Origin of the sequence: Bradyrhizobium japonicum USDA 6, from assembly GCF_000284375.1 — a bacterium.
Lineage (GTDB): Bacteria > Pseudomonadota > Alphaproteobacteria > Rhizobiales > Xanthobacteraceae > Bradyrhizobium > Bradyrhizobium japonicum.
Window position 1 is genome coordinate 6,945,146 of the sequence record NC_017249.1, and the last position, 57,671, is coordinate 7,002,816.

General features: G+C 64.8%; 50 protein-coding genes (2 of these 50 running past the window's edge). 16 read left to right on the forward strand and 34 right to left on the reverse strand.

Features of this window, described 5'->3' with window-relative positions:
• From BJ6T_RS32605 to hpaR, 19 genes are all read right to left on the reverse strand, one after another.
• A protein-coding gene (locus tag BJ6T_RS32605) for a hypothetical protein (protein ID WP_240537922.1) crosses the window boundary here: on the reverse strand, window positions 1–1,364 show its 5' portion. The gene continues 70 nt to the left of window position 1, outside the view; the window shows 1,364 of its 1,434 coding nt (coding positions 1–1,364); its start codon is at window positions 1,362–1,364; the stop codon falls past the left edge of the window.
• A gap of 345 nt (window positions 1,365–1,709) precedes the next feature.
• A complete protein-coding gene (locus tag BJ6T_RS32610) occupies window positions 1,710–2,939 on the reverse strand; it encodes an acyl-CoA dehydrogenase family protein (protein WP_014496833.1) in 1,230 nt (409 codons plus the stop codon).
• 256 nt (window positions 2,940–3,195) lie between these two features.
• Window positions 3,196–4,407 (reverse strand): ABC transporter substrate-binding protein, encoded by a 1,212-nt coding sequence (locus BJ6T_RS32615; RefSeq protein ID WP_028169747.1) that lies wholly within the window; start codon window positions 4,405–4,407, stop codon window positions 3,196–3,198.
• A gap of 113 nt (window positions 4,408–4,520) precedes the next feature.
• Entirely contained in the window at window positions 4,521–4,745 is a 225-nt protein-coding gene (locus BJ6T_RS32620) for a LapA family protein (protein ID WP_014496835.1), read from the reverse strand.
• 92 nt (window positions 4,746–4,837) lie between these two features.
• A complete protein-coding gene (locus BJ6T_RS32625; protein WP_014496836.1) occupies window positions 4,838–5,413 on the reverse strand; it encodes an HdeD family acid-resistance protein in 576 nt (191 codons plus the stop codon).
• Window positions 5,414–5,542: 129 nt separating this feature from the next.
• A complete protein-coding gene (locus BJ6T_RS32630) occupies window positions 5,543–7,066 on the reverse strand; it encodes an FAD-dependent oxidoreductase (RefSeq protein WP_014496837.1) in 1,524 nt (507 codons plus the stop codon).
• Window positions 7,067–7,146: 80 nt separating this feature from the next.
• The gene (locus BJ6T_RS32635) at window positions 7,147–8,037 is read right to left on the reverse strand and encodes an alpha/beta fold hydrolase (protein ID WP_014496838.1); all 891 of its coding nucleotides are present in this window, start codon (window positions 8,035–8,037) and stop codon (window positions 7,147–7,149) included.
• Window positions 8,038–8,167: 130 nt separating this feature from the next.
• Window positions 8,168–8,995 (reverse strand): HD domain-containing protein, encoded by an 828-nt coding sequence (locus BJ6T_RS32640; protein ID WP_014496839.1) that lies wholly within the window; start codon window positions 8,993–8,995, stop codon window positions 8,168–8,170.
• A gap of 206 nt (window positions 8,996–9,201) precedes the next feature.
• The gene (locus BJ6T_RS32645; RefSeq protein WP_014496840.1) at window positions 9,202–10,080 is read right to left on the reverse strand and encodes a transglutaminase family protein; all 879 of its coding nucleotides are present in this window, start codon (window positions 10,078–10,080) and stop codon (window positions 9,202–9,204) included.
• The gene (locus BJ6T_RS32650) at window positions 10,077–12,593 is read right to left on the reverse strand and encodes a circularly permuted type 2 ATP-grasp protein (RefSeq protein WP_014496841.1); all 2,517 of its coding nucleotides are present in this window, start codon (window positions 12,591–12,593) and stop codon (window positions 10,077–10,079) included. Before BJ6T_RS32650 ends, BJ6T_RS32645 begins: the two co-directional genes overlap by 4 nt.
• A gap of 27 nt (window positions 12,594–12,620) precedes the next feature.
• Window positions 12,621–15,890 (reverse strand): transglutaminase family protein, encoded by a 3,270-nt coding sequence (locus tag BJ6T_RS32655; RefSeq protein ID WP_014496842.1) that lies wholly within the window; start codon window positions 15,888–15,890, stop codon window positions 12,621–12,623.
• 356 nt (window positions 15,891–16,246) lie between these two features.
• Window positions 16,247–17,770: a UxaA family hydrolase gene (locus tag BJ6T_RS32660; protein WP_014496843.1), complete on the reverse strand. Its 1,524-nt coding sequence runs from the start codon at window positions 17,768–17,770 to the stop codon at window positions 16,247–16,249.
• Window positions 17,771–17,937: 167 nt separating this feature from the next.
• Window positions 17,938–18,714, reverse strand: coding sequence for an HpcH/HpaI aldolase family protein (locus BJ6T_RS32665; RefSeq protein ID WP_014496844.1), 777 nt, complete (start codon window positions 18,712–18,714; stop codon window positions 17,938–17,940).
• Between the two features lie 128 nt (window positions 18,715–18,842).
• Window positions 18,843–19,928, reverse strand: a complete 1,086-nt coding sequence (locus BJ6T_RS32670; protein ID WP_014496845.1) for a malate/lactate/ureidoglycolate dehydrogenase — start codon at window positions 19,926–19,928, stop codon at window positions 18,843–18,845.
• Window positions 19,929–20,021: 93 nt separating this feature from the next.
• Window positions 20,022–20,750 carry an ABC transporter ATP-binding protein gene (locus BJ6T_RS32675; RefSeq protein ID WP_014496846.1) on the reverse strand — a complete coding sequence of 243 codons (729 nt, stop codon included), beginning with the start codon at window positions 20,748–20,750 and terminating at the stop codon, window positions 20,022–20,024.
• Window positions 20,750–22,528: a branched-chain amino acid ABC transporter ATP-binding protein/permease gene (locus BJ6T_RS32680; protein ID WP_014496847.1), complete on the reverse strand. Its 1,779-nt coding sequence runs from the start codon at window positions 22,526–22,528 to the stop codon at window positions 20,750–20,752. Before BJ6T_RS32680 ends, BJ6T_RS32675 begins: the two co-directional genes overlap by 1 nt.
• Window positions 22,525–23,397 carry a branched-chain amino acid ABC transporter permease gene (locus BJ6T_RS32685; protein WP_014496848.1) on the reverse strand — a complete coding sequence of 291 codons (873 nt, stop codon included), beginning with the start codon at window positions 23,395–23,397 and terminating at the stop codon, window positions 22,525–22,527. Before BJ6T_RS32685 ends, BJ6T_RS32680 begins: the two co-directional genes overlap by 4 nt.
• Before the next feature lie 87 nt (window positions 23,398–23,484).
• The gene (locus BJ6T_RS32690) at window positions 23,485–24,630 is read right to left on the reverse strand and encodes an ABC transporter substrate-binding protein (RefSeq protein ID WP_014496849.1); all 1,146 of its coding nucleotides are present in this window, start codon (window positions 24,628–24,630) and stop codon (window positions 23,485–23,487) included.
• A gap of 294 nt (window positions 24,631–24,924) precedes the next feature.
• Window positions 24,925–25,440: a homoprotocatechuate degradation operon regulator HpaR gene (gene hpaR / locus BJ6T_RS32695; protein WP_014496850.1), complete on the reverse strand. Its 516-nt coding sequence runs from the start codon at window positions 25,438–25,440 to the stop codon at window positions 24,925–24,927.
• A gap of 111 nt (window positions 25,441–25,551) precedes the next feature.
• Here hpaR and hpaH point away from each other — a divergent pair, with 111 nt between their 5' ends.
• Genes hpaH through BJ6T_RS32725 form a run of 6 tightly spaced genes read left to right on the forward strand, consistent with a single transcriptional unit; the run spans window position 25,552 to window position 31,847 of the window.
• Window positions 25,552–26,358 carry a 2-oxo-hept-4-ene-1,7-dioate hydratase gene (gene hpaH, locus BJ6T_RS32700; protein ID WP_014496851.1) on the forward strand — a complete coding sequence of 269 codons (807 nt, stop codon included), beginning with the start codon at window positions 25,552–25,554 and terminating at the stop codon, window positions 26,356–26,358.
• Between the two features lie 30 nt (window positions 26,359–26,388).
• Complete coding sequence (locus tag BJ6T_RS32705) at window positions 26,389–26,787, forward strand: 5-carboxymethyl-2-hydroxymuconate Delta-isomerase (RefSeq protein WP_014496852.1); 399 nt, start codon at window positions 26,389–26,391, stop codon at window positions 26,785–26,787.
• Window positions 26,780–28,318, forward strand: coding sequence for a 5-carboxymethyl-2-hydroxymuconate semialdehyde dehydrogenase (gene hpaE / locus BJ6T_RS32710; protein ID WP_014496853.1), 1,539 nt, complete (start codon window positions 26,780–26,782; stop codon window positions 28,316–28,318). The genes BJ6T_RS32705 and hpaE overlap by 8 nt, the downstream gene beginning before the upstream one ends.
• Before the next feature lie 21 nt (window positions 28,319–28,339).
• Window positions 28,340–29,323, forward strand: coding sequence for a 3,4-dihydroxyphenylacetate 2,3-dioxygenase (hpaD, locus tag BJ6T_RS32715; protein WP_014496854.1), 984 nt, complete (start codon window positions 28,340–28,342; stop codon window positions 29,321–29,323).
• A gap of 3 nt (window positions 29,324–29,326) precedes the next feature.
• Window positions 29,327–30,196: a fumarylacetoacetate hydrolase family protein gene (locus BJ6T_RS32720; protein WP_014496855.1), complete on the forward strand. Its 870-nt coding sequence runs from the start codon at window positions 29,327–29,329 to the stop codon at window positions 30,194–30,196.
• Between the two features lie 25 nt (window positions 30,197–30,221).
• Window positions 30,222–31,847, forward strand: a complete 1,626-nt coding sequence (locus BJ6T_RS32725; protein WP_014496856.1) for a thiamine pyrophosphate-dependent enzyme — start codon at window positions 30,222–30,224, stop codon at window positions 31,845–31,847.
• A 6-nt stretch (window positions 31,848–31,853) separates the two neighbouring features.
• On the opposite strand, the gene BJ6T_RS32730 is transcribed toward BJ6T_RS32725, so the two are convergent.
• The 5 genes from BJ6T_RS32730 to BJ6T_RS32750 all read right to left on the reverse strand — a co-directional run bounded on the left by BJ6T_RS32730 (window position 31,854) and on the right by BJ6T_RS32750 (window position 36,166).
• Window positions 31,854–32,498: a hypothetical protein gene (locus BJ6T_RS32730; RefSeq protein WP_014496857.1), complete on the reverse strand. Its 645-nt coding sequence runs from the start codon at window positions 32,496–32,498 to the stop codon at window positions 31,854–31,856.
• 73 nt (window positions 32,499–32,571) lie between these two features.
• The gene (gene alkB, locus BJ6T_RS32735) at window positions 32,572–33,225 is read right to left on the reverse strand and encodes a DNA oxidative demethylase AlkB (protein ID WP_014496858.1); all 654 of its coding nucleotides are present in this window, start codon (window positions 33,223–33,225) and stop codon (window positions 32,572–32,574) included.
• 9 nt (window positions 33,226–33,234) lie between these two features.
• Complete coding sequence (locus tag BJ6T_RS32740) at window positions 33,235–33,981, reverse strand: 2OG-Fe(II) oxygenase (protein ID WP_028169748.1); 747 nt, start codon at window positions 33,979–33,981, stop codon at window positions 33,235–33,237.
• Between the two features lie 156 nt (window positions 33,982–34,137).
• Window positions 34,138–34,824 carry a DUF2848 domain-containing protein gene (locus BJ6T_RS32745; RefSeq protein WP_014496860.1) on the reverse strand — a complete coding sequence of 229 codons (687 nt, stop codon included), beginning with the start codon at window positions 34,822–34,824 and terminating at the stop codon, window positions 34,138–34,140.
• Window positions 34,817–36,166: an amidase gene (locus BJ6T_RS32750; protein WP_014496861.1), complete on the reverse strand. Its 1,350-nt coding sequence runs from the start codon at window positions 36,164–36,166 to the stop codon at window positions 34,817–34,819. The genes BJ6T_RS32745 and BJ6T_RS32750 overlap by 8 nt, the downstream gene beginning before the upstream one ends.
• A gap of 194 nt (window positions 36,167–36,360) precedes the next feature.
• On the opposite strand from BJ6T_RS32750, the gene BJ6T_RS32755 reads away from it, so the two are divergent.
• The 4 genes from BJ6T_RS32755 (at window position 36,361) to BJ6T_RS32770 (ending at window position 40,118) form a co-directional block, all read left to right on the forward strand.
• Window positions 36,361–36,774 (forward strand): Zn-ribbon domain-containing OB-fold protein, encoded by a 414-nt coding sequence (locus BJ6T_RS32755; protein ID WP_014496862.1) that lies wholly within the window; start codon window positions 36,361–36,363, stop codon window positions 36,772–36,774.
• Between the two features lie 3 nt (window positions 36,775–36,777).
• A complete protein-coding gene (locus BJ6T_RS32760) occupies window positions 36,778–37,917 on the forward strand; it encodes a thiolase C-terminal domain-containing protein (protein WP_014496863.1) in 1,140 nt (379 codons plus the stop codon).
• Window positions 37,918–37,922: 5 nt separating this feature from the next.
• Window positions 37,923–38,837, forward strand: a complete 915-nt coding sequence (locus BJ6T_RS32765) for an SDR family oxidoreductase (protein ID WP_014496864.1) — start codon at window positions 37,923–37,925, stop codon at window positions 38,835–38,837.
• 114 nt (window positions 38,838–38,951) lie between these two features.
• Window positions 38,952–40,118: an SMP-30/gluconolactonase/LRE family protein gene (locus tag BJ6T_RS32770; protein WP_014496865.1), complete on the forward strand. Its 1,167-nt coding sequence runs from the start codon at window positions 38,952–38,954 to the stop codon at window positions 40,116–40,118.
• A 73-nt stretch (window positions 40,119–40,191) separates the two neighbouring features.
• On the opposite strand, the gene ppc is transcribed toward BJ6T_RS32770, so the two are convergent.
• The 6 genes from ppc to BJ6T_RS32800 all read right to left on the reverse strand — a co-directional run bounded on the left by ppc (window position 40,192) and on the right by BJ6T_RS32800 (window position 48,191).
• On the reverse strand, window positions 40,192–42,990 hold the full coding sequence (gene ppc, locus BJ6T_RS32775) for a phosphoenolpyruvate carboxylase (protein WP_014496866.1): 2,799 nt from the start codon (window positions 42,988–42,990) through the stop codon (window positions 40,192–40,194).
• 120 nt (window positions 42,991–43,110) lie between these two features.
• The gene (locus BJ6T_RS32780; RefSeq protein WP_028146909.1) at window positions 43,111–43,515 is read right to left on the reverse strand and encodes a YccF domain-containing protein; all 405 of its coding nucleotides are present in this window, start codon (window positions 43,513–43,515) and stop codon (window positions 43,111–43,113) included.
• Between the two features lie 66 nt (window positions 43,516–43,581).
• Window positions 43,582–44,673, reverse strand: a complete 1,092-nt coding sequence (locus tag BJ6T_RS32785) for a rhomboid family intramembrane serine protease (protein WP_014496868.1) — start codon at window positions 44,671–44,673, stop codon at window positions 43,582–43,584.
• Between the two features lie 86 nt (window positions 44,674–44,759).
• Window positions 44,760–45,554 (reverse strand): enoyl-CoA hydratase/isomerase family protein, encoded by a 795-nt coding sequence (locus BJ6T_RS32790; RefSeq protein ID WP_014496869.1) that lies wholly within the window; start codon window positions 45,552–45,554, stop codon window positions 44,760–44,762.
• Window positions 45,555–45,675: 121 nt separating this feature from the next.
• Window positions 45,676–47,220, reverse strand: coding sequence for an acyl-CoA synthetase (locus BJ6T_RS32795; RefSeq protein ID WP_014496870.1), 1,545 nt, complete (start codon window positions 47,218–47,220; stop codon window positions 45,676–45,678).
• 161 nt (window positions 47,221–47,381) lie between these two features.
• A complete protein-coding gene (locus BJ6T_RS32800; RefSeq protein ID WP_014496871.1) occupies window positions 47,382–48,191 on the reverse strand; it encodes a crotonase/enoyl-CoA hydratase family protein in 810 nt (269 codons plus the stop codon).
• 105 nt (window positions 48,192–48,296) lie between these two features.
• On the opposite strand from BJ6T_RS32800, the gene BJ6T_RS32805 reads away from it, so the two are divergent.
• A complete protein-coding gene (locus BJ6T_RS32805) occupies window positions 48,297–49,169 on the forward strand; it encodes an SDR family oxidoreductase (RefSeq protein WP_014496872.1) in 873 nt (290 codons plus the stop codon).
• Between the two features lie 245 nt (window positions 49,170–49,414).
• Window positions 49,415–50,995, forward strand: coding sequence for a fatty acid--CoA ligase (locus tag BJ6T_RS32810; RefSeq protein ID WP_014496873.1), 1,581 nt, complete (start codon window positions 49,415–49,417; stop codon window positions 50,993–50,995).
• A 139-nt stretch (window positions 50,996–51,134) separates the two neighbouring features.
• Here BJ6T_RS32810 and BJ6T_RS32815 read toward each other — a convergent pair whose 3' ends face one another.
• Entirely contained in the window at window positions 51,135–52,409 is a 1,275-nt protein-coding gene (locus BJ6T_RS32815; protein ID WP_014496874.1) for an acyl-CoA dehydrogenase family protein, read from the reverse strand.
• Between the two features lie 210 nt (window positions 52,410–52,619).
• Here BJ6T_RS32815 and BJ6T_RS32820 point away from each other — a divergent pair, with 210 nt between their 5' ends.
• Entirely contained in the window at window positions 52,620–53,399 is a 780-nt protein-coding gene (locus tag BJ6T_RS32820; protein WP_028169749.1) for an enoyl-CoA hydratase-related protein, read from the forward strand.
• A 196-nt stretch (window positions 53,400–53,595) separates the two neighbouring features.
• Here the strand turns inward: BJ6T_RS32820 and BJ6T_RS32825 are convergent, their stop codons facing one another.
• The 3 genes from BJ6T_RS32825 to BJ6T_RS32835 are packed head-to-tail and all read right to left on the reverse strand — an operon-like array spanning window position 53,596 to window position 55,742.
• Window positions 53,596–53,967 carry a DUF6285 domain-containing protein gene (locus BJ6T_RS32825; protein WP_014496876.1) on the reverse strand — a complete coding sequence of 124 codons (372 nt, stop codon included), beginning with the start codon at window positions 53,965–53,967 and terminating at the stop codon, window positions 53,596–53,598.
• A 3-nt stretch (window positions 53,968–53,970) separates the two neighbouring features.
• Entirely contained in the window at window positions 53,971–54,957 is a 987-nt protein-coding gene (locus BJ6T_RS32830) for a phosphotransferase family protein (protein WP_014496877.1), read from the reverse strand.
• Window positions 54,954–55,742 carry an enoyl-CoA hydratase/isomerase gene (locus BJ6T_RS32835; RefSeq protein WP_028169750.1) on the reverse strand — a complete coding sequence of 263 codons (789 nt, stop codon included), beginning with the start codon at window positions 55,740–55,742 and terminating at the stop codon, window positions 54,954–54,956. Before BJ6T_RS32835 ends, BJ6T_RS32830 begins: the two co-directional genes overlap by 4 nt.
• Window positions 55,743–55,922: 180 nt before the next feature.
• Here BJ6T_RS32835 and BJ6T_RS32840 point away from each other — a divergent pair, with 180 nt between their 5' ends.
• From BJ6T_RS32840 to BJ6T_RS32850, 3 genes are all read left to right on the forward strand, one after another.
• Window positions 55,923–56,702: an SDR family NAD(P)-dependent oxidoreductase gene (locus BJ6T_RS32840; protein WP_014496879.1), complete on the forward strand. Its 780-nt coding sequence runs from the start codon at window positions 55,923–55,925 to the stop codon at window positions 56,700–56,702.
• A gap of 112 nt (window positions 56,703–56,814) precedes the next feature.
• The gene (locus tag BJ6T_RS32845) at window positions 56,815–57,195 is read left to right on the forward strand and encodes a VOC family protein (protein ID WP_014496880.1); all 381 of its coding nucleotides are present in this window, start codon (window positions 56,815–56,817) and stop codon (window positions 57,193–57,195) included.
• A gap of 299 nt (window positions 57,196–57,494) precedes the next feature.
• A protein-coding gene (locus tag BJ6T_RS32850) for an acyl-CoA dehydrogenase family protein (RefSeq protein ID WP_014496881.1) crosses the window boundary here: on the forward strand, window positions 57,495–57,671 show its 5' portion. Its footprint extends 1,101 nt past the window's final position; only the first 177 of its 1,278 coding nucleotides appear in the window; its start codon is at window positions 57,495–57,497; its stop codon lies beyond the right edge, outside the window.

Consider the following 57,671-nt stretch of genomic DNA (forward strand, 5'->3'; position numbering starts at 1 on the left):
CTCAACTCCGCCTTGAGGTCGGGATCCGAATTGGCCCAGGCCAGCCAATCGAACGGCATTGAGCTCAGCAGGTAGGTATCCACGAGAATCACGTTCGGCCGACCTGCTCGCAGGTCCGCCAACAGCAGCCGCCGCTCGAAATTGATGATGCCGTCCAGTTTCGCTCGCTCACCCTCAGGCAGTTGCGAGCTCTTCTGTTGGAGCATCGAGCCGGCCGCCAACGCCTGCCCACACGTGTTACCCGCCCAGGTCGCATTGATCTGACGGACGAGCGGATGCCCGAGAGCGACGTGATCGCCGATCGTGATCAGCCGCGGATGCTTGGCAAGGGCCAGGATACGCCCCTCCAGCGGCGGGAACGGCCGCACCTGAAGGGACAAGCGGGAGCCGATGCACACAATCGCAGCAAGAGCGCAGATCATGACAGGCAGGCGCAACGTCTTCGTACGAGCCTGCAGCAATGGCGCGGCACTCGCAAACATGCAAAGCGCAAAAGCGGTGTAGGTCCAGCCCTTGCCCTGGATGATGAAACTCGCCGCTCCGCCAACCGCTGCGGCCAGCCACGGCGTTGCGCCGCCTTCCCATTTGAAGTCCTGCGGCGCCAACAGGCGCACAAGGCCGACGGAAGCGACCAGCATAACGGCCGGGAAAAAAAGCAGATCGCCGAAATCCATCCTCAATGGCACATAGGCGGCAGTGACCATCGGGGCAAAGGTCAACAGATAAGCCGGAAAGAAGATGGCGAGCACCGCTCCGTAGCCGATGACGACAGCAGCGGCCACACACGCTTCGGGGGTGAACAAGGGTCTGATGGAGCGTTGACGGAGGACGCAGAGGATGATCGGCAGGCCGACCACGAGGGCAAGGTAGGGCTTGAGGCTCATGGCCAAGCCGGCACCCAGTCCCGCCAGGATCGCAACCGGTCCGGGCGCAAGCCCGCGCCAGCGGATCGCAGCGATGGCGACGAAAGGCGTCATCGCAATGACGGCGATGTGTTCACGCTGTCCGAATACGGCGCTGGGAAAAATTGCGAACAGGAATGCGAGCACGCACGCCGAAATGCTCCTCTCGTCGGCTTCCAGCTTTGCCGCCGCAGCGGCAAGATCGATGATGACGAGTGCGGCAACGATCTCGATCATCACCAGGATGATCACGATGATCTCGGGGGCAATGCCGGTGATGCGCGCAAGCTGCAACGCCGGCATGTACAAATAGACCGACAGCGGCGGATTCAGCTCGAAGACGTCGACGCCGAGCTTTCCGCCATCGAGAACCTTCTCGCCTTCGGTCAGCAGGCAGCTCAAATCCGCGTTGAGAACGACAGGCATTTGAACGAGCAAGGCCATCAGCAGGATCGCCGACACGATGATCCAGCGGTAGCTCATGCTAACCGTGCTTCCTGACATGGCCAGGGGCGTGACCGCCTCTTTTGACGCCGGCAAAGGCCCTCTCCTCGAACGGAAGCGGTCTATTCTCTCACCTGTGCGCGAACCTGCCGCAGCGCGCACTCCGCGCCACTTTCAATCGGGAGTCGTTACTATTGTGCTACAATGGTCTGAAACGATGCCGTAACGACCTGAAACAGTACCGTTTCATGGTTAAATGTCAGGTCGAATGGCGAGACGCTTCGGCTACGCGCGGCATCCTGCGCGCCGTTATGAGCGTTCATCCCACATCAAGGTGCAGGCTCCCCTGGAGAGGGTCAGACGCTACCCCATCACCCCGCCGCGCTTGATCAGCTCCTTGCCGACCGCGGCAAGGTGCACCTGGTCGGGGCCGTCGCCGATGCGGATGAAGCGGGCATAGACGTAGGCGCGGGCGAGGAAGGTGTCCTGCGAGACGCCGGCCGCGCCGTGGATCTGGATGGCGCGGTCGATGACGCGGGCGGCCATGCTGGGCACCACGATCTTGGCGGCCGCGATCAAGTCGCGCGCGGACTTGTTGCCTTCGCGGTCCATCTTGTCGGCAGCTTGCAACGTGAGCAGCCGCGCCTGTGCGATCTCGCAGAAGGAGTGCGCGATGTCCTCGCGCACCGAACCCTGGTCTGCGAGCGGCTTGCCGAAGGCTGTGCGGGACACCGAGCGCTGGCACATCAATTCGAGCGCGCGCTGGGCGCAGCCGATCAGGCGCATGCAGTGATGGATGCGGCCGGGGCCGAGCCGGCCTTGCGCGATCTCGAAGCCGCGGCCCTCGCCGAGCAGGATGTTCTCGGCCGGTACACGGACATTCTCGTAGACGATTTCGGGATGGCCGACCGGCGCGTCGTCGTAGCCGTAGGTCAGCATATCGCGGACGATGCGCACGCCGGGCGTCGCCTTGGGCACCAGGATCATGGATTGCTGGCGATGGCGGTCGGGATCGTCGGGCGCGGTCTTGCCCATCACGATCAGGATCTCGCAATCCTCGTTCATCGCGCCCGACGTGAACCATTTGCGGCCGTTGATGACGTAGTCGCTGCCGTCGCGCTTGATCTCGCACTGAATGTTGGTGGCATCGCTGGAGGCGACCTGCGGCTCCGTCATCGAGAAGCCGGAGCGGATGCGCCCCTCCAGCAGCGGCTTCAGCCAGCGCTCCTGCTGCGCCGGCGTGCCGTAGTTCGCCAGCACCTCCATGTTGCCGACATCGGGGGCCGAGCAGTTGAAGATTTCGGGCGCCCAGAGGACGCGGCCCATGATCTCCTTCACCGGCGCGTATTCGAGATTGGTGAGGCCAGTGTTGTTAGGGTCTTGGCCGTGCTCGCCTGACAGGAACAGGTTCCAGAGCCCCTGCTCCCGCGCCAGCCGCTTCAGGTCCTGGAGGATCTGCGGCGTCTTGTAGCGCGTGGCCTCCGGCTTGACCTGCTCGTAATAGAGCTCCTCGACCGGCTCGACATGCGTCCGCATGAACTGGCGGACGCGCTCCTGCAGCTCCAGCGAACGGGCGGAGTGTTGAAAGTCCATGGGGTTCTCCTGTTCGCAACGCTTAATGATGCCTCTTCCCTTCTCCCCTTGCGAGAGAAGGTGGCATAGGCGGCCTTCGGCCGCCGTTCTTGAGAACGCCGAAGCCAAGCTTCGGCTATGGCGCCGGATGAGGGGTTGGCTCCGCGAGTTCAAATGTCGAGACGACTCGCGGAGACAAACCCCTCACCCGGCTCGCCGCTTCGCGGCGATCCACCCTCTCCCGCAAGGGGAGAGGGTGCACTGTCTCTGCTGCGCCTCACGTCCCGCGCAAGAGCTCGCTCGCCACGATCCAGTCGTTGCCGTCGAACTGGAGCATATAGCCGTCCTTGATGGGGCGGAAATCCTGCGGCGTGGTGTTGAGGGTGATGCCGGGCATCAACAGCGACAGCGGCACGTTCTTGAGGTTCGCCGCCTGCGCCATGATGTTCTCGCGCGTCAGATTGTCCTTGCACTGCTTCAGCAGGACGACCAGCGCCTCGGCGACGGTGTACCCGTACAGGCCGGCGACGTTGTTGATGTCGGCATTGGGCAGGCGCTTCTTCATGAAGTCGATATAGGCCGTCATCGACGGGTCGTCCTTCGGCTGCTCGACAAACGGCTTGAGCGAGCCGAGCGACAGCACGCCCTTGCCGGCGTCGAGACCTGCCGGCACCATCACGGTCGCCTTGTTGGCGCAGCCGCTGGCGAGGAAGCGCGTCGGCTGCCAGCCGACCTCATGGGCCTTGCGGATCGCCTGCGCGCAGGCGCGCGGCGTCACCGAATAGATCATGAAGACATCGGCCTTGGTGTTGGCCAGCGTCAGCACCTGGGAATCGACGGTGGGATCGGTGACCTCGAAGCTCGAGGCCATCGCGAGCGCCTTGTCGGCGTCGGCACCAAGCGCTTCCTTGACGCCGCGAAAATATTCCTTGCCGGCGTCGTCGTTCTGATAGAGCACCGCGAAGCGCGCATTCGGGTTCTTGGCGCGGGCGTAGGCGACGTCGATCGCGGCCTCGCTGGTGTAGTTCGGCGCCCAGGGCAGCGCCATCGACCACGGCATGTTGGCGGGATCGTTCCACTTGGAGGCCGAGCTGATCAAAAAGATCTGCGGCACCTTGTTGCTGTTGAGGTATTTTGCGATCGCCGAGCTCGGCGCGGTGCCCATGGTCGCGAAGATGAAGGCGACGCCGTCGCCCTCGACCAGGCGTCGCGCGGCTTCCATGGTCTTCGGCGGTGAGAAGGCGTCGTCGAGCGACAACAGGTTGAGCTTGCGGCCATTGACGCCGCCCTTCTCGTTGACCTCGTCGAAATAAGCGGAGATGACCCTGCCGGTGATGCCAAGCGGCGATGCCGGGCCGCTATAGGGCATGGTGTTGCCGATCTTGATCTCGGTGTCGCTGACACCAGGACCGTAGGACTTTTGCGCGGAGACGGGCGTGGACAGGCAGGCGACAGCCAGCGCTGCGGCCAGGACCAAAGCGGCTCTCATGGTTTCTCCCCGGTGATGATCGTCCACGCGAGGCGACCGCGCGGCGTGCTGCTTTTTGCCAGCACGTCAGCTCAGCGGAGTTCCGCAAGATGGTCTTGCGTCGAGTTGCTGGTTCATTCGACGTCTCGTTTCGAACCAGCGTATGAACGCCGCAGCAGGGCGAACAGGCTGCCGCCGGTCGCGGCTCCAACGAGATAGACAACGAGGGTTTGGAGCGCGAGCGGCAGACTGAGATTCATCTTGAAGAAGGAGATCGTGACCGTGTCGAGATTCTGCACGGCGAAGACGATGGTCGCTGCGGCGAAAAACACGATCACGGCGAGATGAAACCAGCGCATGACAATCCCTCAGCGTCGCCCGACGCGCGATGAAATCTGGATGAACGGTCATCGCGCTCTTGGGCGATCACGGTCCTTCTCCGGATCAAACCTTAATGGCGCCGCCGCAGGCTAAAGCCCAGACTGACCCAGCCGGCGCCGGCCATGATCAGGTCGATGCCGAGGAACAGGCCGAGGATATAGACGCTGTTGACCGGCCAGCGCGCCAGGATCAAGAGCCCGAGCAGCAGAGTGATGACTGCAGACAGCGCCACCCACACCCACGGGCTTTCCCTTTTCATGCTGAAGGCGAGAAACAGCCTGACGGCGCCCGAGGCCAGCAGCGACGCGCCGAGGAACAAGGTGAGCAGCACCGCGGCGAACAACGGGTTCTCGAAGGTCAGGAAGCCCGCGACGATATAGAGCACGCCGAGCAAGGCCCAGATCAGGAACTTGCCCCAGCTCTTCATCTGGAACGCGCCGATCACCTCGGTGACCCCGGCGATGATCATCATCACACCAACCACGAGCACGCTCGCCACCGTCGCCATCATCATGCTGCCGAGCGCGATGAAGCCGGTGATGAGATAGACGACGCCGAGGGCGACGATCCAGCCCCACTTGGCGTGCAGCGCAGCAATGCCGGACCCAAGACCCAAGTTTGGAGACGTATCCGAAGCACTTGTCATGACGGCTACTCCTGCATGCGAAGTCCCAAGGCACATCTCAGGATAGCACGAGCCGCGCCGGGACAACAGCCAGTAGAGCAGCCCCCGCGGGAGCCCCCATTGACTTAAGTCAAGGGCGGACGGGACGCCTCACGTGCGCGAGCGCTCCATGTCGAGCTCGGCCTTGAGACTATCGAGATCGCGATAGATCGAAGCGACCGCCAGCACGCGCCCGCCCTTGCGGTACTTCAGCAGGCAGTCCCTGCCGTCGATGCTGCCGTCGATCGCGATGTCGTCGAAGCTCTCGGCATGGCCGACATAGTTGATCGGAACGTCATAGTGCTGCGACCAGAAGAACGGCACGGCGTCGAAGCGTTCGCGCCTGCCGAGCATGTTGCGCGCCGCGGCCTGGCCCTGCCGCTCTGCCACCACCCAGTGCTCGACGCGGATGTCCTGGCCCGAATGCGGATCTGGCCAGCGCGCGATGTCGCCGGCCGCGAAGATGCCTGATGCGCTGGTCTCGAGATACTCGTTCACGCTGACGCCGCGATCGATGGCGAGCCCCGCCTGCTCGGCGAGCACAAGGCGCGGCCTGACACCGATCCCGACCACGACAAGATCGGCCTCGATCACACTGCCGCTCTTCAGCGTGGCGCGTTTGCCCTCGAGCTTTTCCACGGTGTCCTCGAGGTGAAAGTGGACGCCATTGTCTTCATGCAGCGCGCGGACGAAATCGCCCATCTCGGCGCCGAGCACGCGCTGCATCGGCCGCTGCTCGGGGGCAACCACATGCACCTCCAGCTTGCGCGCCCGCAAGGAGGCCGCGACTTCGAGGCCGATGAAGCTGGCGCCGATCACCAGCGCGCGCTTCGCGCTGCCGGCCGCCTTGATGATCTCGCGGCTGTCGGCGACGGTCCGCAAGGTGTGCACATGGGGCTGGTCCGCGCCCGGAATCTGCAATTTGACCGGTTCGGCACCGGTTGCGAGCAGCAGCCGGTCGAACGGCAGCTTGTCGCCACTGCCGAGCGTGATGATGCGCGCCTTCGGATCGATCGCTGCAACGTTGGTGCTGAGCCTGAGATCGATGCCCGCATCCTGATAATAGTCCTCGCCCCGCAGCGGCAGCCAATCCTCGGGTGCATTGCCGGCGAGGTAATCCTTGGAGAGGTTCGGCCGGTCGACCGGCATCGCGCCGTCATCGCTGAGCATGGTGATGGTGCCGGCAAAGCCCTCGCGCCGCAGCGTCTCGGCGGCCGCAAAGCCCGCCGCACCGCCGCCGACGATGACGAATTTTTCCGGCGTCGGCGCGCTGCGATGTGACGCTGCAGGCTGCGGCATCTCGCGCTTGCGCTGAACCGAGATCCTGTCTTGGTCGCGCGTGACCTCCCAGACCGCCAGCGCGTTCAGCGCCGGCGGGCGGGTGGCTTCGCCGGTGCGCAAGGAGAAGCAGGCGTGATGCCAGGGGCAGCGGATGGTGTCGCCCACGACCAGCCCTTCGGCGAGCGGGCCATGGTAGTGGCTGCAGGACGGCTCGATCGCGAAGATTTCGCTGCCGGCTTGCACCAGCAGGATGTCCTCCTCGCCGACATGGCCGAGCAGCTTGCCGTCTTTGAACTGGTCGAGCGACACGCCCTTGGTCAGGTCCGGCCCGCTCGGCTTGCTTTCCTCGCCCATGGTCATCTCCCTCACAGCTCTCGCTCAGGATTTGGACGGCGCCGTCAGCGAAAAGTTCCCCGCGACGGCGAAAATCGGCGTTACCCGGCCGCCTTGCGAACGTCGAGCACGGCCTGCGCCCATTCCGCAGGCCGCTCCTGCGGCAGGTTGTGGCCGGCTCCAGCGAAGACACGCCGTTCGAAGATGCCTTCGAATTTGGGCGCGTGATGGGCAGTGCCGGGATTGACGCCGTCGCTGTCGCCGTCGACCGCGATCGCCGGGACACGGATCGGCGGCTGCGCGGCGAGCTTGGCCTCGATCGCAGCATAGGCGGGATCGCCTTCGACCAGCCCATAGCGATGACGGTAGGAGTGGATCACGACATCGACGAAATCAGGATTGTCGAACGACACCGCACTCGTCTCGAACGTCGCGTCGTCGAAGCCCCATTTCGGCGACCACATCGCCCAGAGTTGGCGCGCAAAGCCGCGCCGGTTGCGCTCCAGCGCGCGGCGGCCGCGCTCGTTGTGGAAGAGATATTGATACCAGAACGCCGCTTCCTCCGATGGCGAAGCCGGCTCCATCGCACGCGCGATGTTCTGGATGTTGTAGGAATTGCCGGAGACGAGGGCGATCACGCGCTCGGGATGCAGCACCGAGACCACGCAGGCCGCGCGCCCGCCCCAATCGTAACCGCCGACGACCGCGCGTTCGATACGAAGCGCATCCATGAAGGCCAGCAGATCGGCGCCGAGCGCCGCCTGCTCGCCGGAGCGCAGCGTCGCGGCGGACCGGAAGCGCGTCGGCCCGTAGCCGCGCAGCCACGGCACAAGCACCCGCGCGCCCGCTTCCGCGATCAGAGGCGCGGTCTCGGCATAGGCGTTCACATCGTAGGGAAAGCCGTGGCCCATGATGCAGGGCCAGCCATCCGGCGCGCCGTATTCGAGATAGGCGATGTCGAGGATATCCGTGCTGATGGTTTTTTGTTGCATGATTTGCTCACGGAGTTGCGCGATCTCGTAATCCGGATGGAGCCAACGGATCGGCGCGAAGCGCCGTCCGATGACAGGCTCCGCGAAATCCAGGCGTCGCGAACGCGCTCCATGCGGGCTGCAAGAGCCCCTATTTCTGCGGGCCTGACAGCGAGATCTCGCGCTCGGCGCGGAACACGTTGCTGTAGAGGTTGGCGATCCACTGCCGGCCGATCTCGGTCTTGTTGAGATAGCCGATCTCGGTCTGGATGTGCGGTGCGACGCTGTTCCAGTAGAATTGTGGATAACGGTTCACGATGTCGGCGGGCGAGTCGTAGCCGAGCTGACGATTCATACCGACCTCTTCGAATTCGTAATAGAGCGCGTTGGCCTTGCGCAGATAGTTGGGATCGCCGAGCTGGCCGATGAAATCCGCGGCGCGCAGGATCGAGGCTTCGTCGTCATACTCCTGGCCTTCGCGGGCCGGGAAGCGGGTGCCCTCGATGGCGCGGGCGACGCGCTCACTGTCGATACCGCGGATCGGCGGCAGCCGCCGCCGCACGAAAAGCATCGAACGATCAACGTGATACATCATCAGACTGGCATCCGACGCGCCGCGCGGCAGCGACACCTTGGTGCCGGCCTCGTCGACCACGAAACCGTCTTCGTCGTCCTCCGGAAACAGCCCGCGAACATAGCCGATGTCGTGCGCAAGGCAGGCGATCAGGATATGGATGTAGTCCTCGGCATCGAGGTGCGTGTGCAGATTGCGACCAAGCATGATGGCCTGGGCCGCCAGCGTCACCAGCATCGTATGCTCGATATTGTGATAGAGCGCGTCGCTGTTGCCGATGCATTCCATCGCGGTGCGCGTCGAGGCCTCCACCACCCTGGCATAGGAATCGTCGTACCTGCGACGCATGAACGAGCCCAGCAACTTCTCCAGGGATTCAGCCGCCAGTCTCGGTAACGTCATCATGGATGCAGCCCCGCTTGTCGGTGGTGTCCCACGCCAGCTCCCGACGTCTCATTCGTGTCCTCGACGCAACGGCTAGCATAGCCCATCTTGGGCCAAGTGACCAAACGCCGGGACAAATTTACGGAAATATGTTGCTGTTGTGCCCCGCGCCATCACGGTTGCGGTCGGGCCGCGACACAGCCTGGCCTGGTCCGTCAAGACCGCTTTTATTCCACCAGCAGCACGTCCACGGCGACGCCCAGCTTTTGCTTCGGCGAGCCGACGATGATGCCGTCGACCGGCGAGACGTCGGAAAAGTCGCGGCCGACCGCGAGCACGATGTGATCGTTGGCGACCAGCAAATCATTGGTCGGATCGAAGTCGACCCAGCCCAGCTCAGCCCCGCACCACAGCGACACCCAGGCATGGGTGGCATCGGCGCCCTGCAAACGCGGCTGGCCCGGCGGCGGAATGGTACGGAGATAACCGCTGACATAGGCCGCCGGAAGGCCGAGCCCACGCAGCCCTGCGATCATCACATGGGCGAAGTCCTGGCAAACGCCGTGGCGCTTGTCGAAGACCTCGCCAAGCGGCGTCGAGATCACGGTCGCCTTCGGATCGTAGCGGAATTCGGTGCGGATGCGATGCATGAGATCGGTCGCGCCAGCGAGGATCCCTGCACCGGGCGCAAAGCTCGTGGCCGCATAGGCGCTGACGGGGTGCAGCACCGGCACCAGCGGGCTCGCAAAGACGTAGCCGACCGGTGAGGACGGTCCGAGGCTCGTTGCTTCAAACGCGATCTCGCGGATGCTTTCCCAGGGCGGGCTGACGGCGTCGCGCGCGGGCGGCTCTCGCGAGACCGACACGCGCGAGCGGGAATCGATGCGCAAGTTTCGGTGCGCGGTCTCGACCACCACGCTCTCGGTGAGCGTGCCGAAGAAGTCGCGGCGGACGTGGCGCTCGGACGGGCGCGGCCGGATCTCGACCTTGTGCGAGATCAGCTCCTGGCCATTGCCGCTCTTCGGCTCCAGCCGCAGCGTGCAGCGGGCGAAGCTGACCGGACTCTCGTATTCGTAAGTCGTGACGTGACGGATGTCGTAGATCACGCCAGCCCCGTCAGCTTTTCCGGCCGGCTGGCATTGGGTCCGTGCGGGAAGTAGTGCAGCCCGATCGCCTCGGCGAGGCTGAGCAGGTCCTGCTCCAGCGAGAACAGGGTCTTGACCTCGAGCTTCTCGGCTTCCGCGGTGGCCAACATCGCCTGCACCGCCACCGCGAGCCGCTGCGGCTGCTCGATCAGGCCGTGCTCCTTCAGGCTCGGCAGCGAAGCGATGTGTTCGTTCAGCGTCGTCACCTGGAACGCGACCGAACGCGGATTGTAGCTGTCGAGCACCGCGAGGTCGCGCACCGGTGCCAGGATCGGCGCCAGCAGATAGCGCGAGCGATAGGTGATCTGGGAATCCACCAGCGTCAGCAGGATATCGAGATCCTCGTCGCAGGCCTCGTCATAGGCGAACTGGCGCGCAAAGCGCGTGGTGTTGATGGCGCGCTCGGTGCGGCGGCCGATATCGAGGAAGCGCCAGCCTGCGGCGCGGTTCATGTTCTCCTGCGCCAGTCCTGCAAAGCTCGCAAGCTCCTGCAAGGTCAGCTCGGCCGCGCTCAGCACATCGTCGTCGTCCTCGACCTCGTAGGCGAGGCGATCGGCCATCTCGGTGATGACCTGCCAGGCGTCGGGCGACAGCCGCTCGCGCAAGGATGTCGCCGTGCGCTGCGCCGCGCGCACCAGCGACAGCGCCGAGCCGAAACGCTCCGGGCTCTGCAGCGCTTCGGCGACGATGCGCCCCGGCGCCGTGCGCGAAGCCTGCGAAATCGCGCCCCAGGCCACCAGCAGGCGCTGGATGCGGTCGGCCGATTGCAGCGAGGCCGCGGTGCCCTTGTTGGGCCCGCTCGGCGAACCCAGCGCGCGCACCAGCCGCAGCGTTGCCTCGGCGCGTTCGAGATAGCGGCCGAGCCAGAACAGATTGTCCGCGGCGCGGCTCGGCAGCACGCCGGCGATGCGGCGGATCCGCACCTTGTCGGTCGCAGGCAGCAGCGTCGCGATCGAGACCTTCTTGTCCGAGACCACCCAGACGTCGGCGGCGCGGGCGCCGTCGCCCATCGACACCGCGCGCGCGTCCGCCTGCTCGGCGATCCGGCAGAAGCCGCCGGGCATGATGGCCCAGCCGTCGGGCGTCGCGGCCGCGAACACGCGCAGCACGAAGGGACGCGGCGTGAGCTGGCCCTGCTCCCACACCGGCATGGTCGAGAGCCGCACCACCTCCTGGCCGACATAGTCCATGCCGCGCGCGCTGATGGCGTCGACGAGACGCTGGCGCCCGGCGGCGTCGAGCTCGCTCGCGAGCACTGGGCCGTTGCTGTCGAAGCCGGGAACGCCGCGCCGATAGGCGCCCTCGATCGCGACCTCGTCGAGCCGTGACAACACCTCGTCGCGCGCGATGCGCTGGCCGCACCACCAGGTCGCGATATGCGGCATCTTGAGCTCTTCACCGAGCAGGCGGCGGCTCAGGGCCGGCAGGAAGCCGAGCAGCGCGCGCGCCTCCAGCACGCCCGAGCCCGGCATGTTGGCGACGACGACGCCGTCCTTGCGCAGCACGTCGATCAGGCCGGGCACGCCGAGATGCGAGGACGCATCGAGCTCGAGCGGATCGAGCGAGTTGGAATCGACCCGGCGCAAGAGCACGTCGAGCCGCTTCAGGCCGGCGACGGTGCGGATGTGGATACGGTTGTCGCTGACGGCGAGATCGTCACCCTCGACCAGCAGGAAGCCGAGATAGCGCGCCAGGGTCGCATGCTCGAAATAGGTCTCGCTGAAGCTGCCCGGCGTGAGCACGCCGATGCGCGGCTCGTCGCGATCGGCGCGCGCGCGCAGGCTGTCGCGAAACGCCTCGAAGAACGGCGCGACGCGCGGCACGTTCATCGACTTGTAGAGATCGGAGAACGCGCGCGAGAGCACCAGGCGGTTCTCCAGCGCATAGCCCGCGCCCGACGGCGCCTGCGTGCGGTCGCCGAGCACCCACCAGCGCCCGTCGGGCCCGCGGCCGACATCGGCGGCATAGAGCGAGAGATAGCGCCCGCCGGGCGGCGGCACGCCGCAGACGGGACGGAGATATTCGGGACTGCCGGCGATCGCGGCGGCCGGCAGCGCGCCTTCCGCGACCAGCCGGCCCTCGCCATAGATGTCGCGCAGCACGAGCTCGAGCAGCTCGGCGCGCTGGGTGATGCCCGCTGACAGCTGCTTCCAGTCGGCCTCGTCGATCAGCAGCGGCAGATGGCTGATCGACCACGGCCGGTCGGCGCTGTCGCCGGGCGCACGGTAGGTGACGCCGGCCTCGCGCAAATGGCGGTCGGCCATGCCGAACCGCCGTTCGATCTCGTCCGGCGCGAGCGCGCCAAAGGCGTCGAAGAAGCGGCTCCAGACCGCGCGGGGGGCGCCATCAGGCCCAAGGAACTCGTCGGGGATGCCGGGCAGGCGGCTATAGTCGCGGACCCATTGCGCGAGGCGGCGCTGGCCTCCTTGCGCCTTACCCGTCTTGTCGTCCTGTTCGGCTGCGCCCTCGCCCATGCGCCTCTCCCTGCCCCACCATCATTCTCATTGCAGGAGCGGGGTCCGCAAGTCGAGGGTCAGCGGAAACTCACTTGTGCGTTCCTCGGGCGGGGGCTGCATCGGACCCGGCGTATGGCCGTGGTCCTGGAAGCGCGCCAGCCGCCGCGCCTCGGCCTCGTAGGTGTTGACGGGCTTGGTGTCGTAGCTGCGGCCGCCGGGATGGGCGACGTGATAGACGCAGCCGCCCAGCGAGCGGCCGTTCCAGGTGTCGATCAGGTCGAAGGTCAGGGGCGCGTGAACGGGGATGGTCGGGTGCAGGCCGGAGGCCGGCTGCCAGGCCTTGAAGCGGACGCCGGCGACCGCCTCCCCGGAGCGTCCGGTCGAGGTCATCGGCAGGCGGCGGCCGTTGCAGGTCACGACGTGGCGGCCCTCGACAAAGCCCTCAGCTTTCACTTGAAGCCGTTCGACCGAACTGTCGACATAACGCACCGTGCCGCCGGCCGAGCCCTCCTCGCCAAGCACATGCCAGGGCTCCAGCGCCTGCCGCAGCTCCAGCGTCACGCCGCCATGATGGATACGGCCGAAAGCGGGGAAGCGGAATTCGAGCTGGGCCAGATACCATTCCGGCTCAAAGGGATAGCCGGACTGCTTCAACTCAGAAAGCACGTCAAGAAAGTCCTGCCAGATGAAGTGAGGCAGCATGAAGCGATCATGCAGCGCAGTGCCCCAGCGCACGAATTTGCCGGTCTGCGGCTCGCGCCAGAATTTTGCGATCAGCGCGCGGATCAGGAGCTGCTGCGCCAGCGACATCCGCGGGTCGGGCGGCATTTCGAGCGCACGGAATTCGACGAGGCCGAGCCGGCCCGTGGTGCCGTCGGGCGAATAAAGCTTGTCGATGCAGATCTCGGCGCGGTGGGTATTGCCGGTGATGTCGACGAGCAGATGCCGGAACAGCCGGTCCACCAGCCACAGCGGCGCCTGGTAGCCCGGCGGCGGCACGTGCGAGAGCGCGATCTCGAGCTCGTAGATGCTGTCGTGCCGGGCTTCGTCGATGCGCGGCGCCTGGCTGGTCGGGCCGATGAACAGCCCCGAGAAGAAATAGGACAGCGACGGATGCCGCTGCCAATGCAGCACCAGGCTCTTGAGCAGATCGGGACGGCGCAGGAACGGCGAGTCCTGCGGGCTCGAGCCGCCGACGACGACGTGGTTGCCGCCGCCGGTGCCGGTGTGGCGGCCGTCGACCAGGAAGCGGTTGGCTCCGAGGCGCACCTTGCCGGCATCCTCATAGAGACCTGAGGTGATGTCGACCGCGTCGCGCCAGCTCTTGGCCGGCTGGATGTTGATCTCGATGACGCCGGGATCCGGCGTCACCTTGATGACCTCGATGCGCGGATCGAACGGCGGCGGGTAGCCCTCGACATGGACCTGGAGCTGCATCTCCTCGGCGGTGGCTTCAAGGGCCGCGACCAGCTCGAGATAATCCTCGATGCGCTCGACCGGCGGCATGAAGGCGCAGAGCACGCCGTCGCGGACTTCGACCGACATCGCGGTGCGGACCGGGACCGACGTGTTGAGTTTCTCGGGCGCGGCCCGCGGCGGCGCTTCCGGACGCGCCGGAAGGCTGAACACCGGCAGCTTGCCGTGCGGCTCCATCGGGTCGCGTTCGACGATGTAGGGATATTGATCGGGTGGAACGTAGCCGAGCGAACCGATCGGCAGGCGCAGACCGAGAGGGGAATCGCCCGGCATCAGGAACAGATGATTGCGCCGGAGTTGCCAGCGCTCGCTGCGCCAGCGCGGCGGCGCGTTCCAGCGCTGCACCGGCAGCACGAATCCGCGCGGGGTGTTGAGGCCCTGCTCGAACACCCGCGCGATCCGCACGCGTGCCTCCGGGTCGGACAATTTGGAGTCGGACGGATCGACATTGACGGGAAGCTCGGCTTCCTTCTGAAGCCAGAGCGCGGTGTCCTCGTAGGCCGGCATGATGTAGCCGGGATCGAGCCCGAGCCGCAACGCCGCACCTTCCATGAAGGCCTCGGCGTCCTTCACCTGCGCGGGCCGCGGATTTTCAATCTTGGCGATGAGATCGGCGTTCTTCCAGATCGGCACGCCGTCCTTGCGCCAATAGAGCCCAAAGGCCCAGCGCGGCAGGCTCTCGCCCGGATACCATTTGCCCTGGCCGTAATGCAGCAGGCCGCCCGGCCCGAAACGCGTGCGCAGGCGGCGGATCAGATCGTCGGCCAATGCGCGCTTGGTCGGGCCGACGGCCTCGGTGTTCCACTCCGCCGCTTCGAGATCATCGACGGAGACGAAGGTCGGCTCGCCGCCCATGGTGAGACGCACGTCCTGGCTTGCGAGATCGCCATCGACCTGCTCGCCGAGATCGTTGAGCCGCGTCCAGGATTCGTCGGAGAACGGCTTTGTGATGCGCGGCGCCTCGCGGATGCGCTTGACGCTCATATCGAAGGCGAACTCGACTTCGGCAAAGCCGGCGCCGCCGGAAATCGGCGCCGCCGAGCGATAATGCGGCGTGGCCGCAACCGGGATGTGCCCCTCGCCCGCGAGCATGCCGGAGGTGGCGTCGAATCCGATCCAGCCCGCGCCCGGCAGATAGACCTCGGCCCAGGCGTGCAGATCGGTGAAATCGTTCTCCACCTCGGGCGGTCCCTCGATCGGATCGATGTCGGGACGGATCTGGATCAGGTAGCCGGAGACGAAGCGCGCCGCGAGGCCGAGATGACGCAGGGTCTGGATCAGGAGCCAGGCAGAGTCGCGACACGAGCCAGCCCCGGAGGAGAGCGTCTCCTCTGGCGTCTGCACGCCGGGCTCCATGCGAATGATGTAACGGACGTGCTTCTGAAGCTCGCGATTGAGATCGACCAGGAAGTTGACGGTGTTCGCAGCTTCGTGCGGGATCGTATCGAGAAATTTCGCGAACAGGCGATCGGGCTTGATGGTCTCGAGATAAGGCGCGAGCTCCGTCTTCAGGTCCTTCGGATATTCGAACGGAAAGCTGTCGGCATAGGGCTCGACGAAGAAGTCGAACGGGTTGACCACGGTCATCTGCGCCGTGAAGTCGACCTCGAATTTCAGCTCGGTCGTCTTCTCCGGAAACACGTAGCGCGCCAGCCAGTTGCCCTGCGGGTCCTGCTGCCAGTTCACGAAATGATTGGCCGGAGTGACCTTGAGCGAATAGCTCAGGACCGGCGTGCGCGTATGCGGCGCCGGCCGCAGCCGGATGGTCTGCGGGCCAAGATCGATCGGGCGGTCGTATTTGTAGTGCGTGACGTGGTGTAGTGCGACGTAGATCGACACGGGGTGCGATGCTCCAGCAGCTTTTTTGAGCAGAACACCGGAGGTGACCTCGATCAAGCACTAACAACGGGCAGAGGGTGCCTATGCAAGGTGCGGGCCGCGTGAGTGCGGGGCTATACGTGATTGGCTGGCGACGCTTCTCTTCCCTTCTCCCCTTGCGGGAGAAGGTGGCGCGAAGCGCCGGATGAGGGGTTCTTTCCGCTCGGAAAAGCGCTCGTGAGGATAGAGACCCCTCACCCGTCTCGCCGCTTTGCGGCGAGCCACCCTCTCCCGCAGGGGGAGAGGGTAAGAAGCAGCCCTCCGCCGCCAACGACAGTCGCTACAAAACTGCGCGCAGCGAGCTGCGCCGCGCGCGATCACATCGTCGCACCCAGTACCCACGGCGCAAACTCCGCGCCGCCGAAATCGAAGCTTTCGCTCTTGGTCGGCTGTCCGGACGCGGTCTTCAGGATGAGCTCGAAGATGCGCTGGCCGCACTGCTCGACGCTCTCCTCGCCTTCGAGGATGGTGCCGCAATTGACGTCCATGTCCTCTTCCATGCGCTTGTACATGGGCGTGTTGGTGGCGAGCTTGATCGAGGGCGCCGGCTTGCAGCCAAACACGCTGCCGCGGCCGGTGGTGAAGCAGACCAGGTTGGCACCGCCGGCGACCTGGCCGGTCGCAGCGACCGGATCGTAGCCGGGCGTGTCCATGAAGATGAAACCCTTCTTGGTGATGGGCTCGGCATAGCGCAGTACGTCGACGAGATTAGTGGTACCGGCCTTGGCCATCGCGCCGAGCGATTTCTCCAAGATGGTGGTGAGGCCGCCGGCCTTGTTGCCGGGGCTCGGATTGGCGTTCATCTCGGCGCCCTCGCGCTCGGTATACGCGTCCCACCAGCGCATGAGATCGACCAGCTTCTCGCCGACCTCGCGGCTGACGGCGCGGCGCGTGAGCAGGTGCTCGGCGCCGTAGGTCTCGGGCGTCTCCGACAGGATCACGGTGCCGCCGTGACGGACGATGAGATCGCTGGCAGCCCCAAGCGCCGGATTGGCGGATACGCCGGAATAACCGTCCGAGCCGCCGCATTGCAGGGCCACGGTGAGCTCGCTCGCCGGGACGCTCTCGCGCTTCACCTTGTTGGCATCAGCGAGCGCCTCGCGCACGAAGGCAATCCCCGCTTCGACCGTCTTGCGGGTGCCGCCGACCTCCTGGATGTCCATCGCGCGCAGGCGGCCCGCGAGCTTCTGCTCCTCCATCAGGCCGCCGATCTGGTTCACCTCGCAGCCCAGCCCAAGCACGATGACGTGGGAGAAATTGACGTGACGCGCATAGCCACCGAGCGTGCGGCGGAGCAGCGCCAAGGGCTCGTTCTGCGTCATGCCGCAGCCGGTCTTGTGGGTCAGCGCGACCACGCCGTCGACATTGGGAAAGTCGGCGAGCGGATTGTCGCCGGTGAAGGGATTCTTCTTGAAGACGTCGGCGACGAGGCTTGCGACATGCGCGCTGCAATTCACCGAGGTGAGGATGCCGATATAGTTGCGCGTGGCGACGCGGCCGTCCGGACGGCGGATACCCTCGAAGGTCGCCGGCAGATCGAAGTTCGGCGTCGGCTTGACGTCGGCGCAATAGGCATAGTCCTTGGAAAAATCGCCCATGCCGCAGTTCTGCGTATGCACGTGCTGGCCCGGCGCGATCGGCACCGTCGCAAAGCCGATGATCTGGCCGTAGCGCCTGACCGGCTCGCCCAATGCGATCGGCTTGATCGCAACCTTGTGGCCGGAGGGAATGCGCTCGACCGTGGTCACGCCGTCGGCGACCAATGTTCCCGGCGGCAGGCTCGCGCGCGCGATCAGCACGCCATCATCGGGATGGAGGCGAATGACGGGGCTGATGGTCATGGCAGGTCTCCTGTATCAAAACTATCGTGCCCCGGACGCTGCGCAGCGCGATAGCGATGCGCTGCAGTTCCGGGGCCTGGTTGTCACGTCGTATACTTCACTGGCCTCTGGGTCCCGGCTCGGCGAAGCGGTGCTACGCGCCGCATCGCGTCCGGACACGAGAGTGCCTATGCCTTGCCGCCGGAATCCTTGCGGGTCGCGTTGACCTGCATCTTGGCGTAGGTCGTCATCAGGCCGACTTCGTTGGACAACGTCACCAGCTTGAAGCCCATGTTGATGGCACGCGCCGCGCCTTCCGCGCCGCTGCAATGGATGCCCGGGTTGAGGCCGCGCTTGGCGCATTCCTTGATGATCTTGTCGTAGATCGCGAGGATCTCCGGCTCGGTGCGATCGAGCTTCGGCTCGAGGCCGTAGGAGAAGCCGAGATCGGACGGGCCGATATAGACGCCATCGATGCCCTCGACGTCGAGGATCGCTTCCATGTTCTCGACCGCGGTCCTGGTCTCCATCATCGGCAGCAGGATGGTGTCGGCATTCGCAGTCTTCTGATAGGAGCCCGCGGTGCCGTACATGCCCGCGCGGATCGGGCCGTTGGAGCGGACGCCCTGCGGCGGATATTTGGAATACGACACGAGGTTCTTGGCCTCCTGCGCCGTGTTGACCATCGGGCAGATCACGCCATAGGCGCCGCCATCGAGCACCTTGCCGATGATGCCGGGCTCGTTCCAGGGCACGCGGACCATCGGGGTCACGGGATGCTTGTCCATCGCCTGGAAGCACTGCACCATCGAGAGATAGTCCTGCACGCCGTGCTGCATGTCGACGGTGACGCTGTCGAAGCCGCATTGCGCGATCATCTCGGCCGAGAAGCCGGAGGGAATCGCGAGCCACGCGTTGACCACGGCCTTGCCCGACTTCCAGATTTCCTTGACCTTGTTCGCCACGTTGCCTTCCTTCTTTTGTTGCTTGGACCGTTGTTTGGACCTTCGTCACCATGACGAGCGCCGCGACAGCACGGCTCTGCTGTTACCGCGAACCGGGGCTCCGCGCTACGCTCGCAATGACGCAAGACCTATGCGGTCGCCCGCTGGATGCTGACTTCGCTGACACCGACCTCGCGGGCGGTGTTCACTATCGCCGCCCAGGTGTCGTCCGGCAAGGGGATGCCGTTCTTGGTGCGCTCGGCCCGGGTTTTCCGCTCGGGATCGCCGGGAATCAGCACCTGATCGACCCCCGCCATCGGCTTGGTGGCGCGGATGAAGTCGGTATAGCGCGACACCTCTGCATCGAACACATGGGAGGTATCGACGACCTTCGGATCGACATAGAACGCCAGCATGCCGTTGGCGAAGCGCCGCCCGCCCGAGGTGGCCCCGGTTCCGGTCAGCGCGCCGCCGAGCAGCTCGCACATGAAGGCAAGGCCCGAGCCCTTGTGGTCGCCGAAGGCGCGGATCGCGCCGGTGCCCTTGGTGTGGTCGCGCGGCCCTTCCGGCGTGAAGGGCCCGTAGAGCACGGTCGGGTCCTCGCTGAGGGTCCCGTCGGCATCGACCAGCGCGCCCTTCGGCAGCTTCTTGCCGCCACGGCTTGCGACCAGCACCTTGCCTTCGGCGACGACCGAGGTGGCGAAATCCAGCACGATCGGATCCTGCCCCTCGCGCGGGATGCCGACGCAGTAAGGCGCGGTGGAGAGCCGCTTCTCGACGCCGCCGAACGGCGCCACCAGCAGCGAGCCGGCAGCATTGACGAAATGCACGGAGACCAACCCTTCGGCGGCGGCCATCTCGGCCCAATCGCCGACGCGGCCGATATGGCCGGCATTGCGCAACGCGACCGCGGCAAGGCCCGCCTTCTTGCATTTCTCGATGCCGATCCGAACCGCCTGCGGCGTCACGGTCTGGCCGTAGCCGAACTTGCCATCGACCACCGCGAGCGAAGGCGTGTCGACAACCACCTCTGCGGTCTGGTTCGGGACCACGAAACCCGTCGTCTTCCAGCGGATGTAGACGGGCACGCGGATCACGCCGTGGCTGTCATGGCCGGTGAGATTGGCCGTGGTGAGATAGGTCGCGATCCGCTTCGCCTCCTCCGGCGAGGAGTCTGCGTGACCAAACACCTCGCCGACGAAGTCGATGAGGTTCTGGACCTGGATCGTAACCATGGACAAACTCCCCGGTTATTGTCTGGGCATGATCTTCTCGGAAAACCGCTGCACACTTTGCGCTAACGCGGCCCTCCGGGTCCGGATCATGCCCTAAGCACTTACCTTGGCATGGCCGCCGAGATAGGCGGCGCGGATCGCTTCGTTGCCCCAGAGCTCGTCGGGCTTGCCGCCGAGCACGATGCGGCCGGTTTCGAGCACATAGCCGTAATCGGCCACCGACAGGCCCATGCGCGCATTCTGCTCGACGAGCAGCACCGTCGTGTTGCGCCGGATCTCCGAGATGATCTTGAACACGGCCTGCACGATGACGGGCGCAAGACCAAGCGAGGGCTCGTCGAGCAACAACAGCCGCGGCTTGGCCATCAAGCCGCGCGCAACCGCCACCATCTGCAACTGGCCGCCGGACAGCGTCCAGCCGAGCGCGTTGGTGAACTTGCGGATGTCGGGGAACAGGTCGAACATCGCGTCCGCCTCCCGCGAGATTTCCGAGGTCGGCGCCCGGCGATTGGACGCTCCGAGCATGATGTTCTCTTTCACGGTGAGACCCGGGAATACCCTGCGGCCTTCCGGCACGTGCGAGATGCCCATGCGGACGATCGCTTCCGGACCAAGACCCGCGATCGAATTGCCGTCGAACAGGATGTCGCCGGAGGTCGGCTTGGCGAGGCCGGAGATGGCGCGCAAGGTCGTGGACTTGCCGGCGCCGTTGGCCCCGAGCAGCGTCACCACCTGCCCCTGCTCCACCGCGCAGGTCACCCCGCGCAGTGCTTCGATCTCTCCGTAGCGCACCACCAGGTTGCGGATTTCGAGCAACGGCATCATTCGCTCCCGAGATAGGCGGAGACGACGTCGGGATGACGCAGCACGGCCAGGGATTCGCCGTCCGCGATACGGCGTCCGAAGTTGAGCACGGTGATGTGCTGGGCCGCTTCCGAGACCAGCGTCATGTCGTGATCGATGATCAGGATGGTCAGGCCCTGCGCCGCGATGCGCTTGAGCAGCTCGTGCAGTTCCAGCTTCTCGGTCGAGTTGAGGCCGGCCGCAGGCTCGTCGAGCAGCAGCAGCGTCGGGTTCGAGGCGAGCGCACGGGCAATCTCGATCAGCCGCTGATGGCCGTAGGAGAAGCTCGAGATCAGCTCGTTGGCGCGGCTGCCGAGCCCGACGAAGGTCAGCGCCTCCATCGCCCGCTCGGTCAGGGCGTCGTCGCCCTTCCCGACCATGGTGTTGCCGGGCCGCTCGGCGCCGATCTCGACATTCTCCAGCGCCGTCATCGAACGGAACAGGCGAATGTTCTGGAACGTGCGGCCGAGACCAGAAGCCGTGCGCTGATGCGGCGGCATGTGGGTGATGTCGGTGCCGTCGAGCACGATCCTGCCGGCTGTCGCTTCATAGAGACCCGAGAGCACGTTGAGCGTCGTGGTCTTGCCCGAGCCGTTCGGACCGATCAGCGCATGCACGCCGCCGCGCTTCACGGCGATGTCGACGCCGTCGACGGCCTTGAGGCCGCCGAAATGCTTCGACAGGCCGGTGACTTCCAGCACCGTGTCGCCGCCGATCGTCGCCGGCTTCAATTGCAGGGCAGCCGCGGCCGGCGGCGCCTTGGTCTTGGCGCGCCAGCGCGTGAAGGCGTCCGCAACAAAGCCCCAGATGCCGTCGGGCATGAAGCGGATGATCAGGATCACGAACAGGCCGTAGATCGCGAGATACAGGCCCGGCACGCTCTTGAGGAAGCGCAGCCATTCCGGGATCAGGATCAAGAGACCCGTGCCGATCGTCGAGCCGATCGGCGAAGCCACGCCGCCGAGCAGCGACATGGTCAGGAACACGATCGATTCCGCGAAGGAGAACTGATCGGGGCTGACATAGGCGAAACCGCCGGCGAACAGGCCGCCCGCGAGCCCGCCGAGCAGCGCGCACAGCGCGAAGGCGTAGATCTTGGTGCGGAAGACGTCGATGCCGTTGACGCCGGCCGCCAGCTCGTTGTCGCGCACCGCGCGCATGGCGCGGCCGAGCTTGGTGTCGGAGAGATGCCAGACCAGGTAGCCGACGATCGCCAGCATCGCGACGCAGAAGGCGAGATAGCTCTGCGACGACTGGAACAGCTCGGGACGCTTGATGTTGGGAACGCCGTCGGGACCGTGCGTCAGCCAGATCGCGTTGATCATCACCAGCGTCACGATCTGCTGGAACGAGATCGTAACCATCGCGAGGTAATGGCCACCGAGCCGCAGGGTGGACATGCCGAGGAACGCGCCGGCCAAAAGCGAGATCAGGCAGCCGCCGACGAGGCAGACCCAGAAGCTGACATGCAGGTCCGTCGTGCCGATGCCGACCGCGTAGGCGCCGAGCCCGAAGAACGCGGCCTGCGCCAGATTGATCTGGCCGCACAGGCCGAGCACGACCGAGAGGCCGAACACCGCGATCGAGAACGTGGTGGCCTGCAGCAGGATGTTGTGGACGTATCCGTCGAAGCGCATGGTCGCGGCGAGCGCGACCAGGATCGCGGCACCGATGAAGTACGGCAGGTGCCGGACCAGCAGCGGCTTCGAATGGATGGCGGGTGCCGGAATCGGCATGTTGTCGCTGGGAGCGCTCATGCTTTTTCCGCCACGCGTTCGCCGAAGATGCCCTGCGGCCGGAAGATCAGGAAGGCGATCAGCACCAGGAAGGCGAAGCCGTCCTTGTAGGGCACCGAGACATAGGCGGCGCCAAACGTCTCGATCACGCCGAGCGCAAGGCCGCCGATGATGGCCCCTGCGACATCGCCGAAGCCGCCGATGATGGTGGCCGCGAACGCCTTCAGCGCGATCGTCGAGCCCATTTGGATCGAGACGAACAGCACCGGTGCAACGAGGATACCGGCGAGGCCGCCGAGCACGGCCGAATAGATGAACGTGATCATGATCATGGTGGAGACGGAGATGCCGAGCAGCGAGGCCATCTCCTTGTCCTGCGAGGTCGCCTGCAGCTTCTTGCCGAGCAGCGTCTTCTCGAAGAACCAGAAATTGAAGATCACGAGACAGATGGTGACGCCGATGATCAGGAGATACTGGCTGTCGAGATAGACCGGGCCGACCTGAATGCCCGGCGTCTCAAACCAGCCTTCCAGCACCTGGGGCTGGGGGCCGTAGATCGCGAGCACGGAATTGGCGAGCAGGATCGAGGCGCCGATGGTGGCGATGATCACGGGCAGATAAGTGCGGTGGCGCAGCGGATAGTAGACGCCGAGATTGAAGATGACACCGAGCAGCGCCATGCCGAGCAGCGCAACGATGAATGCCGCCCAATAGGGCAGACCGGCTTCGATCGCGACGACCATCAGATAGGCCGCGACCATGGAGAATTCGCCCTGGGCGAAGTTCACCACGTTGGTGGCACGGAAGATCAGCACGAAGCCGAGCGCGACGAGCGCATAGACGGCACCGATACCGATGCCGGTGAACAGGAGTTGTAGGGCGAGATCCATGACAAGCGTTCTGTTGGAGGTCAGATTCGTCCAATGAAAGACGTTTCGACCTCCCCGACCGAAATCGGGGAAGTCATTTCGTCAACGTCAGTCGTTGAACTCGATGTGCTTGTCGAAGACGATCTTGCCCTTGTCGTTCTTCACGATGTTGTAGCCGTGGAGACCGTCGCCGTTCTGGTCGAAATTGTATTCGCCCTCGGCACCCGGGAACTTCTTGATCGCGAGGATGGCTTCGCGGACCTTGGCCGGATCGGTGGTGCCGGCCTTGTTGATGCCCTGCGCGAGCACGTTGATGGCGTCGAAAGTCCACGAGCTCTGGTTGTCGGGCGCAACCTTGACCGCGTCGCGGTAGATCTTGCCGAACGCCTTCGAGCCTTCGCTGGAATCCTCGGCATAGTCCGCCACGCCATACGTGTTGTAGAGCGCGGGACCGGCGAGCTTCAGCGCGGTGATGTTGACGATCGAGGGCGAGCCGACCCACGGGATGTTGACGCCGAGCTGACGGAGCTGGCGGGCGAAGATGCCGAGATCGTTCTCGAACGTGAAGTAGGAACCGAGGATGTCGGCGCCGGACTGCTTGATCGCGAGCACGACGGGGGTGAAGTCCTGGCTCTGGTTGGCATAGCCTTGATCCAGCACGGGCGGCGCGCCCAGCTTGGTCAGCGCTTCGGTCAGCGCCTTGCCGCCTGCGGTGCCGAACGCATCGGTCGAGTGCAGCACGGCCCATTTCTTCTTGGCCAGCGTGCTGACGCCGTATTCGGCGATCACGCGGCCGGAATAGCTGTCATTCGGACGGCAGCGGAACAGCCACTGATTGCCCATATGGGTGAGATTCGGATCGGTACCGCCGATCATCACGGGCTTGCCAAGTTTGATCACGTCGGGCGCCATCGCGTGCACCTGGGTCGAACGGATCGAGCCGAGGAAGCCGACGATGTCGGACTGCGCGGCGAGCTTGGAGAATGCGAGCACGATGCCGGGATTGGTGGTCTGGTCGTCCTCGACGATCAACTCGCCCTGCTTTCCCAGGATACCGCCGGCCTTGTTCACAGCTTCGAGCGCGAGCCTGGCGCCCTTGACGGCGTAGCCGCCGGATTCAGCGGCGGGGCCCGTGACGGGCGCGCACATGCCGATCTTGATGGTGGCGCCTTGCGCATGCGCGCTCTTGATGAGGTAGGGCGCGGCAATGCCGGCAGCAATTCCGGCAGCGAAGTCGCGTCTCGTCAGTCTCATTCATTCCTCCCTGGGGCCGGGCATCCTTGTCGGCCCTTCTTTGTCTTGGCTCTTTCACTGAATGCAGAGCCGGATGCTACTTACGGATTCTCTCCGCGTGAGTAAATTGATATTGAGACGCCATCGACTAAGTGCGGAGAGCTCGCGCCCGAAGATGACTAACACCTGCGGCGAAGATCTATTCTCGGCTATTTTTTAAGGGCTTTTCGCGCATTTCACGGCGATCGCGCTGCCCACGCGTTATGCAATGATGACAGTCATGCGTGGCAGGAAAGTCATCATGCAAATTTGCCGTTACGTTTCATCCGTAAGGTCGCTCGCGTCGGTGGAAGCGAGACACAGTTCCAACTCACCGAGCATCTCCTGCAACTCGGCGAGCTTGCGCGCGCCGAAGCGTTGTGTGATCTCCGCGTAGATCGCTTCCGAGGACGGGGCGACCGCGGCCATCAGCTTCACGCCCTCTTTCGAGATCGAGACCATGCTGCGGCGCTGGTCCGCCTTCGCGGTCTTGCGCTCGATCAGATTGCGCGCCTCGAGATCGCGCAGGATGCGCGACAGGCTCGGGCCGAGGAGAAATGCCGTGCGCGCGAGCTCAGTCACCTCCGCGGCCTCGATGGCCGCCAATGCGCGGAGGATGCGCCATTGCTGCTCGGTCAGGCCGTGCTCGCGCAGCTTGGGACGAAATTGCCGCATCACCGCTTCACGTGCCCTCAGCAGCGACATCGGCAGCGAGCGCGAGAAGTCGCGCATCGGCACCTGCCGTGCGGCGGGCTCGCTTCCGTTCGCGGGATCAGCCTGTCTCTTCGCCATGTCGTCCTTTCAAGGCGCAAAATGTTTGCAGTGCAGCAAACCCAAATTGTGTTTGACGCATTCACTTAACATGTTAAGTATCTCCGGGCACCACGATTTGTAAGATCACAGATGGCGCTTTCCAACGACGATATCCAAGCCTGTGCGAACCGTCTGCACCAGGCGGAGAAGACCCGCACCCAGATCCGGCAGCTCTCGCAGGATTTTCCAGCCATTACCATCGCTGACGCCTACGCGATTCAGAAGGCGTGGGTCGACCTCAAGCTCGCGGAGGGCCGCACGGTCAAGGGCCACAAGATCGGTTTGACCTCGAAGGCGATGCAGAGCGCGCTCAATATCAACGAGCCGGATTCCGGCGTGCTGCTCGACGACATGTTCTTTGCCGATGGCGGCCTCGTCCCGACCGAGCGCTTCATCGCCACGCGCGTGGAGGCCGAGCTCGCCTTCGTCATAAGCAAGCGCCTCGCGGGGCCGGACTGCACGATGTTCGACGTGCTCAACGCCACCGACTTCGTCGTGCCGGCGCTTGAGATCCTGGACACGCGCATCGAACGTGTCGATCCCGGCACCAGGGCCACGCGAAAAATCTTCGACACCATCGCCGACAACGCGGCGAATGCCGGCATCGTGCTCGGCGGCCGGCCGATCCGCCCGCTGGACGCCGACCTCCGCTGGATCGGCGCGCTCTGCTTCAAGAACGGCCAGCTCGAGGAGACGGGCCTTGCCGCGGGCGTGCTCAATCATCCCGCAACCGCTGTTGCCTGGCTCGCCAACAAGATCGCGCCGCTCGGCCTTGCGCTCGAGCCCGGGCAGGTCGTGCTCGCGGGCTCCTTCATCCGTCCGATCGAGACCCGCAAGGGCGACACAATTCAGGCCGATTATGGCGCCTACGGCTCGGTAAGCTGCTACTTCGCTTAGGCGACCAAAAAGACAGGGAGTGAAACCGCGATGCCGCATTTCACCATCGAATATTCGGCCAATCTCGACGGCCGCCTCGACATCGGCGCGGTCTGCGAGGTGGTGCGGAAGGCGGCGGTCGAGACCGGCATCTTTCCGCTCGGCGGCATCCGCGTCCGCGCCATCAGGTGCGAGCACTATGCGATCGCGGACGCGCGGCAGGACTACGGCTTTCTCGACATGGTGCTGCGCATCGGCGAGGGCCGCGACCTTCCCACGCGCCAGAAAGCCGGCGAGCACGTCTTCCAGGCGCTTTCAAAACATCTCGATCCCATCTTCGCCGCCAGCAAGTTCGCCCTGTCGTTCGACATGCAGATCAACGACAAGGATACGAGCTGGAAGCGCAACAACATCCACGACGCCCTGAAAGTGGAGGCTGCCCATGGATAAGCCCACGCCGAAAGCCGATGTGTTCCAGGCCAATCGCGACCGCGCAGCACCGCTGCTGAAGAAGCTGCGGGCCGACGGCATCGGCCACATGATCGACGGCAAGACCGTCGCCTCGATCTCGGGCGAAACCTTTGAAACGAAGTCGCCGGTCGATGGCGCCACGCTTGCGAGCGTCGCGCGCGGCAACGCCGAGGACATCGACGCCGCAGCCACGGCCGCTGCGCTGGCCTTCAAGTCCTGGCGCGACATGGGGCCGGCGATGCGGAAGAAGCTGCTGCACCGGGTCGCCGACGCGATCGAGGACAATGCCGACGACATCGCCGTGCTCGAATGCATCGACACGGGACAAGCCTACCGCTTCATGGCCAAGGCCGCGATCCGCGCCGCCGAGAATTTTCGCTTCTTCGCCGACAAATGCGCCGAGGCACGCGATGGCCAGAACACGCCGAGCGACGAGCACTGGAATATCTCCACGCGCGTGCCGATCGGCCCCGTCGGCGTGATCACGCCGTGGAACACGCCGTTCATGCTCTCGACCTGGAAGATCGCGCCGGCGCTGGCCGCGGGCTGCACCGTCGTGCACAAGCCGGCCGAATGGTCGCCGGTGACGGCCGCCATTCTGGCAAGGCTCGTCAAGGAAGCCGGCGTTCCCGACGGCGTGCTCAACACCGTGCACGGTTTCGGCGAGGAGGCCGGCAAGGCCCTGACCGAGCACCCCGCGATCAAGGCGATCGGCTTCGTCGGCGAGAGCGCGACGGGCTCGGCGATCATGGTCCAGGGCGCGCCGACCCTGAAGCGCGTGCATTTCGAGCTCGGCGGCAAGAACCCGGTGATCGTGTTCGACGACGCCGATCTCGACCGCGCGCTCGATGCCGTCGTGTTCATGATCTACTCCCTCAACGGCGAGCGCTGCACCTCGTCGAGCCGCCTGCTGATCCAGCAGAACATTGCCGAGGCATTCATCGAGAAGCTGACCGCGCGCGTGAAAGCGCTGAGGGTCGGCCATCCCCTCGATCCCGCCACCGAGATCGGACCGCTGATCCACGAGCGGCACCTCGCAAAAGTCTGCTCCTATTTCGACGTCGCGCGGCAGGATGGCGCTGTGATCGCCGTCGGCGGCAAGGCCCATGACGGCCCGGGCGGCGGGCATTATGTCGAGCCGACCTTGGTGACCGGCGCGAACGGCAAGATGCGCGTGGCGCAGGAGGAGGTGTTCGGCCCCTTCCTCACCGTGCTGCCCTTCAAGGACGAGGCCGATGCGATCGCGATCGCCAACGACATCCGCTATGGCCTCACCGGCTATGTCTGGACCAACGATGTCGGCCGCGCACTGCGCGTCGCCGACGCGCTGGAGGCCGGCATGATCTGGCTGAACTCGGAAAACGTCCGCCATCTGCCGACGCCGTTCGGCGGCATGAAGGCCTCGGGCATCGGCCGCGACGGCGGCGACTACTCGTTCGACTTCTACATGGAAACCAAGCACGTCTCGCTGGCGCGGGGCACGCACAAGATTCAGAAATTGGGAATCTGACGCTCGTCGAGGGAAACGCCGATGCCCGTACCGCAACACATCTTCGAACCGCCGTTCAACATCATCCGCTCCAGTCACGTCGTGCTCGACGTGACCGACCTGAAGCTCAGCCGCGAATTCTACGAGACCACCGTCGGCCTGCATGTCGAGGATGCCGACGACAAGGTCGTCTACTTGCGCGCAGCCGAGGAGCACCAGCATCACTCGCTGGTGTTGCGCAAAGCGGCGGTGCCCGCCTGCGCCCGGCTCGGCTTCAAGGTCGGCAACGACAAAGACCTCGACAAGGCCGCCTCCTTCCTTTCGGAGAACGGTCTCTCTTACGCCTTCGTCGACCAGCCGTTCCAGGGCCGCACGCTGCAATTCACCGACCCCTTCGGTTTCCAGATCGAGCTCTACGCCTCGATGGACCGCCGGCCGCATCTGCTTCGCCGCTACGACCTCTACAGGGGATGCCATCCGCAGCGGCTCGATCATTTCAACGTCTTCGCCGCCGAGGTGCAGGACACCGTCGAATTCTACGCCCGGCTCGGCTTCCGCCTCACCGAATATGCCGAGGAGGACGGACCGAACGGGCGCATTGCGGCTGCCTGGATGCATCGCAAGGGCAATGTCCACGATTTCGCCATCACCAACGGCAAGGGCCCTCGCCTGCACCACTTTGCCTACTGGACGCCGACGGCGATGAACATCATCCATCTCTGCGACGTCATGGCCTCGCAAGGCTTCGTCAAGAACATCGAGCGCGGCCCGGGACGCCACGGCATCTCGAATGCGTTCTTCCTCTACGTGCGCGACCCCGACGGGCACCGTCTCGAACTCTACACCAGCGATTATTTCACCGGCGATCACGACCACGAGCCGCTGCGCTGGTCGCTGCGCGATCCGCGCCGCCAGACGCTGTGGGGCGCGCCGGCGCCGCGCTCCTGGTTCGAACAGGGCTCGCCGTTCAGCGGGCAAGCCGTGCGCGAGCCGAAGTTCGTCGCCGACGTGCTGGTGGCGGATTAAGCGATGAAACTCCCTCGCCTCGCCACCTATTCCGTCAAGGGTGCAACCCGCTACGGCGCCGTCCTGGAGGGAGGCATCGTCGACCTCTCGACGCGCCACGCCAAGGACTATCCGACGCTGCGCGAGGTGATCGCGGCCGGAAAGCTCGTGAGCCTTGCCGAGGAGGCCGCCGGCCGCGCGCCGGACCATGCACTTGGCGACATCACCTGGTTGCCGCCGGTGCCCGCCCCGGAAAAGATCATCTGCATCGGCGTCAACTATCCCGACCGCAATGCCGAGTACAAGGACGGCCAGGACGCACCGAAATATCCAAGCATGTTCATGCGCTCGCCCCGCTCCTTCGTCGGCCACGACACGCCGCTGGTGCGCCCGCGCGCATCGGCACAGCTCGACTACGAAGGCGAGATCGTGCTGGTGATCGGCAAGGCCGGCCGGCACATCGCGGAAAGTGCCGCGCTCGACCACATCGCGGCGCTCACGCTCTGCAACGAAGGCTCGGTGCGCGACTGGCTGCGCCACGCCAAGTTCAACGTCACGCAGGGCAAGAATTTTGATTCCAGCGGCAGCCTCGGCCCGTGGCTGGTGCCCTACACCAGGGAAGCGCAGATCGCCGACATCAGGCTCACCACGCATGTCAACGGCGAGCTCAGGCAGGACGACCGCACCAGCCGGCTGATGTTTCCGTTCCGCTATCTCATCAGCTATATCTCGACCTTCGCGACGCTCGTCCCCGGTGACATCATTGTGACGGGCACGCCGACCGGCGCCGGTGCGCGGTTCGATCCGCCGCGCTATCTGAAGCCCGGCGATGTCATCGAGGTCGAAGCCGAAGGCATCGGCATGCTACGGAATGGCGTCGTCGACGAAGCCTGAACAACAGTCGAAATGGAATAGTGCAATGACCACCCTCACCGGCGGCGAAGCGATCGTAAGCGGCCTTGTCGCCCATGGCGTCGACACCGTGTTCGGCCTGCCCGGCGCGCAGGTCTACGGCCTGTTCGACGCCTTCCACCAGGCTAAGCTCAACGTGATCGGCGCGCGGCACGAGCAGGCCTGCGGCTACATGGCGTTCGGCTATGCGCGCTCCAGCGGCAAGCCCGGCGTCTTCAGCGTGGTGCCCGGCCCCGGCGTGCTCAACGCCAGCGCGGCGCTGCTGACCGCCTACGGCTGCAACGAGCCGGTGCTGTGCGTCACCGGCCAGGTGCCGACGCAGTTTCTGGGCAAGGGCCGCGGCCATCTGCACGAGATGCCGGACCAGCTCGCCACCTTGCGCACCTATGTCAAATGGGCCGACCGCATCGAAACGCCCGGCAACGCGCCGACGACGGTATCGCGCGCCTTCCAGGAAATGACGTCCGGCCGTCGCGGCCCCGCCTCGGTCGAGATGCCCTGGGACATCTTCACCCAGCGCGCGGACACCTGTGACGCCAAGGTGCTGGAGCCGCTGCCCGCGCCGCTGCCTGACCCTGATCTGATCAGGCAGGCGGCCGCGGTGATCAGGAGCAGCAAGGCGCCGATGATCTTTGTCGGCAGCGGCGCGATCGAGGCGCGCGACGAAATCCTCGAGCTCGCCGAGATGATCGATGCACCCGTCGTCGCCTTCCGCAGCGGGCGCGGCATCGTCTCCAACGCGCATGAGCTGGGGCTCACGATGGCTGCCGCCTACAAGCTGTGGCCGAAGACCGATCTCATGATCGGCATCGGCTCGCGGCTGGAGCTGCCGACCATGTCGCGCTGGCCGTATCGGCCCGACGGGTTGAAGAGCATCCGCATCGACATCGATCCCGTCGAGATGCGGCGCTTCATCTCCGACACCGCCATCGTCGCCGATGCCAAGACCGCGACTGCCGATCTGATCGAAGCAGTCAGCAAGGCCGGCTACGGCAAGACCGCCGGCCGCCGCGCCGCGATCCGCGAGGCCACCGCGACCGCGCTGGCAGAGATCCAGAGCATCCAGCCGCAGATGGCGTATCTCAACGTCCTGCGCGAGGTGTTGCCGGCCAACGCGATCGTCACCGATGAATTATCGCAATTCGGTTTCGCGTCCTGGTACGGCTTTCCGATCTACGAGCCGCGCACCTTCATCACGTCGGGCTATCAGGGCACGCTCGGATCGGGCTTCCCCACAGCGCTCGGCGCCAAGGTCGCCAACCCCGACAAGCCGGTGGTGGCGATCACGGGCGACGGCGGTTTCATGTTCGGCGTGCAGGAGCTTGCCACCGCGGTGCAGTTCAACATCGGCGTGGTGACGCTGGTGTTCAACAACAACGCCTACGGCAATGTCCGCCGCGACCAGCGCGAGCGCTTTAACGGCCGCGTGGTGGCGTCCGATCTGGTCAATCCGGATTTCGTCAAGCTCGCGGAGTCCTTTGGTGTGGCTGCTGCGCGCGTCACCGCGCCGGACCAGTTCAAGGCGGCGATGGACAAGGCGCTGGCCCATGACGGGCCATATCTGATTTCGGTGGAAGTGACGCGGGATTCGGAAGTCAGCCCCTGGGCGTTCATTCACCCGCCGAAGCCGTAGAGCTTCTCACGGGCTCTTCCCAGTCGCCGCCTCGCCCGGCGAGCCGATCATGTCATCGGCCACGCGAGAAATCAGGTCTTCGATACCGGTGGGAAAACTTATGCCGTGAGCATCCTCGTCAGCCATGTATACGATGGCGCGCTCCGGCCTGGAAGGTATCCAAAATTCGTACTTGGCGCGCCACAATACCAGATGAGCAAAAAGCGTCTGCAATCTGACTGAGAGCTCTTTGGCCTGTTGTTGCCTGCCTCCCCCTTTGAAATAATCGTCCTTCGAAAGCCAATCGATGATCTGCAAGTTCAGCGGGTACAAACAGTTGCTCGTATAATTGCGGATGACGCCATGCTCTAACTTCTGTCGGTCGTCCAAAGAGGGATATCCGTGGGCAAGAACGTTGTCATACGACCCATCTAGCTCCGGATGAGCACGGGTGATCTCGTCGCAGAGCCGCCGTGCCAGCGCGTTCTGTATAATGAAGGCCTTCCTCGTCGCCAGCAGCAGGGATAGCAGGTGAACAAGCTGAGCGCGCCGCGCAGTACGGGCCGCCCTCCATTGAAGAGCACTTTCGATCGCAAGCTTCGAGACATATCCCAATGCTGCAATCACAGCACCGATCAGAGCCGTGCTCAGCCATCCCGGTATTTGCTGCATGGGCCCCTCGACTTTCGTACTCGGGTAGCCCCCAAGTCTAGCCGGTTTCCTGCGAGCAAGCACTCTGCTTGATTCAGCGCGTCCTGCGGAACGTCAGATTGATCCGCTGCCGCCCGAGCAGGGCGTGCTCGCCATCGGCGAGCGGCGCGACGCCGTGATAGGCGAGCCGGCTCGGCCCGCCCCAGACCACGACGTCGCCATGGACGAGCCGGAAGCGGCGCGGCTTGTCGCTGCGCGCCAGGCCGCCGAACAGGAAGGTGGCGGGCAGTCCGAGCGAGACCGAGACGATCGGCGCCGAATAGTCCAGCTCGTCCTTGTCCTGATGCAGCGACAGCCGCGTGCCGGGCTCGTAGCGATTGACGAGGCACGCGTCGGGCGCAAAGCCGGTGAACCCGCCCTGCTCCGCCGCGCGCCGGGCCAGATCGCGCAACACCGGCGGCATCGCGGGCCAGGGCGCGCCGGCCCGCGGATCGATCGGATCATAGCGATAGCCGGTGTGATCGGTGATCCAGCCGCGCTCGCCGCAATTGGTCATGGCCACTGACATCTGATAGCCGCCGGGCGTGGTCATGCGCCGGAACGGCGACTGCGCTACGATGGCGCGCACCGCCACAATCAGCTCGCCCTCGATCGGCCTGACGAACCCGCGCAGGAGCACGGCGCCGTCGCCGATCTCCTCACGCGACGGCTGTGCCTCGGCGGCCGTATCGAACAGATCACCCGTCAATCGCAACGCTCATTTGGCATCATGAAAGATCACACCCAGCGTGTGGCGCTGGCCGGACCTGATCCGGCTGACGCCATGGCGGAGATTAACGCGGTAAGTCCCGCGTGTCCCCTGCACTGGACGGTGATGCACGGCAAAGGCGACCGCATCGCCCTGCATCAGCGGCACGACCTCGGCGCGCGACTGCATGCGCGGGCGCTGCTCGGTCAGCACGAACTCACCTCCGGTGAAATCGCGTCCCGGCTCGGACAAGAGGATCGCGACCTGGAGCGGGAACACGTGCTCGCCATAGAGGTCCTGGTGCAGGCAGTTGAAATCGCCGGTCTCGTACTGCAGCAGCAGCGGCGTCGGCCGCGCCTGGCCTGCCTCGTGGCAGCGCTTGAGGAACGCCGCATGCGCGGCTGGATAACGGATGTCGATCCCCATCGCCTCGTTCCAGCGATTGGCAACGCCCTGAAGATGCGCATACAGCGCCGGGCGGAGCTGCGCGATCAGATCGGGCAGCGGGTAGGAGAAATATTTGTACTCGCCACGGCCAAAGCCATGGCGGCCCATGACGATGCGGCTGCGGAAGCCTGCATCATCAGGATAGAGCGCGGCGATGGCGCGGCATTGGTCCGGCGTCAGCAGATTCTTCAGGACGGCGCTGCCCTGGGCGTCGAGCTCGGCTGTGATCTGCGGCCAGTCGAGGGCATCGACGTGGGCGGCGAGGTCGACTGAGGGTTTGGGGGGTGATTTGCGTGCCATTGCTGTCATGACTGCCACCTTCGCAAGACCGCCCCGCCCTTTGCCACCCGATTCCCGACTATCTCCTCGTCATTGCGAGCGAAGCGAAGCAATCCAGAGTCTGTCCGCAGAGGGATCCTGGATTGCTTCGTCGCAAGGGCTCCTCACAATGACGGCGGCGAGGTATCAGCCTCGCACCGGCAGCGTCGTCACATCGTAGCCGTGCTTGATCGTGCGCTTCAGCACGGGGTCCTCGAGCTCGAACTCGAAGCGATCGGCGGGGCGGATGCCGCCCTTGGCCGCAAAGGTGCCGCCGAACATGACGCAGCCGTCGGGGAACTTCGCACCTTCAAAGCCGCGCGCGATGAGGTCGGCGACCGGAAGCATCGCGTCGAGCGTACCCTCCTGGTAGAGCACGCGCTCGCCCTTGATGGTGGCGTAGGAGCGCAGGATCATCCTGTCCCAATGGCCGATGACGTCCTCCAACTCCCAGAGCGTCGATGCGACCGGCTTGTCGCACATCTGCTTGGACACGGTGACATTGTAGGCCTCGACCTTGCGGTCGGTATGGTCGGAGCCGCAGCCGACGAAGATGCGGCCCTGCCAGCCGATCAGCACGAACTCGACCTCACCGGAGGAATCGCCACCGGTGCATTCGATGCTGTCTTCCTGGGTCAGCCGCCGCGCCGAGCCGCGATAGTAGATCGGCGTCGAAGCCGGCGGGGCGATGCCCATCTCTTGCAGCTCGGCGATGTGCTTGTCGCGCGCGACGGGATCGCGGCCGGTCCAGCCGGCGATGACCATCTGGTCGATCGTCAGCGTCAGCGGCGTGGTGGTGTCCTGGGCGTCGACGGTGAAAGTCAGGTCAAACACGAATTACGGCCTCCATGCCGGCAGCAAGTTCAAAGATACGGCGGTCTGATCCGCCCGCCCCTGCCAGCATCAGGCCGACGGGAACGTCGCCCTCGCGATGCGCGGGCAGCGAGATGGCGCAACCGTCGATCATGTTGATGAGAGTGCAATTGCGCAGCGCCCGCAGGTTTTCCCTGGTGAACGCCTTGTCATCGGCGAGATCGGAGATCTTCGGCGGCGTGTTGGCGGTGGTGGGCAGCATCAGCGCGTCATAGGGCGCGACGCGCGCATTGACGCGGGCGATCAGCGAGCGGCGCTCGTTGAGGAGATCGATGTAATCGGCCGCGCTCTGCGCCTCGCCGCGCATGATGCGCACGGAGACCCTGGGGTCGTAGATGTCGCCCTTGGCCGCGATGAGGTAGCGATGCCAGGCGTAGCTTTCGGATGCCGCAAAGCCGCCCTTGGCGTTCATCGGGCCGATGTCGTGAAATTCGGCCATCTCGATGCGCTCGATGACCGCGCCGTGATCGGCGAGGCTCTTGAGCGCGCGCTCGAACGTCGAGGCCACGTCCGCATCGAGATCGTCGAGCGCAATCGTGGTCGGCACTGCGAGCCGCATGCCCTTTACCGGTCGCGGCTTCGGCGGGACGATCGGCTCGTTCGCGAGCACGGCATCGAGAATGGCACAGCAACTGACCGATCGCGCCAGCGGCCCGATGCTGTCGAGCGAGAAGGACAGCGGCACGGAGCCGTCCAGCGGCACGCGGCGCTGCGTCGGCTTGTAGCCGACGATGCCGTTGAAGGCGGCCGGAATCCGGCAGGAGCCGCCGGTGTCGGTGCCGAGCGCGCCATGCGCCATGCCGTCGAGCACGGACACCGCGGCGCCCGAGGACGAGCCGCCCGGCACGTGGCCTTCGGCCCGGTTCCAGGCGCCCTTCGGCGTGCCGTAATGCGGATTGATGCCGATGCCGGAATAGGCGAACTCGGTCATGTTGGTCCGCCCGATCACGACGAAGCCGGCCTTGCGCAGCCGCGCCACCGTCGCGGCGTCCTGATCGGCTGGCGCAGAATCGTCGAGCGCGCGGGACCCGGCGCGGGTGACCTGGCCCTTGATGTCGAAGAGATCCTTGATCGAGACCGGGATACCGGCATAGCGCGACGGCGCCGCCTTGACCTTGCGCAAGCCGTCCATCGCATCCGCGGTCGCAAGCGCGGCGTCCTTGTCGACGTGGATGAAAGTGCGCTGGCCCTCGCCGGCCGGGTCGGCGATCCTGGCGAGGCATGCCTCGACCAGCTTGTGGGAGGTCGTGCGGCCGCTTTCGAGGTCGTCGGCGAGCTTCGCCAGTGTCGGAAAATCGGTCATGTCTGTCTCACGGAATATTGCGCGCGCAATCTATAGCGCCGCCTCGGTTCGACACAAGCATTGTGCGCATGATGGCATGCATGCGCATTGCTGGACCGTTGACGCGCGATGGTCGATTGTCGCATCAAGATCGAAACAGCCAGGCGTGAAAGCCCAGGCCTTATCAAGAATTGCCTTTGGGAGGGTTTTCCGACATGGCCGAACCGCAGCGCGCGCGCCCGAAACCGACGCCGGAGACCCAGCATTTCTGGGACGGCACGAAAGCGGGCGAATTGCGTTTGCAGCGCTGCGACGCCTGCGCGCATGTCTATTTCCCGCCGCGCCCGTTCTGCCCGTCCTGCGCCTCGCGCAAGGTCAGCATCTTCAAGGCGAGTGGCAAGGGTTTCCTCTACAGCTACGTGATCAATCATCGTCCCGCCGCTCCCGGCTTCACACCGCCTTATGCGATCGCGGTGGTCGAGCTCGCCGAAGGACCGCGGATGATGAGCAACATCATCGACTGTCCGCAGACGCCGGAGGCGCTTGCGCTCGACATGAAGCTCGAAGTCGCCTTCGAGGCGCTCGACGACAAGATCACCCTCCCCGTGTTCCGTCCGGCGAAGGGATAGGCCATGCGCAGCAACCAGGTTGCCGTCGTCGGCGCGGCCGAGACCACCGAACTCGGTGTCATCCCCAATATGTCGCAGCTCCAGCTCCACGCGGATGCGGCGCTCAACGCCATCGCGGATGCCGGGCTGAAACTCTCCGACATCGACGGCTTTGCCACCGCGGTCGAAACGCCGCAGCAGGTCTGCCATTATCTCGGCATCAAGCCGACCTGGGTGGACGGCACCTCGGTCGGCGGCTGCTCGTTCATGCTGCACGTTCGCCATGCGGCGGCGGCGATCGAGGCAGGTCTCTGCAAGACCGTGCTGATCACGCATGCCGAAAGCGGCAAGTCGATGATTGGCAAGGCGCCGCGCTCGATCCCCGCCGACAGCCTGCAAGGGCAGTTCGAGGCGCCGTTCGGCGTCTACGGCCCGCCCAGCATGTTCTCGATCCCCGTGCTGCGCTTCATGAAGACCTACGGCATCACCCACGAGCAGCTCGCCTCGGTGGCGGTCGTGCAGCGCGAGTGGGCGGCGAAGAATCCGCGTGCGATGATGAAGGACCCGATCACGGTCGCCGACGTGCTCAACTCGCGCATGATCGCCTACCCGTTCCGGCTGCTGCAGTGCTGCCTCGTCACCGACGGCGGCGGTGCACTGATCCTGACCTCGGCCGACCGCGCCAAGGATTTTCCGCGCAAGCCCGTCTACATCATGGGCACCGGCGAGAGCGTGGAAACGCCGATGGTCAGCCAGATGGAGACTTTCAACTCCTCGCGCGCGTTCAAGACCGCCGGTCCCCTCGCCTTCAAGGAAGCCGGGATCGCGCACCGGGATGTCGACCATCTCATGATCTACGATGCGTTTGCGCATCTGCCGCTGTTTGGCCTTGGCGATCTCGGCTTCATGCCGCATGAAGAAACCGGCCCATTCATCGCCGACGGCAACACCCGCCCCGGCGGCAAGCTCCCGCTCAACACCAATGGCGGCGGCCTGTCCTACATGCATTCGGGCATGTACGGCATGTACGCGCTCCAGGAGAGCGTGCGCCAGATGCGCGGGATCGCGCCGGCACAGCTGCCGAATGCGAAGATTTCGGTGTGCCACGGCGTCGGCGGCATGTTCGCGGCATCAGGCACGATCGTGTTTACGAACGAGAGGTAATCCAAATGACAAAATCACTGCAGGACAAGGTCATCATCGTCACCGGCGCAGGCCGCGGCATCGGGCGGGAGATTGCGCTGCTCTGCGCGGCGGAGGGCGCCAAGGTCGTCGTCAACGATCCCGGTGTTGCCGCCGACGGCGCCGGTTCCAGCGCTTCGCCTGCCGAGGAGGTGGTCGACGAGATCAAGAAGCGCGGCGGCATCGCGGTGCCCAATTTCGAGTCGGTGGCGGAGGCTGTCCCCGCCAGCAAGATCGTGAAGACCGCGACCGACCATTTCGGCAAGCTCGACGGCGTCGTCAACAATGCCGGCATTTTGCGCGACATGATCTTCCACAAGATGAGCGTGGAAGCGTTCGAGGCCGTCATCAAGGTTCACCTGATGGGCTCGTTCTACGTCAGCCACGCCGCGGCGCGGATCTTTCGCGAGCAGGAGAGTGGCTCCTTCGTGCACTTCACCTCGACCTCGGGCCTGATCGGCAATTTCGGCCAGGCCAACTACGCCGCGGCCAAGCTCGGCATCATCGGGCTGTCGAAGTCGATCGCGCTCGACATGGGCCGCTTCAACGTCCGCTCCAACTGCGTCTCGCCGTTTGCCTGGACCCGCATGATCGGCACCATCCCGACCGAGACCGAGGCCGAGAAGGCGCGCGTTGAGAAGATCAAGCAGATGGGACCGGAGAAGATCGCGCCGATCTGCGCCTACCTGCTCTCCGATGCCGCCAAGGACGTCTCCGGGCAGATCTTCGGCGCACGCATGAACGAGCTGTTCCTGTTCAGCCAGAACCGCCCGCTGCGCTCGGTTCATCGCAGCGAGGGCTGGACGCCGCAAACGATCGCGGAACACGGCATGCCGGCGCTGAAGGGCTCGTTCTACAAGCTCGACCGTTCCGCCGACATCTTCCCCTGGGATCCAGTGTAGTCGTTTTCCCAGCTATTGCTGCGTTGCGATCTCCGGTTGTCCGGTCGGAGATCGCCCGCATTACGCCCGATTGCGGGCGAATGGTTTCCTTCCAACAAAAAATGGGAGGCGACTATGACAAAATCACTGACCATTTCTACCGTTACTGACGAGCCTAGCCTCGGGCGCCGCACCCTCCTGAAGGGCGCGGCGGCTGCTGTAGCCGCGACGGGCGTCACCATGAACGCAGCCCTGGCGGCCTCCGTTACGCCGTTCGGCCAGACCGCTACTCCGACGAGGTCGACGGCGCCGTTGCCCTTGGGACCTCTTCCCGGCAGCCGCTACCCGGACTCCCGTCTAGAATCCGCCAAGAAGGGGCCGCCAACGTTCGGGCCCGCGGACTTCCCGGCCTTCGCCGGCACCATGGCGGTTGAGCGTGTTGCAACCGGCTTCCGCTGGGCCGAGGGTCCGGTGTATTTCGCGGCCGGACGATACCTGCTGTTCAGCGACATTCCCAACAACCGCATCATGCGCTTCTCGGAGGATGACGGTCACGTCAGCGTCTACCGTCAGCCCTCGATGAACTCTAACGGCAACACCATCGATCGCGAAGGACGCCTGATCACATGCGAGCATAGCGGTCGGCGCGTGACACGGACCGAACTCGACGGCTCGATCACCATCATTGCCGACAAATTCAATGGCAAACGACTGAACTCGCCGAACGATGCGGTCGTCACCGCCGATGGCGCGATCTGGTTCACCGATCCGGCCTACGGCATCGGTGGCTTCTATGAGGGCATCAAGGCCGACCCCGAGCAGGAGAAGAAGAACGTCTACCGCGTCGACCCGAAAACCGGCGACGTCAAGGTCGTCATCGACGATTTTGTGGAGCCCAACGGGATCACCATCTCGCCCGACGAGAAGAAGCTCTATATCTGCGAGACCGGATTCACGGACGGACCGGACAACCCATCGCATATCCGCGTGTTCGACCTCGACGTGGCGGCGGGGAAGGTGTCGAACAGCAAGGTCTTCGCCGAGATGCCAAAGCCAAGCATCACCGACGGCGTCCGCTGTGACACCGAAGGACGGGTCTGGTGTTCGGTGGGCTGGGGCGATCCGAACGAAGACGGCGTGCGCTGTTATACGCCATCGGGCGGTCTGCTCGGCAAGATTCATATTCCGGAAACAGTGGCGAATTTGAGCTTCGGCGGTCAGCAGCGGAACAGGCTGTATATTTGCGGCTCTACATCGCTCTATGCCGTCTACACCGGTGTGCAGGGCGCACTAAAGCCGTGAACATCAACGAATAGCGAATGGTGAGTAGCGAATAGTCGGCAGCGGCGCGCCCTTCTGTTCGCTACTCGCGCCCTCAACCCGTATTCCTCAACCCCGCCGAGATGCCGTTGATGGTCAGCTGAATCCCGCGCAGCACCTGCTCGTCCGGGTTCTGCGCGCGGTGCTCCTTCAAAAGCTCGACCTGCACGTGGTTGAGCGGATCGAGATAGGGGAAGCGGTGGCGCACCGAGCGCTCCAGCAGCGGGTTACCCTGGAGCAACCGGTCCTGGCCCATGATGTCGAGCAGCGTCTCGATGCAGGAATGCCATTCGCGACGGATGCGGCTGAAGATCTTTTCGCGCAAGGCCTCGTCCGGCACGAGCTCGGCATAGCGCGAGGCGATCGCGATCGAGCTTTTCGCCAGCACCATGTCCATGTTCGACAGCAGCATGCGGAAGAACGGCCATTCCCTGTAGAGCTCCTTCAGGAACGGCATGCCCTTGTCGGGATGCTCCGCGATCCACTGCTCGACCGCGCTGCCAAAGCCGTACCAGCCCGGCAGCATCAGGCGGCACTGCGCCCAGGAGAACACCCAGGGAATGGCGCGCAGATCCTCGATCGCGCGGGTCTTCTTGCGCGAGGCCGGACGGCTGCCGATGTTCAGCGTCGCGATCTCGTTGATGACGGTGGAGGCCCAGAAATAATCGACGAAACCATCGGTCTCGTAGACGAGGCCGCGATAGGCCTTGAAAGCCAGATTTGAAAGCTCGTCCATCGCGGTGAGATATTCGCGGCGCGGCGCGCTCTGGCGCGGATGCAGCAGGCTCGCCTCCAGCGTCGCGGCGGCGAGGATCTCCAGATTGTTGCGCCCGACTTCGGCGTTGGAATATTTCGACGAGATGATCTCGCCCTGCTCGGTGATGCGGATCTGCCCGTTCACCGCGCCGCCGGGCTGCGCGATGATGGCATCATAGCTCGGGCCGCCGCCGCGGCCGACCGAGCCGCCGCGGCCGTGGAACAGGCGCAGCCGCACGCCGTGGCGCTCGAACACGTCGACGAGGCCGATCTCGGCCTTGTAGAGCTCCCAGCCCGAGGTGACGAAGCCGCCATCCTTGTTGCTGTCGGAATAGCCGAGCATGACCTCCTGTACGCTGCCGCGGCTGTCGACGAGGCGGCGGTAATCGTGCAGCGACAGCATGCGATCCATGATGGCGCTGGATGCCTGCAAATCCTCGATGGTCTCGAACAGGGGCACGATGTTGATGGCGCTGCGCCCGGAGGGATGGACGAGACCGACCTCCTTGAGCAGCACGGCCACTTCGAGCATGTCGGACATGCCCTTGCACATCGAGATGATGCATTGGGGAATCGCGTCCGAGCCGAACTTCGCATGCGCCTCCGCGGCGGAATGGAAGACGTTGAGCTCGCCCATGGTCTCGTCGCTGTATTTGACGAATGGCGAGACCAGCGAGCGCGTGCTGCGCAGCTCGTTGGTGAGCAGCGAGATGCGCGCGTCCTCGCCGAGCGCGAGATAGGACATGCCGGGGTTCGCAGCATCCATCAGCTCGGCGATGGTACGCTCGTGCACGGCAGAGTTCTGGCGGATGTCGAGCCGCGCCAGGTGGAAGCCGAAGCAGTCCACCGCGCGCCGCAGCAGCCGCAGCCGGCCGCGGGCGATGACGCGGGCATTGTTGGAGATCAGCGAACGGTGCAGCACGTCAAGATCGGCCTGCAGCTCCCTGACGGTCTCGTAAGGCCTGCCCTTGCCGACCGGCCGGCGCGTGATCTCGACCTCGAGCTTTTCGGCCGTCGCGGTCAGCCGCGCATAGATGCCGGAGACCGCGAGACGATAAGGCTCGCCGCTCCGGTGCGGCGAGGTGTCGGGCGAGCGTTCCGCCAGCGTCCGCAGCTCCTCGGAGACGTCGGCGAGGTGCGCCGCGATCGACAGCTCCGAGCCGAGCACGTGCAGCTCGTTGAGATAGAATTGCATCACCCGGCTCGACTGCAGCCGCAGCGTCCCGCGCATCACGTCGGCGGTGACGAAGGGATTGCCGTCGCGGTCGCCGCCGATCCAGCTGCCCATGCGCAGGAACGAGGCGAGCTCGCTTGCAGCCGCCTCGCCAGCCTCCTCCAGCCGGTCTTCGAGCATGTTGACCAGCCGCGGCACCTCGCGCAGGAAGGTGTAATCGTAGAACGACAGGCCGTTCGCGACCTCGTCGAGCACCGTGAGCTTGGTCCGGCGCAAGAGATTGGTCTGCCACAGCGTCAGCACCTCGCGGCGGAGCTGTTCGTCGCTAGCGGCGGCCTCGTCCGCGGTCAGCGCGACGCGCTCGCGGCGGTCCAGCAGGCTAGCGACCTCCATTTCGCGATCCATGGTGCTCTTGCGGCGAACCTCGGTCGGGTGCGCGGTCAGGACCGGGCTGACGAGCGCGGTCTTGAAGAAATTGCGCAGCACATCGGGGCGGATCCCGGCATCCCTGGCGTGGGCCAGCGTCTCCGCCAGCACGCCGGAACCGGTGCTCTGGGCGGCACTGCGGGCGCGCATCTGGCGAATGTTGTTCTGGTCCTCGGCGATGTTGGCGAGGTGGGAGAAATAGCTGAAGGCGCGGACGATCCGCACCGTCTCCGAGGTCGACATGCTGTCGAGGATCTGCTCGAGCTCGCGGCGGGCGAGCCGGTCCTCGTCGCGATGGAACCGGATCGAGGTCTGGCGGATGCGCTCGACCAGGTCGAACAATTCCGCGCCTTCCTGGTCGCGCACCGTGTCGCCCAGGATGCGTCCCAGCAGGCGGATGTCGTCGCGCAGCCGCGCATCTGCCTCCAGCGCCTGGGCGTCCTCGGCGCGGTTGGCGCGGTTGTCAATGGCGTCGGGTGGCACGGTCTGGAGGGACATGGCTCGCTTCCTTGTTCGAGCTCGCTTCGCTGCCCGGCTCCGCCGAGTGTGCAAGTTTTTGCCGCAGCGCAAGATGAAGTTGGGGGCGGCGCACACTGAAAGGGACGATCGCTCCTTGCGCTAGGCCGGCACGATCACCTTGCCGATCGGCCAGAGCGCGATGCCGGCGAGTTTCAGGTGGGCCCAGGCGAAGGGGATGCCGATGATGGTGATGGCGAGAACCAGCGCGGTCAAGGCGTGGCCGAGCGCCAGCCACCAGCCGGCGAGCACGAACCAGATGATATTGCCGATCACCCCGAGCGGGCCGGTGCCGATGTCGCTCGTGCCGGTGACCTCGTAACGGTTGACCGCTCTCGAGCCGAACGGCAGCAGCGTGTAGACGGCGATGTTGAACGCCGCCCGCGCCCAGGGCAGGCCGATGATGGTGATGGCCATGATGACGGCGGCAACGAGCCAGCCGAACGCCATCCAGGCACCACCGATGAGAATCCAGAGCAGGTTGAGCAGGATGGAGACGGGAGCCATGGATTTGGGAGCCTTGGGATGATCCGCGAGACGATGACCTTGCATATATGGGTGCGATCCCTGGGATCAAAGACCCTGGCGACGGCTGCGTTCGGCGCGCAGCGAGGCACCGACGAATCCAACATCCCCGATCCCTCGCGAAATCTCCTTCGCGCAGAGACAAAGCGTCACCGCGCCGACGCCAATCGCGGTGAGGCCCGAGATGAGAACGGGATTCGGGCAGAATATGACCAGGAAAATGTCGAGCGGAATGTATCCAATTGGCAAGTGCGGCCAGCAAGAAAATGCCAGAACCCAACCGCACAGCATTACGGCGGCAGCGTTCGCTGCGGCCAGGGCCGTGACGACGATCGCGAGACCCTTCTTCATGGAGAGCGCGAGATCAACCAGCTTCACGACGGCACAGCATGCGACCGCGATGATGATCATCAGACCCCAGCCGGAAGCCCCCGCGGCGATGGCCTGGGCCTGAATGCTCCAGGCCCAGGGCGCAATGACACAGGCAAGCAGGGTGAGATTGACCTTCACGACTTCGGGAAACTTGCAACGAAGCGCCCAGGCATTCGCCTTCTCGACAAGATCCAGCAATGCGCAAGCGATCAATCCGGCGGCAAAGCCCCCGAGGTGAACGCCCCAATCGATGCGCGAATTGCCGAACGCAAACGCGATATTCAGCCCGATGTTGATGGCGAAGAAATCGAACCTGAGGTCGAGCTTGCCGAGAATCCAAAGGCAAAGCAGTGCGCCCAAAATGCCCGACGTGGCGCCGGACGCGCCCACTGTCAAATAGGGGGTGGAATGGATGCCATTGCCGATGACGGCACCGAACACCATCGCGCAGAGATAGATGATGAGGAAATAAGCCGGACCGACCCGCTTCTCGAGATGTCCACCCCAAAGCACCAGACACAGCATGTTCACCGTGAGATGGACGAAATTGACGTGCAGAAAGCCATAGGCAACCAGGCGCCAGTACTCATGCCGCGCGATTGCGGCCGAATACATGCCGCCGGACCGATACAGCAACTCCGCCGGTGCCGACGGGCCGCCCGCCTGGATGAAGCAAAATCCCGATGCGAGGACCGTCACCGTCATCAGCGCGTAGACGGCCGCATGAGGGACCTCGAAGAAGCCGGGACTGGCACGGTATGAGGGCATGGGTCATCGCAAGCAGCTGGGCGGGAACCGCAACCTAGCCGAGCCGATCGATGATTGCTACTCCAGCGCGTGCCGGCCGGCCGCGCCTACCGCCCCTCGAACTTGGCCTCACGCTTCTCCATGAACGCCTTCATGCCCTCGGCCATGTCCTGTGTCTTGAACAGCGGCAGAAGCTGGAGGTAGACGTGGTGAACGTGATCGGAGAAGTTCTCGTTGAGGCCCATCCGCATCATGCGCTTGGAGGCCTGCACCGCGAGCGGCGCGTTGGCGGCGATTTCGCGGGCGATGGCGCGGGCGCGGTTCATCAAATCGGCATCCGGTACGACCTCGTTGGCGAGGCCCCATTCGAGACACTCGCGGGCGCTGAGCGTCCGGCCGGTGAAGATCAGCTCGGAGGCCTTGGCCCAGCCGAGCATCCGAGGCAGCAGCCAGGTGCCGCCGGATTCCGGCACGACGCCGCGCTTGACGAAGGCCGCCGCAAGCTTCGAGGACTCCGCCATGATGCGGATATCGCAGCCGAGCGCGGTGTCCATGCCGTAACCGGCTGCGCCACCATTGACGGCGCAGATGGTCGGCTTGTCCATCGCCTGAAGCACGGTGGGCGGCGTGTTGCGCAGATTGATCGTGGTCGGCGAAGACGCGGCACTGAGGCCGTTGCCGTCGCGCTCCTTGCGCAAATCGAGGCCAGCGCAGAATGCCCGCCCCTTGCCGGTGAGGATCACGACCCGGACGTTGCGGTCCTCATTGGCCTCGGTCAGCAGCCGCGCCAGATCGTTCAGCATCGGGCCGGAGATCGTGTTCATGCGCTCCGGCGCATTCAGCGTGATCACCGCGATGTGGTCGGCGACTTCGTAGAGGACTTCGTTTGCGGCGTCGGTCATGACAAATGTTTCCCCGTCCCGTATCTCGTAGGGTGGGCAAAGGCGCGAAGCGCCGTGCCCACCATCGATTCCTTGCGACCGTAATGGTGGGCACGCTTCGCTTTGCCCACCCTACGCAGTGTCAGATCCTGCGTCCCGCCTGCTCCCAATAGGGATCGCGCAGGCGCCGCTTAAAAATCTTTCCGGAGTCTTCGCGCGGCAGGCTCGTGCGAATCTCGATGTGCTTGGGCACCTTGTAGTCGGCGAGCGAGCCCTTGAGCCGGGTGCGGATATCGCCGGCATCGAGCGTGACACCTGGCTGCGGCTCGACCACCGCCATCAGTGCCTCGCCGAACTCGGCATCGGGGATGCCGAACACGGCGCAATCATGCACGCCGGCCACTGCGTGGAGCACGGATTCGATCTCGGCCGGATAGATGTTGACGCCGCCTGAGATCACCATGTCGCGTTTGCGGTCGCAGATGAAGACGTAGCCGTCCTCGTCGATATAGCCGACGTCGCCCGAGGTGATGAAACCGTCGCGGTCGATCTCGGTGCGCTTCTCCGGCTTGTTGTGGTAGGTGAAGTCGGCCATCCCGGCCATGCGGGAATAGATCTCGCCGATATCGCCCACGCCCAGCACGCGGCCGTCATCGCCGATGAAGCGCAGTTCGGCGCCGGGCGAAATCCTGCCGACGGTGCCGGGCTTCTTGAGCGCATCCTCTGAGGTCGCGAAGGTGACGGCGCTGGATTCGGTCGAGCCGTAGAATTCGTAGATCACTGGCCCCCACCATTCGATCATCGCGCGCTTGACGTCGGCCGGACATGGCGCGGCGGCATGGATGATGTGGCGGAGCGAAGAGACATCGTATTTCTTGCGGACCACCTCCGGCAGCTTCATCAGGCGGATGAACATGGTCGGGACCATGAATATCGTGTCGATCCTGTATCGTTCGATCAGGTCCAGAAATTCTTCGGCCTCGAAGCGCGGCATCAGCACCAGCGCGCCGTCGAGCTTGCCGGCGCGAATGCCGAACGAGTTCGGCGCGGAGTGATAGAGCGGACCCGGCAGGATCGCGCGGGCACCGGGCTTGAGCCCATAGATCATCGCGCGCATGCGCTCGCTGGCCGCCGCCTGTTCCGGCGTGGGTGCATTGCGCCGTACGCCCTTGGGGTGGCCAGTCGTGCCTGATGTGTAGATCATGTTCATGGGCTGCGGCACGACCGGGCCGTCATAGGGCTGGTGTTGCGCCAGCCAGGATTCGAAATCGATCGCGAAGTCCGGCGTCTTCAGATGACCGGGATCGATCTTGTAGTTGGACAGGATCTCCGGCGGGGTCAGCACGCTGAGCACGGTGACGCCCTTCGGAATGGCATCGCGCAAGGCATGCAGCATGTCGGCATGCCCGATCAGCACGGACGTGCCGGTATCCCCGAGGATGTAGTTGATCTCCTCCGGCTTGAAGTGCCAGTTGATCGGCACACCATAGGCACCTAACCGCATCGCGGCGTAGGCAGCTTCGAGGAAGGCGATGTCGTTGCGCATCAGCATGCAGACGCAATCGCCTTGCCTGACGCCGATTTTGGCGAGGCCGCTCGCGATGCGATCGGCGCGGCTGGCGACTTCGGCGTGGGTGCGGCGGCGCTCGCCGGAGACGATGCCGAGGAACTCTGACGTTTCGCTCATTTGTTGCTTTTTCCGATCTTTCGTCGGTTCAAAACTGCAGCTACACCCGCGATCGTCATTCCGGGATGCGCCAAAGGCGCAGGCCCGGAATCCATACTCCCGATCGTGGTTATGGATTCCGGGCTCGATGCTACGCATCGCCCCGGAATGACGGGGAGTTACTAATCCGCATACTTCGCCGCGCGCTTCTCCAGATTGGAGCGCACCGCTTCGGTCTGGTTCGCGCTGCCGATCAGCTTCTGCTGCTCGACGGATTCGGCGAGCAGCGCCGGGCCGGGGTCGACCGAGAGATTGTTGAGCAGGCGCTTGGCGGCGCGGATCGCATCGGGGCTCTTGCCGGCGATCTCGCGCGCGACTTCGAGAGCCGTGGCGCGCGGGTCGTCGCAGATGCGCGTCGCGAGGCCGTAGCTCATCGCCTCCTGCGCGGAGAAGATGCGGCCGGTGTAGGTGAGATCGCGCAGGATGTCGTCGCGCACGAGCGAGGCCAGGATCGGCGTGCCGGCCATGTCGGGCACGAGGCCCCATTTGATCTCCATCACCGACATCCGCGCATCGGCCGAGAGAAAGCGCATGTCGGCACCGAGCGAGAGCTGGAAGCCACCGCCGAAAGCGACGCCGTGCACGGCCGCGATCACGGGAACCGGCAACTGGCGCCATCCCCATACCGCCTGTTGCGGAAAGTTCGCCTGGCCATGGGTGCGCTTGGTGAGATCGCGATTTTCGCCACCCGGAATTCCGTTACCGCCCTTCTCCTTCATGGCGGCAAATCGCCCCATATCGAGACCGGCGCAGAACGCGCGGCCTTCGCCCGAGAGCACGACGACACGCACGCCCTTTTCCTTCGAAAGCCGGTCGGTTGCGGCAACAAGGGCCTCGAACATCGCCTGATCGAGCGCATTCATCTTGTCCGCGCGCACCAGGCGCACGTCGGCGACGCCTTCCGAGATCGAGATCGAGACGCGCTCTTCCATGGATGAATTCTCCCCTGTTCTTGTTCAGTGCCGCTTTACAGGAAGCCGGCGGCCGGATTTAGTCAATCGACCAATTAACGGACAATCCCTACGGGGGAAACACCCATGTTCAAGGAAAATCTTCTGGCCGGCCGGTGCATTCTCGTGACCGGCGGCGGCACCGGGCTCGGCAAGTCGATGGCGGCGCGCTTCCTCCAGCTTGGAGCAGAGGTGCACATCTGCGGTCGGCGCAAGATCGTGTGCGACGAGACCGCGACCGAGCTGATGGACCTGCATGGTGGCCGCGTCACCAGCCACGGCGTCGACATCCGCAACGCGCTCGCGGTCGACGAGATGGTCGAGACCATCTTTCGTGACGCTCCCCTCACCGATCTCATCAACAACGCAGCCGGCAATTTCATCTCGCGCAGCGAGGAGCTGTCGCCGCGCGGCTTCGACGCCGTCGCCAACATCGTCATGCACGGCACGTTCTATGTGACCCATGCGGTCGGCAAGCGCTGGATCGCCTTGAAGCAGCCCGGCAATGTCGTTTCCATCACCACGACCTGGGTGCGCAACGGCTCGCCTTACGTGGTGCCGTCGGCGATGAGCAAGTCGGCGATCCACGCCATGACGATGTCGCTCGCGACCGAATGGGGCCGCTACGGCATCCGCCTCAACACGATCGCGCCGGGCGAGATCCCGACCGAGGGCATGAGCAAGCGCATCAAGCCCGGCGACGAAGCCGGCGCGCGCACCAAGGCGATGAACCCGATGGGCCGCGTCGGCACCATGGAGGAATTGCAGAACCTCGCGGTGTTCCTGATTTCCGGCGGTTGCGACTGGATCAGCGGCGAGACCATCGCGATGGACGGCGCGCAGGCGCTGGCGATGGGCGGCAATTTCTACCAGCTCCGCGACTGGGGCGACGACGACTGGAAGACCGCGCGCGAGAGCATCATGGCGCAGAACGAGAAGGACCGGGCGAAGCGGGGATAATGCACCCACCGCTGTCGTCCCGGGGCGCGCATAGCGCGAGCCCGGGACCCATAACCCCAGGATGAGGTTTGCCGAAGACTCATAACCCCGGTCTCGCGCCACAACTCCTCCCTGTGCTTATGGGTCCAGGATCTGCGCTCCGCTTCGCTGCGCTTGTCCGGGACGACAGTGACTCTCCCATCTTGTCTTCACCCGCGGATGACGCCACACTCCCAGGCATAAAAACAAGACGCCACGGGAGAGACATGTCCACCACACAGCCATTGGCGAATCTCGCCGACATGGTGCGCGAGCGGGCGACGAGCCGCGGGAACGCCACCGCCTATGAGTTCGAAGGCCGCGTCACCAGCTTTGCCGAGTTTAACGCTAGGACCAGCAAGGTCGCCAACGCGCTGATCGCGATGGGCGTCAGACGCGGCGACCGCATCGCCTATCTCGGCAAGAACAGCGACCTCTATTTCGAGCTGCTGATGGGCGCGATGAAGGCCGGCGTGGTGATGGCGCCGGTGAACTGGCGGCTTGCCGGGCCCGAGGTCGCTTTCATCGTCGCGGATTGCAAGGCGCCGGTGCTGTTCGTGGGGCCGGAGTTCATCGCGCAGGTCCGCCAGATCAAGGACCAGCTGCCTGGCGTGCGCACTGTCATCACCACCGAAGGCGGCGCACCGGAATGGCAGGATTTTACGGCCTGGCGCGATGCGCAGAGCGGCGATGATCCCAGGGTGCCGATCGACACGAGGGACATCGCAATCCAGCTCTACACATCGGGCACCACGGGCAAGCCGAAAGGCGCGATGCTGTCGCATGCGAACTTCCTCAACCTCGTGCAAACCGGCAATGCCGAGGACAAGCCGGAATGGAACCGGTGGTCGACCGACGACGTGTCGCTGGTGGCGATGCCGATCTTCCACATCGGCGGCTCCGGCTGGGGCGTGATGGGGCTCTATCACGGCGCCCGCGGCGTGATCGCGCGCGAGTTCGATCCGACCAAGGTTCTGGATTTCTTCGAGCAGTCGGGCATCACAAAGCTGTTCATGGTGCCGGCGGCGATGCAGTTCGTGGTGCGGCAGCCGCGCGCGAGGACGGTCGATTTCTCGCGGCTGAAATACATGCTGTATGGCGCTTCGCCGATTCCGGCGGCGCTGCTGAAGGAATGCATCGAGATCTTCAAATGCGGCTTCGTGCAGATGTACGGCATGACCGAGACGACAGGCACCATCGTCGCGCTGCCGCCGGAGGACCACGTCGAGGGCCTCGAGCGGATGCGCTCGGCCGGCAAGGCGCTGCCGGGCGTCGAGATCGCGATCCTGGATGCGGACGGCAAGCCGCTGCCGCCGCGTGAGGTCGGCGAGATCGCGACGCGCTCGGGCTCCAACATGGCCGGCTACTGGAATTTGCCGGAGGCGACTGCCTCGACGCTGCGCAATGACGGCTGGCTGCGCACCGGTGACGCCGGCTACATGGACGAGGACGGCTATCTCTACATCCATGACCGCATCAAGGACATGATCATCTCCGGCGGCGAGAACATCTACCCGGCTGAGGTCGAGAGCGCGCTGTGCGATCATCCCGATGTCGCGGAAGCCGCCGTGATCGGCGTGCCCGACGACAAATGGGGCGAAGCCGTGAAAGCCGTCGTGGTGATGAAGCCCGGCAAGCAGGCGACCGCCACCGACATCATCAACTTCACCCGCGAGCGCATCGCCGGGTTCAAGACGCCGAAGAGCGTGGAGTTCTTGCCGGCGCTGCCGCGGAATCCGTCAGGCAAGATCTTGCGGCGGCAGTTGCGCGAGCCGTATTGGGCGGGGAAGGATCGAAGGGTGAATTAGCCCCGCTGCCGTCCCTGACAAGCGCGGTGCCGTAGGGTGGGCAAAGGCGCAAAGCGCCGTGCCCACCATTTCTCCGCGTTTGCACAGCAGCGGTGGGCACGCTTTCGCTTTGCCCACCCTACGATGCTGGTGGGCGCCCCTAATGCTTCCCCGGCCCCATATACCCGAACAGGAATCCCGCCACCTTGCGCATCTGGATCTCCTCGCTGCCTTCGGTGATGCGGTAGCGGCGGTGGTGGCGGTAGATGTGCTCGAACGGCTTGTGGCGTGAATAGCCCATGCCGCCGTGGACCTGCATGGCACGGTCGGCGGATTCGCAGCAGAGGCGGTTTGCCCAGTAATTGCACATCGAGACGCGGTCGGAGAGCGTGCGCTCGATCTGCTCCTCGTCGAGCTGGTCCATCTCCCAGGCCGTCTTGCGGATCAACAGGCGCAGCATCTCGGCCTGGGTTGCGAGTTCGACCAACGGGAACTGGATCGCCTGGTTCTCGGCGAGCGCTCTGCCGAACGGCTTTCGCTCGCGCGCGTATTTCACACTCTCGTTGATGCAGTAGACGGCAGCGCCGAGCGAGCTCGCCGCCTGGCGGATGCGGTTCTGGTGCACAAAGCACTGCGCCAGCGACAGGCCGCGGCCGACTTCGCCGAACAGCGCGTCCTCCGGCACGAACACATCCGTAAAGCTGACGCGGGGATGGTCGGTCGGCATGTTGAAGGTCCACATGTACTCCTCGACCTTGACGCCATGGCTCTTGGCCGGCACCAGGAAACAGGTGATGCCGCGGGCATCGCCGTCATTGCCCGAGGTGCGCGCAAACAGCGCGCAATGCGTGGCGACGTGCATGCCGGTCGTCCACATCTTCTCGCCGTTGATGATCCAGCCCTTGACGTTGTCACGGGTCGCGGGCACCGCGCGCGTCTCCATGTGGGTGGCGTCCGAGCCGTGATGCGGCTCCGTCAAGCCAAAGGTGATACGGTACTTGCCCTTGATCGAGCCGTCGATCATCGCCTTCTGGTCGTCGCGGCCATAGCGATCGAGCATGGTGACAACGGGAAAATTGCCGACGATGGAGTGCTCGTTCTGGAGATCGTTGTGCAGGCCGAGACCCTTGGCGGCAAAGTGCTCGCGGATCACGGCCATCCAGAGGTTGGAGCCGTCCTTGCCGCCATATTGCTTCGGCACCGGAAAACGCAGGTGGCCGGCGGCGTCCGCGAGATCCTTGGCCTTGCGCAGCAGCGCCTCCCACTCATGCCGCGGCAGGCCGCCATTCTCGAAATCGGTGCGCGCCCATTCGCGGCGATGGTCGAAGAAGCGGATGTTGTCGTCGGCTTGCTCGAGCGGCTTGATCTCGCGGTCGATGAAACGATCGAGCTCTCCGAGATAGGCGACGAGATCGGCAGGCAATGAGAAATCCACGGTGCTCTCCCGGATTCATTTTATGTTTTGCGTTAAGGCGCTAGGCGCAATTTTGCTTCACACGATTAAGGTGAGAAGTGCGCGCGCAAGTCAAGCAAGGCAAGGCGTGTGACAGCGCAAGGCGTGTCCGCGCAATTCGATGGTGTCGCGGCGCCGACGCGCGCTAGTATGTCCGCAATATTCCTTCACGAGAAAATGCGGGAGCGCGCGATGGATCTGAAATTCTCAAAGGTGGAACGCAAGGGGCCGATCACGATCATCACGCTGTCGCGGCCCGAGGTCTACAACGCGCTGCACATCGATGCGCATTTCGAGCTTCAGAAGGTGTTCGACGATTTCTCGACCGACGCCGAGCAGTGGGTCGCGGTCGTCACCGGCGCCGGCGACAAGGCGTTCTGCGCCGGCAACGATCTGAAATGGCAGGCGGCGGGCGGCAAGCGCGGCTGGGACAAGGGCGGCTTTGCCGGCCTCACCTCGCGCTTCGACTGCGACAAGCCGATCATCGCCGCGGTAAACGGCGTCGCCATGGGGGGCGGCTTCGAGATCGCGCTCGCCTGCGACCTGATCATCGCGTCCGAGAATGCGACCTTCGCCCTGCCCGAGCCACGCGTCGGCCTCGCCGCACTTGCAGGCGGCCTGCACCGCTTGCCGCGCCAGATCGGCCTGAAGCGCGCCATGGGCATGATCCTCACCGCGCGCCATGTCAGCGCCAAGGAGGGCCATGAGCTCGGCTTCGTCAACGAGGTGGTCCCGCAGGGCGAGGCGCTGTCGGGCGCATTGCGCTGGGCTGAGATGATCACCAAGAACTCGCCGATGTCGATCCGGGCGTCGAAGCAGACCATCCAGAAGGGGCTTGCCGTATCACTGGAACAGGCGATCGAGGAGCAGCGCGACTATCCGGCGGTGAAGGCGATGGTGGCCTCGCAGGACTATATCGAGGGCCCGAAAGCGTTCTCGGAGAAGCGGCCGCCGAAATGGGTGGGGAAGTAGGAAGTCTCTCCGCCACGACGACGGGCGTTCCCAACATCACCGCTGTCACGCCCCCGCTTGACCGGGGCATTCGGTACGCCGCAGCATCTGGGTTCAATCACTGCCGTCTCTGGAATACTGGATCGCCCGCCCCTGTGCGCAATTGCGCACGAGGCGGGCGATGACGGCGAGTATGGAGCGCGGCCGCCCGACCCGCCTATCGCCCCAGCTCCCGCTTGTATGACGCGTAATTCGGCTGATCGACCGCGAGCTTGTCCATCGTGGTCGCCCACAGATGCTCGGCAAGTCCCGGCGTTGCGAGGTCGATCTCGCCCCTGGCGATGCGATCGGCGAGCGCGCGGTTGAGATCGGCGACCGAGCCGTCCATGCCCAGCAGCGCACGCAGCCGCTCGACCTCCCTTGCATCGCCCCCCTCCTCCTGCGTCAGCTGCCGCGTGACGAGGTCGAGGATGTTGACGGCGACGCGCAGCTTGAAGGCCTGATGGCCGGAGATCAGCGGCGTGATGTCGTTGCGGAGGAAATCGGCGACCGCCTTGATCAGCTCGATCGGGGTCGGTTCGTCCTGCATGTGTCAGCTCCCGCGCGGTGCCAGCAGCCGCAACAGATCAATCTCGGTCTCTGAGGCGCGGCGGCCGATCATGGCGCGCTCCATGGAATGGTCAGGCCCCTCACGAAACCGCTGCATCATGCCGCCGCACATGATGCCCCAGCGCAGCGTGCCCATCACTTCCCAGAATTTGACGCGCGACGGGTCGACTTTGCGGCCTGCCGCTTCGTAGCCCGCGAACAATTCCTCGCGTGTGCCAAAACCGCCCACCGGCTTGTCGATCTCGCCAAAGCGCCAGGAGTTGACGCAGACCCAGCCGAGATCCTCCATGGGATCGCCGAGATGGGCGAGCTCCCAGTCGAGCACCGCGCGGACGCCGTCGGCGCCGATGATGAGATTGCCGTTGCGGAAATCGCCGTGCACCAGCGTCGTCTCTGCCGAGGGACCGGGATCATGGTCGCGCAGCCAGCGCAGCGCCAGCTCGAACACGGGCTTTGGCCAGCTCAGGCTGCGATAGTCGCGCTCGAACTCGCCGATCTCCTGGGTCGCGGACCGGCTGCGCAGTTCGGGCAGCTTGTCCTGCGGCAGCTTGTGCAGGCCGGCGAGCACGCCGCCGATCTGCCGCGCGAGACGCGGCCGCGCCGCCGCGTACTCATCATCGCGCAGAATCTTGCGGGCGATGGTCTCGCCCTCGACCCGCTGCATGATGAAGCCGGTGCCGAGATTCTCGTCCGGCGTCAGCACGTGCATGACGCGCGGCGACGGAACGCCGGCCTCGAAAGCGAGCTGCATCAGCCGCGCCTCAGCCGCAAGGCCCGCCGCGCGCGTCGGCGCGGCGCCATAGCCCTTCGGCGAGCGTCGCAGGATCGCGCCGATCGGCCCATCGGGATGCTCGATGTCGAAGCGCCAGGTTTCCTGGCTGGCGCCGCCGGACAGTTTTGCCGCGCCGGTGACGCCGGTCGCCCCTTCGCACCAGCGCGCGACGCTGCGGGAGAGCTCGGCCTCGATCATTTGCCTTTGAACTGCGCCGGGCGCTTCTCCAGGAACGCGCCAACGCCCTCACGGAAATCGTCCGTGTCGCCGGCGCGCAGCTGGCACTGGAATTCGAGATTGAGCTGATCCTCGAACGAATTTTCGGGGCTGTCCCAGTAGAGCTTGCGGATCAGCGACAGCGCGACCGTCGGACCGCTGGCAAGGTCGCGCGCGAGCTTCATCACCTCCTCCATCAGCACGCCGTCGTCGTAGACGCGGTTGACGAGGCCCCATTCCAGCGCCTTCTCGGCCGGCAGCCGCTCGCCCATCAGCGACAATTCGATCGAGCGCGCCCGGCCGACGAGGCGCGGCAGCAGCCAGGTCGACCCGCAATCCGGCACCAGGCCGATGCGACGGAACGCTTGGAGAAAGTAAGAGGACCGCGCGCACAAAATCATGTCGCCGAGCAGCGCGAAGCTCATGCCGGCGCCGGCCGCCGGGCCGTTGACCGCAGTGACGATCGGGCAGTGCAGATTGCGGATGCGGCGCAGGAAGGGATGAAAGCCGGTCTCCAGCGTCAGGCCGGCCTTGGTCTTCTTCGACTGGTTGTTGCGACCCTGGAGATTCGCGCCGGTGCAGAACGCCCGCCCTGCGCCGGTCAGCACCACGCAGCGCACCTCGCCCTTCTTCTCCTCGATCGCGTCGAGCGCATCGGAGAGGCCGCCCAGCATGTCCATGGAGACCGCGTTCATCACCTCCTGATGGTCGAGCCGGAGGATCGCGACCGAGCCATCGAAATCGAGCGTGACGTGTTTGAACTGCATGGTTTCCTCGTCAGTTGGTACTAGCGATGTTTCGCAGACCGGAATTGGTTTTGCCGGGGGCGCATATTTGATTTTTGTCGCGGCCTTGTCCATGGTGGTCCGAACATACCTTGTCGTCGTATCGCACAATCTTGCGCGCACAGGCTGGCGCGCGCCCGTGCCCAAAACAGGAAACGCGCCATGAACCTTTTCGACCTCAGCGGCCGCGTCGCCGTGATCACCGGCGGCAATGGCGGTATCGGGCTCGGCATCGCGCAGGCGCTCGCCGGCCAGGGCTGCAACGTCTCGATCTGGGGCCGCAATCCTGACAAGAACAAGGCTGCTGCCGCGAGCATGACGGGGCTATCAGGCAAGGTCGACACCCGCGTCTGCGACGTCACCGATCCGGCTTCGGTCAATGCCGCGATGAAGGCGACGCTCGACGTTTTCGGCCGGGTCGACGGCTGCTTTGCCAATGCCGGCATCGGCGGTGGCGGCCGGCGCTCCTTCATCGAGCGCACCGAGGAAGAGTGGCGCACGATGTTTGCGACCAATCTCGACGGCGTGTTCCACGCGTTCCAGGCCGCCGCAAAACACATGACCGAGCGCGCCAATGCCGGCGATCCCTTCGGCCGGCTGGTCGCGACATCGAGCCTCGCCTCGATCTTCGGCACGGCGCGCAATGAGCATTATGCTGCGACCAAGGCCGCGATCAACGCGCTGGTGCGCGCGCTCGGCGTCGAGCTGGCGCGTCACGGCGTCACCGCGAATGCGATCCTTCCCGGCTGGATCAAGAGCGACATGACCGCGGGCATCATGGCCAACGAGAAGTTCGTGGCCAATGTGATGCCGCGCATTCCGATGCGGCGCTTCGGCGAGGCCAGCGATTTCGGCGGCATCGCGGTGTATCTGATGAGCAAGGCGTCGTCGTATCACACCGCGGATACGTTCGTGATCGACGGCGGCTATACGGCGTTTTGATTTCTCGTAGCCCGGATGGAGCGCAGCGCAATCCGGGGGCTTTCCAAAAGTAAGCAATATCCGGATTTCGCTACGCTCCATCCGGGCTACAAACTCTGAGGGCAAGGGCAAAATGTTTTCACACATCATGATCGGCACCAACGACCTCGACAAGGCCAAGACGTTCTACGACCAGCTGCTCGGCACGCTCGAGGTGCGCCCGGCCAGGGTCGACGGCCATCGCATCTTCTACATCACCAAGACCGGCGTGTTCTCGGTGACGAAGCCGATCAACGGCGAGGCCGCCACGTGTGCGAATGGCGGCACCATCGGCTTTGCCGCTAACTCGCCTGAGCAGGTCGACAAATGGCACGCCGCCGGTGTCGCCGCCGGCGGAACGCCGATCGAGAATCCGCCCGGCATCCGCGAGGGCGCAGGGAACAAGCTCTACATCGCTTATTTGCGCGACCTCGACGGCAACAAGATCTGCGCGATGCATCGGATGGCGAACTAGGCCTGCGACATCCACCGCTGTCATGGCCCGGCTTGACCGGGGCATCCAGTACGCCGCGGCCTTTCGGCTCAATCACGGCCGCCTCTGGAATACTGGATCGCCCGATCAAGTCGGGCGATGACGGCGGAGATTGGCGCGCGGGCACGCGGAAACACTCGACACGTTCAAACAACATTTCAAACGCTCTCGCGATATTCCATCGCATGGCATGGGTCGCCTGAAAAAATGCGCGCTCGCGCTTTGGCCGCGCTGCGACTATTCTGCGGCCCAACGCGATCTCAGTGACCCCGGGAGGAACAATGACAAAGCACGCCTACATACCCCGCACCACCAACTACACCCTCAATCCCGGCGACGAGCTCAACGATCTCCGCATGTCGGACCAGGTCCGGCCGCTCTACGACCACGTCAGGAAGTTCATCCGCGACACCGTCGAGCCGATGTCGATCGAGTTCGCCAAGGCGGGCGAAGGCAAG

Bases quoted from the DNA above. Each gene is read 5' to 3' on its own strand.
- BJ6T_RS32610 (WP_014496833.1), bottom strand. From the start codon at position 2,939: ATGGACTTTCAACACTCCGCCCGTTCGCTGGAGCTGCAGGAGCGCGTC.
- hpaR (WP_014496850.1), bottom strand. From the start codon at position 25,440: ATGGCGAAGAGACAGGCTGATCCCGCGAACGGAAGCGAGCCCGCCGCA.
- BJ6T_RS32650 (WP_014496841.1), bottom strand. From the start codon at position 12,593: ATGGGCGAGGGCGCAGCCGAACAGGACGACAAGACGGGTAAGGCGCAA.
- BJ6T_RS32640 (WP_014496839.1), bottom strand. From the start codon at position 8,995: ATGATGACGTTACCGAGACTGGCGGCTGAATCCCTGGAGAAGTTGCTG.
- BJ6T_RS32755 (WP_014496862.1), top strand. From the start codon at position 36,361: ATGGCCGAACCGCAGCGCGCGCGCCCGAAACCGACGCCGGAGACCCAG.
- BJ6T_RS32615 (WP_028169747.1), bottom strand. From the start codon at position 4,407: ATGAGAGCCGCTTTGGTCCTGGCCGCAGCGCTGGCTGTCGCCTGCCTG.
- BJ6T_RS32825 (WP_014496876.1), bottom strand. From the start codon at position 53,967: ATGCAGGACGAACCGACCCCGATCGAGCTGATCAAGGCGGTCGCCGAT.
- BJ6T_RS32795 (WP_014496870.1), bottom strand. From the start codon at position 47,220: ATGAGCGAAACGTCAGAGTTCCTCGGCATCGTCTCCGGCGAGCGCCGC.
- hpaE (WP_014496853.1), top strand. From the start codon at position 26,780: ATGGATAAGCCCACGCCGAAAGCCGATGTGTTCCAGGCCAATCGCGAC.
- BJ6T_RS32670 (WP_014496845.1), bottom strand. From the start codon at position 19,928: ATGGTTACGATCCAGGTCCAGAACCTCATCGACTTCGTCGGCGAGGTG.
- BJ6T_RS32790 (WP_014496869.1), bottom strand. From the start codon at position 45,554: ATGACCGACGCCGCAAACGAAGTCCTCTACGAAGTCGCCGACCACATC.
- BJ6T_RS32780 (WP_028146909.1), bottom strand. From the start codon at position 43,515: ATGGCTCCCGTCTCCATCCTGCTCAACCTGCTCTGGATTCTCATCGGT.
- BJ6T_RS32725 (WP_014496856.1), top strand. From the start codon at position 30,222: ATGACCACCCTCACCGGCGGCGAAGCGATCGTAAGCGGCCTTGTCGCC.
- BJ6T_RS32760 (WP_014496863.1), top strand. From the start codon at position 36,778: ATGCGCAGCAACCAGGTTGCCGTCGTCGGCGCGGCCGAGACCACCGAA.
- BJ6T_RS32685 (WP_014496848.1), bottom strand. From the start codon at position 23,397: ATGGATCTCGCCCTACAACTCCTGTTCACCGGCATCGGTATCGGTGCC.
- BJ6T_RS32820 (WP_028169749.1), top strand. From the start codon at position 52,620: ATGGATCTGAAATTCTCAAAGGTGGAACGCAAGGGGCCGATCACGATC.
- BJ6T_RS32740 (WP_028169748.1), bottom strand. From the start codon at position 33,981: ATGACAGCAATGGCACGCAAATCACCCCCCAAACCCTCAGTCGACCTC.
- ppc (WP_014496866.1), bottom strand. From the start codon at position 42,990: ATGTCCCTCCAGACCGTGCCACCCGACGCCATTGACAACCGCGCCAAC.
- BJ6T_RS32630 (WP_014496837.1), bottom strand. From the start codon at position 7,066: ATGGGCGAGGAAAGCAAGCCGAGCGGGCCGGACCTGACCAAGGGCGTG.
- BJ6T_RS32800 (WP_014496871.1), bottom strand. From the start codon at position 48,191: ATGGAAGAGCGCGTCTCGATCTCGATCTCGGAAGGCGTCGCCGACGTG.
- BJ6T_RS32840 (WP_014496879.1), top strand. From the start codon at position 55,923: ATGAACCTTTTCGACCTCAGCGGCCGCGTCGCCGTGATCACCGGCGGC.
- BJ6T_RS32730 (WP_014496857.1), bottom strand. From the start codon at position 32,498: ATGCAGCAAATACCGGGATGGCTGAGCACGGCTCTGATCGGTGCTGTG.
- BJ6T_RS32805 (WP_014496872.1), top strand. From the start codon at position 48,297: ATGTTCAAGGAAAATCTTCTGGCCGGCCGGTGCATTCTCGTGACCGGC.
- BJ6T_RS32765 (WP_014496864.1), top strand. From the start codon at position 37,923: ATGACAAAATCACTGCAGGACAAGGTCATCATCGTCACCGGCGCAGGC.
- BJ6T_RS32635 (WP_014496838.1), bottom strand. From the start codon at position 8,037: ATGCAACAAAAAACCATCAGCACGGATATCCTCGACATCGCCTATCTC.
- BJ6T_RS32845 (WP_014496880.1), top strand. From the start codon at position 56,815: ATGTTTTCACACATCATGATCGGCACCAACGACCTCGACAAGGCCAAG.
- BJ6T_RS32675 (WP_014496846.1), bottom strand. From the start codon at position 20,750: ATGCCGTTGCTCGAAATCCGCAACCTGGTGGTGCGCTACGGAGAGATC.
- hpaD (WP_014496854.1), top strand. From the start codon at position 28,340: ATGCCCGTACCGCAACACATCTTCGAACCGCCGTTCAACATCATCCGC.
- BJ6T_RS32620 (WP_014496835.1), bottom strand. From the start codon at position 4,745: ATGCGCTGGTTTCATCTCGCCGTGATCGTGTTTTTCGCCGCAGCGACC.
- BJ6T_RS32680 (WP_014496847.1), bottom strand. From the start codon at position 22,528: ATGAGCGCTCCCAGCGACAACATGCCGATTCCGGCACCCGCCATCCAT.
- BJ6T_RS32625 (WP_014496836.1), bottom strand. From the start codon at position 5,413: ATGACAAGTGCTTCGGATACGTCTCCAAACTTGGGTCTTGGGTCCGGC.
- BJ6T_RS32835 (WP_028169750.1), bottom strand. From the start codon at position 55,742: ATGCAGTTCAAACACGTCACGCTCGATTTCGATGGCTCGGTCGCGATC.
- BJ6T_RS32750 (WP_014496861.1), bottom strand. From the start codon at position 36,166: ATGACCGATTTTCCGACACTGGCGAAGCTCGCCGACGACCTCGAAAGC.
- BJ6T_RS32705 (WP_014496852.1), top strand. From the start codon at position 26,389: ATGCCGCATTTCACCATCGAATATTCGGCCAATCTCGACGGCCGCCTC.
- BJ6T_RS32785 (WP_014496868.1), bottom strand. From the start codon at position 44,673: ATGCCCTCATACCGTGCCAGTCCCGGCTTCTTCGAGGTCCCTCATGCG.
- BJ6T_RS32810 (WP_014496873.1), top strand. From the start codon at position 49,415: ATGTCCACCACACAGCCATTGGCGAATCTCGCCGACATGGTGCGCGAG.
- BJ6T_RS32660 (WP_014496843.1), bottom strand. From the start codon at position 17,770: ATGACCATCAGCCCCGTCATTCGCCTCCATCCCGATGATGGCGTGCTG.
- BJ6T_RS32830 (WP_014496877.1), bottom strand. From the start codon at position 54,957: ATGATCGAGGCCGAGCTCTCCCGCAGCGTCGCGCGCTGGTGCGAAGGG.
- BJ6T_RS32720 (WP_014496855.1), top strand. From the start codon at position 29,327: ATGAAACTCCCTCGCCTCGCCACCTATTCCGTCAAGGGTGCAACCCGC.
- BJ6T_RS32770 (WP_014496865.1), top strand. From the start codon at position 38,952: ATGACAAAATCACTGACCATTTCTACCGTTACTGACGAGCCTAGCCTC.
- BJ6T_RS32690 (WP_014496849.1), bottom strand. From the start codon at position 24,630: ATGAGACTGACGAGACGCGACTTCGCTGCCGGAATTGCTGCCGGCATT.
- hpaH (WP_014496851.1), top strand. From the start codon at position 25,552: ATGGCGCTTTCCAACGACGATATCCAAGCCTGTGCGAACCGTCTGCAC.